Origin of the sequence: Streptomyces sp. HSG2, from assembly GCF_016598575.1 — a bacterium.
Taxonomy (GTDB): domain Bacteria; phylum Actinomycetota; class Actinomycetes; order Streptomycetales; family Streptomycetaceae; genus Streptomyces.
Window position 1 is genome coordinate 1,112,501 of sequence record NZ_CP066801.1, and the last position, 57,671, is coordinate 1,170,171.

Annotated in this window: 50 protein-coding genes and 1 pseudogene (1 of these 51 cut by a window edge); 17 read left to right on the forward strand and 34 right to left on the reverse strand. The window is 71.9% G+C overall.

The features are described 5' to 3' along the window. Positions 1–121: 121 nt before the first annotated feature. From JEK78_RS04340 to thyX, 3 genes are all read right to left on the reverse strand, one after another. A complete protein-coding gene (locus tag JEK78_RS04340) occupies positions 122–1,807 on the reverse strand; it encodes a ribonuclease J (protein ID WP_200262771.1) in 1,686 nt (561 codons plus the stop codon). Between the two features lie 164 nt (positions 1,808–1,971). After that, on the reverse strand, positions 1,972–2,871 hold the full coding sequence (dapA, locus tag JEK78_RS04345; protein WP_200262772.1) for a 4-hydroxy-tetrahydrodipicolinate synthase: 900 nt from the start codon (positions 2,869–2,871) through the stop codon (positions 1,972–1,974). Between the two features lie 206 nt (positions 2,872–3,077). Next, entirely contained in the window at positions 3,078–3,818 is a 741-nt protein-coding gene (gene thyX, locus JEK78_RS04350; RefSeq protein ID WP_200262773.1) for an FAD-dependent thymidylate synthase, read from the reverse strand. 211 nt (positions 3,819–4,029) lie between these two features. Here thyX and JEK78_RS04355 point away from each other — a divergent pair, with 211 nt between their 5' ends. Both JEK78_RS04355 and JEK78_RS04360 read left to right on the forward strand, forming a co-directional pair. Further along, positions 4,030–4,263, forward strand: a complete 234-nt coding sequence (locus tag JEK78_RS04355; RefSeq protein WP_200262774.1) for a hypothetical protein — start codon at positions 4,030–4,032, stop codon at positions 4,261–4,263. A gap of 115 nt (positions 4,264–4,378) precedes the next feature. After that, positions 4,379–4,927 (forward strand): hypothetical protein, encoded by a 549-nt coding sequence (locus JEK78_RS04360; protein ID WP_200262775.1) that lies wholly within the window; start codon positions 4,379–4,381, stop codon positions 4,925–4,927. A 45-nt stretch (positions 4,928–4,972) separates the two neighbouring features. On the opposite strand, the gene JEK78_RS04365 is transcribed toward JEK78_RS04360, so the two are convergent. From JEK78_RS04365 to rpsO, 5 genes are all read right to left on the reverse strand, one after another. Further along, positions 4,973–5,455 carry a hypothetical protein gene (locus tag JEK78_RS04365; RefSeq protein WP_200262776.1) on the reverse strand — a complete coding sequence of 161 codons (483 nt, stop codon included), beginning with the start codon at positions 5,453–5,455 and terminating at the stop codon, positions 4,973–4,975. A 17-nt stretch (positions 5,456–5,472) separates the two neighbouring features. Next, positions 5,473–6,225, reverse strand: a complete 753-nt coding sequence (gene dapB, locus JEK78_RS04370; protein ID WP_200262777.1) for a 4-hydroxy-tetrahydrodipicolinate reductase — start codon at positions 6,223–6,225, stop codon at positions 5,473–5,475. A gap of 23 nt (positions 6,226–6,248) precedes the next feature. Further along, entirely contained in the window at positions 6,249–7,628 is a 1,380-nt protein-coding gene (locus JEK78_RS04375; RefSeq protein WP_200262778.1) for a pitrilysin family protein, read from the reverse strand. Beyond that, complete coding sequence (locus JEK78_RS04380) at positions 7,625–9,841, reverse strand: polyribonucleotide nucleotidyltransferase (RefSeq protein WP_200262779.1); 2,217 nt, start codon at positions 9,839–9,841, stop codon at positions 7,625–7,627. The genes JEK78_RS04375 and JEK78_RS04380 overlap by 4 nt, the downstream gene beginning before the upstream one ends. Positions 9,842–10,192: 351 nt before the next feature. Further along, positions 10,193–10,480 carry a 30S ribosomal protein S15 gene (rpsO, locus tag JEK78_RS04385; protein WP_031484852.1) on the reverse strand — a complete coding sequence of 96 codons (288 nt, stop codon included), beginning with the start codon at positions 10,478–10,480 and terminating at the stop codon, positions 10,193–10,195. 277 nt (positions 10,481–10,757) lie between these two features. On the opposite strand from rpsO, the gene JEK78_RS04390 reads away from it, so the two are divergent. Continuing rightward, positions 10,758–11,081 carry a DUF397 domain-containing protein gene (locus JEK78_RS04390; RefSeq protein ID WP_200262780.1) on the forward strand — a complete coding sequence of 108 codons (324 nt, stop codon included), beginning with the start codon at positions 10,758–10,760 and terminating at the stop codon, positions 11,079–11,081. Positions 11,082–11,551: 470 nt separating this feature from the next. Further along, a pseudogene (locus JEK78_RS23645) lies at positions 11,552–11,635 on the forward strand (hypothetical protein); the annotation flags it as partial. A gap of 20 nt (positions 11,636–11,655) precedes the next feature. Here JEK78_RS23645 and JEK78_RS23205 read toward each other — a convergent pair. Further along, on the reverse strand, positions 11,656–11,868 hold the full coding sequence (locus JEK78_RS23205) for a hypothetical protein (protein WP_242483261.1): 213 nt from the start codon (positions 11,866–11,868) through the stop codon (positions 11,656–11,658). Positions 11,869–13,504: 1,636 nt separating this feature from the next. Here JEK78_RS23205 and JEK78_RS23210 point away from each other — a divergent pair. After that, positions 13,505–14,920, forward strand: coding sequence for a MinD/ParA family protein (locus JEK78_RS23210; protein WP_242483262.1), 1,416 nt, complete (start codon positions 13,505–13,507; stop codon positions 14,918–14,920). Positions 14,921–15,076: 156 nt separating this feature from the next. Here JEK78_RS23210 and JEK78_RS04400 read toward each other — a convergent pair whose 3' ends face one another. The 8 genes from JEK78_RS04400 to rimP form a co-directional block, all read right to left on the reverse strand. Then, the gene (locus JEK78_RS04400) at positions 15,077–16,027 is read right to left on the reverse strand and encodes a bifunctional riboflavin kinase/FAD synthetase (RefSeq protein ID WP_200262782.1); all 951 of its coding nucleotides are present in this window, start codon (positions 16,025–16,027) and stop codon (positions 15,077–15,079) included. 281 nt (positions 16,028–16,308) lie between these two features. Further along, entirely contained in the window at positions 16,309–17,214 is a 906-nt protein-coding gene (truB, locus tag JEK78_RS04405; RefSeq protein ID WP_200262783.1) for a tRNA pseudouridine(55) synthase TruB, read from the reverse strand. Then, positions 17,211–17,666: a 30S ribosome-binding factor RbfA gene (rbfA, locus tag JEK78_RS04410; protein WP_200262784.1), complete on the reverse strand. Its 456-nt coding sequence runs from the start codon at positions 17,664–17,666 to the stop codon at positions 17,211–17,213. Before rbfA ends, truB begins: the two co-directional genes overlap by 4 nt. Before the next feature lie 48 nt (positions 17,667–17,714). Continuing rightward, positions 17,715–18,008 carry a DUF503 domain-containing protein gene (locus tag JEK78_RS04415; protein ID WP_200262785.1) on the reverse strand — a complete coding sequence of 98 codons (294 nt, stop codon included), beginning with the start codon at positions 18,006–18,008 and terminating at the stop codon, positions 17,715–17,717. A 182-nt stretch (positions 18,009–18,190) separates the two neighbouring features. Further along, the gene (gene infB, locus JEK78_RS04420; RefSeq protein ID WP_200262786.1) at positions 18,191–21,208 is read right to left on the reverse strand and encodes a translation initiation factor IF-2; all 3,018 of its coding nucleotides are present in this window, start codon (positions 21,206–21,208) and stop codon (positions 18,191–18,193) included. Between the two features lie 77 nt (positions 21,209–21,285). After that, positions 21,286–21,654, reverse strand: coding sequence for a YlxR family protein (locus JEK78_RS04425; protein ID WP_200262787.1), 369 nt, complete (start codon positions 21,652–21,654; stop codon positions 21,286–21,288). 122 nt (positions 21,655–21,776) lie between these two features. Then, on the reverse strand, positions 21,777–22,763 hold the full coding sequence (nusA, locus tag JEK78_RS04430; protein ID WP_200262788.1) for a transcription termination factor NusA: 987 nt from the start codon (positions 22,761–22,763) through the stop codon (positions 21,777–21,779). Between the two features lie 2 nt (positions 22,764–22,765). After that, on the reverse strand, positions 22,766–23,278 hold the full coding sequence (gene rimP, locus JEK78_RS04435; protein ID WP_200262789.1) for a ribosome maturation factor RimP: 513 nt from the start codon (positions 23,276–23,278) through the stop codon (positions 22,766–22,768). 200 nt (positions 23,279–23,478) lie between these two features. Here rimP and JEK78_RS04440 point away from each other — a divergent pair, with 200 nt between their 5' ends. Genes JEK78_RS04440 through JEK78_RS04450 form a run of 3 tightly spaced genes read left to right on the forward strand, consistent with a single transcriptional unit; the run spans position 23,479 to position 25,400 of the window. Beyond that, positions 23,479–23,979 carry a hypothetical protein gene (locus JEK78_RS04440; protein ID WP_200262790.1) on the forward strand — a complete coding sequence of 167 codons (501 nt, stop codon included), beginning with the start codon at positions 23,479–23,481 and terminating at the stop codon, positions 23,977–23,979. Next, complete coding sequence (locus tag JEK78_RS04445) at positions 23,976–24,440, forward strand: ferritin-like domain-containing protein (protein WP_200262791.1); 465 nt, start codon at positions 23,976–23,978, stop codon at positions 24,438–24,440. Before JEK78_RS04440 ends, JEK78_RS04445 begins: the two co-directional genes overlap by 4 nt. Before the next feature lie 57 nt (positions 24,441–24,497). Further along, positions 24,498–25,400, forward strand: a complete 903-nt coding sequence (locus JEK78_RS04450) for an aminoglycoside phosphotransferase family protein (RefSeq protein ID WP_200262792.1) — start codon at positions 24,498–24,500, stop codon at positions 25,398–25,400. Positions 25,401–25,481: 81 nt separating this feature from the next. Here JEK78_RS04450 and JEK78_RS04455 read toward each other — a convergent pair whose 3' ends face one another. From JEK78_RS04455 to JEK78_RS04500, 10 genes are all read right to left on the reverse strand, one after another. After that, the gene (locus JEK78_RS04455) at positions 25,482–27,182 is read right to left on the reverse strand and encodes a proline--tRNA ligase (protein WP_200262793.1); all 1,701 of its coding nucleotides are present in this window, start codon (positions 27,180–27,182) and stop codon (positions 25,482–25,484) included. Between the two features lie 74 nt (positions 27,183–27,256). Next, the gene (locus tag JEK78_RS04460; protein WP_200262794.1) at positions 27,257–27,823 is read right to left on the reverse strand and encodes a GNAT family N-acetyltransferase; all 567 of its coding nucleotides are present in this window, start codon (positions 27,821–27,823) and stop codon (positions 27,257–27,259) included. Between the two features lie 32 nt (positions 27,824–27,855). Continuing rightward, entirely contained in the window at positions 27,856–28,704 is an 849-nt protein-coding gene (locus tag JEK78_RS04465) for a GNAT family N-acetyltransferase (RefSeq protein WP_200262795.1), read from the reverse strand. 106 nt (positions 28,705–28,810) lie between these two features. Next, the gene (ispG, locus tag JEK78_RS04470; RefSeq protein WP_200262796.1) at positions 28,811–29,968 is read right to left on the reverse strand and encodes a flavodoxin-dependent (E)-4-hydroxy-3-methylbut-2-enyl-diphosphate synthase; all 1,158 of its coding nucleotides are present in this window, start codon (positions 29,966–29,968) and stop codon (positions 28,811–28,813) included. A 160-nt stretch (positions 29,969–30,128) separates the two neighbouring features. Further along, positions 30,129–31,421, reverse strand: a complete 1,293-nt coding sequence (locus tag JEK78_RS04475) for a site-2 protease family protein (protein ID WP_200263990.1) — start codon at positions 31,419–31,421, stop codon at positions 30,129–30,131. Between the two features lie 8 nt (positions 31,422–31,429). After that, positions 31,430–32,692: a 1-deoxy-D-xylulose-5-phosphate reductoisomerase gene (dxr, locus tag JEK78_RS04480; protein WP_200262797.1), complete on the reverse strand. Its 1,263-nt coding sequence runs from the start codon at positions 32,690–32,692 to the stop codon at positions 31,430–31,432. A 126-nt stretch (positions 32,693–32,818) separates the two neighbouring features. Then, complete coding sequence (locus JEK78_RS04485; RefSeq protein WP_200262798.1) at positions 32,819–34,768, reverse strand: acyl-CoA dehydrogenase family protein; 1,950 nt, start codon at positions 34,766–34,768, stop codon at positions 32,819–32,821. Positions 34,769–35,157: 389 nt separating this feature from the next. Then, on the reverse strand, positions 35,158–36,606 hold the full coding sequence (locus tag JEK78_RS04490) for an aldehyde dehydrogenase family protein (RefSeq protein ID WP_200262799.1): 1,449 nt from the start codon (positions 36,604–36,606) through the stop codon (positions 35,158–35,160). A gap of 154 nt (positions 36,607–36,760) precedes the next feature. Next, positions 36,761–38,338, reverse strand: coding sequence for a PucR family transcriptional regulator (locus JEK78_RS04495; protein WP_200262800.1), 1,578 nt, complete (start codon positions 38,336–38,338; stop codon positions 36,761–36,763). 109 nt (positions 38,339–38,447) lie between these two features. Beyond that, positions 38,448–40,568, reverse strand: a complete 2,121-nt coding sequence (locus tag JEK78_RS04500) for an ATP-binding protein (protein WP_200262801.1) — start codon at positions 40,566–40,568, stop codon at positions 38,448–38,450. A gap of 273 nt (positions 40,569–40,841) precedes the next feature. Here JEK78_RS04500 and gabT point away from each other — a divergent pair, with 273 nt between their 5' ends. From gabT to JEK78_RS04520, 4 genes are all read left to right on the forward strand, one after another. Then, a complete protein-coding gene (gene gabT / locus JEK78_RS04505) occupies positions 40,842–42,176 on the forward strand; it encodes a 4-aminobutyrate--2-oxoglutarate transaminase (RefSeq protein WP_200262802.1) in 1,335 nt (444 codons plus the stop codon). A gap of 184 nt (positions 42,177–42,360) precedes the next feature. Next, the gene (locus tag JEK78_RS04510) at positions 42,361–43,125 is read left to right on the forward strand and encodes a phosphatase PAP2 family protein (RefSeq protein ID WP_242483263.1); all 765 of its coding nucleotides are present in this window, start codon (positions 42,361–42,363) and stop codon (positions 43,123–43,125) included. 121 nt (positions 43,126–43,246) lie between these two features. After that, positions 43,247–44,326, forward strand: coding sequence for an adenosine deaminase (locus JEK78_RS04515; RefSeq protein WP_242483264.1), 1,080 nt, complete (start codon positions 43,247–43,249; stop codon positions 44,324–44,326). Beyond that, positions 44,323–45,033, forward strand: a complete 711-nt coding sequence (locus tag JEK78_RS04520; RefSeq protein WP_200262804.1) for a glycerophosphodiester phosphodiesterase — start codon at positions 44,323–44,325, stop codon at positions 45,031–45,033. Before JEK78_RS04515 ends, JEK78_RS04520 begins: the two co-directional genes overlap by 4 nt. Here the strand turns inward: JEK78_RS04520 and sph are convergent. Both sph and JEK78_RS04530 read right to left on the reverse strand, forming a co-directional pair. Continuing rightward, entirely contained in the window at positions 45,006–45,992 is a 987-nt protein-coding gene (sph, locus tag JEK78_RS04525) for a sphingomyelin phosphodiesterase (protein ID WP_242483265.1), read from the reverse strand. The genes JEK78_RS04520 and sph overlap by 28 nt on opposite strands. Before the next feature lie 234 nt (positions 45,993–46,226). Then, the gene (locus JEK78_RS04530; protein ID WP_200262805.1) at positions 46,227–47,666 is read right to left on the reverse strand and encodes a gamma-aminobutyraldehyde dehydrogenase; all 1,440 of its coding nucleotides are present in this window, start codon (positions 47,664–47,666) and stop codon (positions 46,227–46,229) included. A gap of 473 nt (positions 47,667–48,139) precedes the next feature. On the opposite strand from JEK78_RS04530, the gene JEK78_RS04535 reads away from it, so the two are divergent. The 3 genes from JEK78_RS04535 to JEK78_RS04545 all read left to right on the forward strand — a co-directional run bounded on the left by JEK78_RS04535 (position 48,140) and on the right by JEK78_RS04545 (position 50,819). Beyond that, positions 48,140–48,925, forward strand: a complete 786-nt coding sequence (locus tag JEK78_RS04535) for an ATP-binding cassette domain-containing protein (RefSeq protein WP_200262806.1) — start codon at positions 48,140–48,142, stop codon at positions 48,923–48,925. Beyond that, on the forward strand, positions 48,907–50,301 hold the full coding sequence (locus tag JEK78_RS04540) for a hypothetical protein (RefSeq protein WP_200262807.1): 1,395 nt from the start codon (positions 48,907–48,909) through the stop codon (positions 50,299–50,301). The genes JEK78_RS04535 and JEK78_RS04540 overlap by 19 nt, the downstream gene beginning before the upstream one ends. A gap of 110 nt (positions 50,302–50,411) precedes the next feature. Further along, positions 50,412–50,819: a VOC family protein gene (locus tag JEK78_RS04545; RefSeq protein ID WP_200263993.1), complete on the forward strand. Its 408-nt coding sequence runs from the start codon at positions 50,412–50,414 to the stop codon at positions 50,817–50,819. Positions 50,820–51,307: 488 nt separating this feature from the next. On the opposite strand, the gene JEK78_RS04550 is transcribed toward JEK78_RS04545, so the two are convergent. From JEK78_RS04550 to JEK78_RS04565, 4 genes are all read right to left on the reverse strand, one after another. Then, complete coding sequence (locus tag JEK78_RS04550; RefSeq protein ID WP_200262808.1) at positions 51,308–52,711, reverse strand: NAD(P)-binding domain-containing protein; 1,404 nt, start codon at positions 52,709–52,711, stop codon at positions 51,308–51,310. Positions 52,712–53,112: 401 nt separating this feature from the next. Then, a complete protein-coding gene (locus tag JEK78_RS04555) occupies positions 53,113–54,171 on the reverse strand; it encodes an ArsO family NAD(P)H-dependent flavin-containing monooxygenase (protein ID WP_200262809.1) in 1,059 nt (352 codons plus the stop codon). Beyond that, complete coding sequence (gene arsB / locus JEK78_RS04560; protein ID WP_200262810.1) at positions 54,168–55,280, reverse strand: ACR3 family arsenite efflux transporter; 1,113 nt, start codon at positions 55,278–55,280, stop codon at positions 54,168–54,170. Before arsB ends, JEK78_RS04555 begins: the two co-directional genes overlap by 4 nt. Next, the gene (locus tag JEK78_RS04565) at positions 55,277–55,585 is read right to left on the reverse strand and encodes a metalloregulator ArsR/SmtB family transcription factor (protein ID WP_200262811.1); all 309 of its coding nucleotides are present in this window, start codon (positions 55,583–55,585) and stop codon (positions 55,277–55,279) included. Before JEK78_RS04565 ends, arsB begins: the two co-directional genes overlap by 4 nt. Positions 55,586–55,680: 95 nt before the next feature. On the opposite strand from JEK78_RS04565, the gene JEK78_RS04570 reads away from it, so the two are divergent. Then, entirely contained in the window at positions 55,681–56,103 is a 423-nt protein-coding gene (locus JEK78_RS04570) for an arsenate reductase ArsC (RefSeq protein ID WP_200262812.1), read from the forward strand. Beyond that, positions 56,100–57,074 carry a thioredoxin-disulfide reductase gene (trxB, locus tag JEK78_RS04575; RefSeq protein WP_200262813.1) on the forward strand — a complete coding sequence of 325 codons (975 nt, stop codon included), beginning with the start codon at positions 56,100–56,102 and terminating at the stop codon, positions 57,072–57,074. Before JEK78_RS04570 ends, trxB begins: the two co-directional genes overlap by 4 nt. A 234-nt stretch (positions 57,075–57,308) precedes the next feature. Here trxB and JEK78_RS04580 read toward each other — a convergent pair whose 3' ends face one another. After that, positions 57,309–57,671, reverse strand: partial view of an ABC transporter ATP-binding protein gene (locus tag JEK78_RS04580; protein ID WP_200262814.1) — the final stretch only. It continues 723 nt past the right edge of the window; 363 of the gene's 1,086 nt are visible here — the last part of the coding sequence; its start codon lies beyond the right edge, outside the window; the stop codon is at positions 57,309–57,311.

Here is a 57,671-nt window from a genome sequence, read left to right on the forward strand (position 1 = left end):
GGTCGCGACCTCCGCGAGGTCCGACCTTCCGGCGGAGCTGTAAACGTAGTGGAGCGGGGCGCCCCGACGCAAATCGGGGGTGCCCCGCTCCCGCCGGGCATCAGCCGGCGGTGTCGGCTCGTCAGACCTCGACGACGACGGGGAGGATCATGGGTCGCCGGCGGTAGGTGTCCGACACCCACTTGCCCAGTGTGCGCCGGACCAGCTGCTGAAGCTGACGCGGCTCGACCACTCCGTCCTGCGCGGAGCGTTCGAGCACCTCGGCGATCTTCGGCAGGACTCCCTCGAACGCCGAGTCGTCGATTCCCGAACCACGCGCGTGGACGTGTGGACCGCCAGTGATCTTGCCGGTGGAGGCATCGAGGACCACGAACACCGAGATGATGCCCTCGTCTCCCAGGATCTTGCGGTCCTTGAGCGCGGGTTCGCCCACGTCGCCGACGGAGAGCCCGTCGACGTACACGTATCCCGCCTGCACCTTGCCGGAGATCTTCGCCCTGCCGTCCACCAGGTCCACCGCCACGCCGTCCTCGGCGATGACGATCCGGTCGTGCGGCACTCCGGTGAGAGCGCCGAGTTCAGCGTTGGCCCTCAGGTGGCGCCACTCGCCATGGACCGGCATGAGGTTGCCGGGACGACAGATGTTGTAGAAGTACAGCAGCTCGCCGGCCGAGGCGTGACCCGAGACGTGAACCTTGGCGTTGCCCTTGTGGACGACGTTGGCACCCCACCGGGTGAGCCCGTTGATCACCCGGTAGACCGCGTTCTCGTTGCCCGGGATCAGGGACGAGGCGAGGATCACCGTGTCACCTTGCACGATCCGGATCTGATGGTCCCTGTTGGCCATCCGGGACAGGGCGGCCATCGGCTCGCCCTGGGAACCCGTGCAGACCAGCACGACCTCGTCGTCCGGCAGGTCGTCGAGCGCCCGGACGTCGACGACGAGACCGGGTGGCACCCTCAGATAGCCGAGGTCCCGGGCGATCCCCATGTTGCGGACCATGGAACGGCCGACGAAGGCGACCCGTCTGCCGTACTCGTGGGCGGCGTCCAGGATCTGCTGGATCCGGTGCACGTGACTGGCGAAACTGGCGACGATGATCCGCTTGCGGGCACCCGCGAACACCTGCCGCAACACCTGGGAGATGTCACGCTCGGGAGCGGTGAAGCCGGGCACCTCGGCATTGGTCGAGTCGGAGAGGAGAAGGTCGATGCCCTCCTCGCTCAATCGCGCGAAGGCGTGCAGATCGGTCAGCCGCCGATCCAGCGGCAACTGGTCCATCTTGAAATCACCGGTGTGCACGACCAGGCCGGCGGGCGTGCGGATGGCGACCGCCAAGGCGTCCGGAATCGAGTGGTTGACCGCGACGAATTCGCAGTCGAAGGCCCCTACGCGCTCACGCTGCCCCTCCGCCACCTCCAGGGTGTACGGGCGGATGCGGTGCTCCTGGAGCTTCGCCTCGATGAGGGCCAGGGTCAGCTTGGAACCGATGAGCGGGATGTCCGGCTTCTCGCGGAGAAGATAGGGCACGCCACCGATGTGATCCTCGTGCCCATGGGTGAGGACGATTCCCTCGATATCGTCGAGACGATCCCTGATCGACGTGAAGTCCGGCAGGATCAGATCGATCCCCGGCTGTTCCTCCTCGGGGAAGAGGACTCCACAGTCGACGATCAACAGACGGCCCGCGTACTCGAAGACCGTCATGTTACGGCCGATCTCGCCGAGGCCGCCCAGTGGGGTGACCCGGAGCCCACCCTCGACGAGAGGCGGGGGCGAACCCAGTTCGGGGTGCGGATGACTCAAAAGACTCTCCTCACCATGCGCGCCACGTACCGGTGTGGCACGTGGCGCGCATGACGTTCGTGCAGAAGCGATGGTCATGGTGTTGCGGATACGGGCACCGGTGGCCCGCTGTTCAGTTGTGACAATCGTGCGAGCGCGCAGCGCCCTTGTGCGAAGTCCTGTTGTCAGAGGTGTACCCCACCCGCGGCAAGATCGATCTTCAATTGTTCGGTCTCCTCGGGAGTCAGTTCGACCATCGGCTGGCGGAGGGGTCCCCCGGGCAGCCCCCGGAGGCCCAGAGCGGCCTTGGTGGTCATGACTCCCTGAGTGCGGAACATTCCGGTGAAGACCGGGAGCAGCTTCTGATGGATCTCCAACGCCTTGTGGACATCCCCCGACGTATAGGCGTCGACCATGGCACGAAGCTCGGGTGTGACGACGTGGCCGACGACCGAGACGAAACCGACTGCGCCGACCGAGAGCAGGGGGAGGTTCAGCATGTCGTCGCCGGAGTACCAGGCCAGCCCGGAGTGCGCGATGGCCCAGCTGGCGCGCCCCAGGTCGCCCTTGGCGTCCTTGTTGGCGACGATCCGCGGATGCTCGGCCAAGCGGACGATGGTCTCCGTGTTGATCGGGACGCCGCTGCGGCCGGGGATGTCGTAGAGCATGACGGGCAGGTCGGTGGCGTCGGCGACGGTGGTGAAGTGCCGGTACAGACCCTCTTGCGGCGGTTTGTTGTAGTAGGGGGTGACGACGAGCAGGCCGTGGGCCCCACCCCGCGCCGCGTCCCGGGCGAGTTCGACGCTGTGCCGAGTGTCGTTGGTTCCGACCCCCGCGACGACCTGGGCGCGGTCCCCGACGGCCTCGACCACCGCTCGCACCAGGTCCGCCTTCTCCGCGTCGCCGGTGGTCGGCGACTCGCCCGTGGTCCCGTTGACGATCAGTCCGTCGTTGCCGGCGTCCACCAGATGGGCGGCCAGCCGGCGCGCGCCGTCGAGATCGAGTGCGCCGTCCGCCGTGAAGGGCGTGACCATGGCGGTGAGGACCCGCCCGAAGGGGGTCTGCGGAGTGGAGGTCAAAGCCATGGGCTACACGCTACTCGCTGCTCGGATCGGGGTCTGCCCTCGGGGCGGGGAGCAGGGGTTTTCGGGCGGAGCCCGGTACTGCCCGCTCGGGGGTTCAGGCAGTGCCGGGCCCGCTCGGCCAGGCTAGATGAACCACGCAAAGGCCCGCAATACGGACACCGTGCGTGGGGGTGCGGAGTGGTGCGCCGAAGGAAGGGACGGACGGTTCAGGGAGCCACTCGCCCGTTGGCGTCGAAGGCGGCGTGGGTGAGCGGCATGAGCCGAGCCCAGGCCTCCTCCATCCGCTCCCCGACCATCTCGATCTCCCGTTGCGGGAACGAGGGAACCTTGGCCAGCTCGTGCTGGGTGCGCAGCCCCACGAAGTGCATGAGCGACCGCGCGTTGCACGTCGCGTACATCGAGGAGTAGAGACCGACGGGCAGAGCCGACCGGGCGACCTCACGGGCGACGCCGGCCGCGAGCATCTCACGGTACGCCTCGTACGTCCGGCGGTAGGAGCCCTCCAGGGTACGATCCACGAGTTCCCGCTGGGCTGCGCTGCCCTCGACGAAGCGGTACTTGCCCGGGCGGCCCTCCTGCACCAGCTTCCGCGAGGAGTCCGGCACGTAGAAGACCGGGCGAAGCTCGCGGTAGCGTCCGCTCTCCTCGTTGTACGACCAGCCCGCGCGATGGCGCATGAACTCCCGGAAGACGAAGATCGGCGCGCTGATGAAGAAGGTCATCGAGTTGTGCTCGAAAGGGCTCCCGTGCCGGTCCCGCATCAGGAAGTTGATCAGCCCCTTGGACCGCTCCGGGTCCTTGTCGATCTCGGCGAGGGACTGTTCGCCGAGTGTCGAGACCCGCGCGGCGAAGAGCACGTCCGCGTCGGACGCGGTGTGCTTGACCAGCTCGACGGTGACGTCGCTGCGCAGCTCGATCTCGAACTCGGCTTCGGGTGTATCGGACACGGTGTGGCGGACCTTCCCGTCTTGTGTGCGTGGCAGGGCAACTCTACGGACCCGGTGGCCGGTCCGTTCGGCGGCCTCGCGCCCTCCCCTGCCTGGACGCGTACCGCCCGACGAGTCGGGGCACGGGCACCTTCGGGCGTCGTCGTTCGTTGCTACTCGCGAACAGTCCGCTCCTCGGTCCAGTCAGTCCCCCGAAAGGAGAGCCACCACCATGCTCGATCGGCGTGAGTCCGTACCGTTCGCCTTCGTCGCCGAGGCCGATCGGTTCCGCAGCAACGTCGCGCCCCCACCACGGGAGCGGGCGTCGCTGGGGCAGATCGCCGGGCGTTCCCTGCTGGGGCTGACCATCGTCGCGGGGCTCGTTGGCTCACTGCTCATCGGCATGCCCGCCCTCTCGTCGGACACCTCGACACCGCGCCAGACCCAAGCCTCCTACGGTCGCTGACCCGGCACCCGGGCGTTCCATCGCGCGGCCGACGCCCCGTCGCTGGTGGTGGGCCGTCGGCGGTCGGTAATCTCGCCGGGCACCACCCACCGCACCGGAAGAGTGAGGATCCGCCGTGCCCCTGTCCTTCCTGACGGCCGACCCCGCCTTCGAGGCGACCGACGGCACCCCGCTGCCGCACGACGACCGGGATCGCTGGCACCGTCCGTACCGTCCCGGGCCCTACCGGGTGGGTGCCGCGGCCGTCCTGTTGCTGCTGGCGTCGTATGTGCTCTTGGCCGGTGTGGTCATCGCGACCGCCGGCACCCCGGCGGCCTCCGGGGTGGTCTTCGGCATCGCGGCGGCCGTCATCGCCGGGGCCCTGCGGCTCCTGCGCGTGGGGGTGTGGGTGAGTTCCCGGGGGCTGCGCCGCGTCGGGTTCCTCAGCACCCGCACGGTGCCGTGGTCGAGGGTCGACCGGGTGCGGAGGGCGCAACAACCGGTGCGGTGGCTGGGGCTTCCCCGCACCGTGCAGGGCCAGGCCCTGATGTTGTTCCCGGGAGGCGGCGGCGCCGGGCGTCCCCTGCTGACCACGCACGACGCGGATTTCCTGGCTCGCGGCGAGGCCTTCCGGCGGGCCTCGCGCTCGGTGGAGGGCTGGGCCGCGGAGTACGCGCCACGCTGATCGGCCCCGACTCGCGCCGGTCCGGTGGCGGCTCCGCGACCGCGCCTACGTCGACGACCTGGCGGCCCCCGCGGCGGCGTCGTCCGCGGGGGGGCTCTCGTACAGGGCGATGGCATGCCGCATCGCCCCGCGTGCACGAGGAGTGTCCCGCGCGTCGTGATAGGCGACTGCGAGCCGGAACCAGGCACGCCAGTCGTCCGGGGTCGCCTCGGCCTCTGCCTTGCGCCGCGCGAAGACCTCGTCCGCGGAGTCCCGGTCGACGCGACCGCTCGGCGTACGCCTGAGTTCGTCCACGGGGAGTCCCCCCTCGGCGTCCAGTGCCGCGGCCAGCCGGTTGGCCCGGCGGACGAAGCGGGTGTTCTGCCACAGGAACCACACCCCGATCAGCGGCAGGACCAGCACCGCCAGGCCGAGGGCGACGGCGACCGGTTCACCGGTCTCCACGAGGAGCACTCCGCGGCTGCCGACCAGGACGAGGTACACGACCAGGACGGCGGCCGTGACGGCATAGGAGATCTTCGCGCGCATGTCTCGGCCCTCCCCGGTCAGTCGAGATCCAGGAAGTGTTCCAGACCGTGGGTGAGTCCCGGGGTGCCCACCACTCGGCGCACCCCCAGCAGGACTCCCGGCATGAAGCTGCTGTGGTGGAGCGAGTCGTGTCGGACGGTGAGGGTCTCGCCCTCCGTGCCGAGGAGCACCTCCTGGTGGGCCAGAAGCCCGCGCAGCCGGACGGCGTGGACCGGCACACCGTCCACCTGTGCGCCGCGGGCACCCTCCAGGGCGGTGACGGTCGCGTCGGGCGCCGGGGCACTGCCCGCGCGTCGCCGGGCCTCGGCTACCAGGTGGGCCGTCCGGGTCGCCGTCCCGCTGGGCGCGTCGGCCTTGCCCGGATGATGCAGTTCCACCACCTCGACTGATTCGAACCAGGGTGCGGCGACCTGAGCGAACCGCATGGTCAGGACCGCTCCGATGGAGAAGTTCGGGGCGATGAGGACCCCCGTCTCCGGCGACTGGCCGAGCCAGCCGCGCAACTGGTCGAGGCGCTCGTCGGTCCATCCGGTCGTCCCGACGACGGCGTGGATTCCGTGCCGAACGCAGAAGTCCAGGTTCCCCATCACGGACGCGGGGGTGGTGAGTTCGACGGCGACGTCGGTACGGGTCTCGGCGAGCGTCTCCAACCGGTCGCCGCGGCCGAGGGCGGCCGTCAGTTCCATGTCGTCGGCGGCCTCGATCGCCCGGACCGCTTCGGACCCGATACGGCCCCGGGCGCCGAGGACCGCCACGCGCAGCTTGCTCATCTCGCAGTTCCTTACCTGGTGGGTCAGGCCATGATGTCGTGCAGTCGGGAGGCCTGCTTGTCCGCGATCGGACCGATGACCGACAGTGACGGCCGCCTGCCGAGGATGTCGCGGGCCACGGCGCGGACGTCGTCCGGTGTCACGGCTGCTATCCGGGTCAGCATGTCGTCGACCGACATCTGCTCACCCCAACAGAGCTCGCTCTTGCCGATCCGGTTCATCATCGCGCCGGTGTCCTCCAGCCCCAGCACGGTGGATCCGCGCAGTTGGCCCACGGCACGGCCGATCTCCTCGTCGGACAGGCCGTGCTCCGCCACTCGGTCGAGCTCCCCGCGGCAGATCCTCAACACTTCCTCCACCTGCGAGGGTCGGCAACCGGCGTAGACACCGAAGAGACCACAGTCGGCGAAACCGGAGGTGTAGGAGTAGACGCTGTATGCCAGCCCCCGCTTCTCACGGACTTCCTGGAAGAGGCGCGAGGACATGCCCCCTCCGAGCGCGCTGTTCAGCACACCCAAGGCCCAGCGTCGGTCGTCGGTTCGGGCGAACCCCGGCATGCCCAGGACGACGTGGGCCTGCTCCGTTCGCCGTCCTACCAGCTCGACGCGGCCGGCGGCGCGGACCCTGCGGCTTCCCTGCCGGGGGGCGAGCGGTCGCGCGGCGGCGTCCCGGAACGCTCCCGCCTTCTCGAAGGCCGCTCGCACCTGCCGCACCACCTTGTGGTGGTCGACGTTGCCCGCGGCGGCGACGACGAGATGAGTGGGGTCGTAGTGCCTGCGGTAGAAGCGGCGGATCCGGTCCGCGGTGAGGGCGTTGACCGTGTCGACGGTGCCGAGGACCGGTCGGCCCAAGGGGTTGTCGCCGAACATGGTGCGCGCGAACAGGTCGTGCACACAGTCGCCCGGATCGTCCTCGGTCATGGCGATCTCTTCGAGGATGGCACCGCGTTCGACGTCGACGTCCTCCTGGAGGATCAGCGAGCCGGTGAGCATGTCGCACACGACGTCGACGGCGAGAGGGAGGTCGGTGTCGAGCACCCGCGCGTAGTAGCAGGTGTACTCCTTCGCCGTGAAGGCGTTGATCTCGCCGCCCACCGCGTCGAGTGCGGCGGAGATGTCGAGAGCGGACCTGCGACGCGTGCCCTTGAAGAGGAGGTGCTCCAGATAGTGGGTGGCCCCGTTCAGCGACGGGGTCTCGTCGCGGGAACCGACGTGGGCCCAGATACCGAAGGTCGCGGAGCGGACCGAGGGGAGGGTCTCGGTGACGACGCGCAGGCCACCGGGGAGGGTGGTCTTGCGAACCGTTCCCGTGCCGTCGTGCCCCTTGATGAGGGTTTGGGTACGGGCGACGGCCCGCACCTCCGAGAAGGTGCGGGCCGTCGCCTCGGCGCCGTGGGACGTCACTGGTCGGTGTCGTCCTTCTGGTCCGTGCCTTCCTCGCCCTCGATCACCGGGATCAGGGAGAGCTTGCCACGCGAGTCGATCTCGGCGATCTCGACCTGGACCTTCTGGCCGACGCCGACGACGTCCTCGACGTTCTCCACGCGCTTGCCGCCGGCGAGCTTGCGGATCTGCGAGATGTGCAGCAGCCCGTCCTTGCCGGGGAGCAGGGAGACGAACGCGCCGAAGGTCGTGGTCTTGACGACCGTGCCGAGGTAGCGCTCGCCGACCTCCGGCATCGTCGGGTTGGCGATGCCGTTGATGGTCGCCCTCGCGGCCTCCGCGGCGGGACCGTCCGCGGCACCGATGTAGATCGTGCCGTCGTCCTCGATCGTGATCTCGGCGCCCGTGTCCTCCTGGATCTGGTTGATCATCTTGCCCTTGGGGCCGATGACCTCGCCGATCTTGTCGACCGGGATCTTGACCGTGATGATGCGGGGAGCGTTCGGGGACATCTCGTCCGGGGTGTCGATCGCCTCCATCATCACGTCGAGGATGTGCAGACGCGCGTCGCGTGCCTGCTTGAGGGCGGCGGCGAGGACCGAGGCGGGGATGCCGTCCAGCTTGGTGTCCAGCTGGAGCGCGGTCACGAACTCCTTGGTGCCGGCGACCTTGAAGTCCATGTCACCGAAGGCGTCCTCGGCACCGAGGATGTCGGTGAGAGTGACGTAGTGGGTCTCACCGTCGATCTCTTGGGAGATGAGCCCCATGGCGATGCCGGCGACCGGGGCCTTGAGCGGCACGCCGGCGTTCAGCAGCGACATGGTGGAGGCGCACACCGAGCCCATGGACGTCGATCCGTTGGAGCTGAGGGCCTCGGACACCTGGCGGATGGCGTACGGGAACTCCTCACGGGTCGGCAGCACCGGCACCAGGGCCCGCTCCGCGAGAGCTCCGTGGCCGATCTCCCGGCGCTTCGGAGAACCGACGCGACCGGTCTCGCCGGTGGAGTAGGGCGGGAAGTTGTAGTTGTGCATGTAGCGCCTGCGGGTCACCGGCGACAGGGTGTCCAGCTGCTGCTCCATGCGGAGCATGTTCAGCGTGGTGACACCCAGGATCTGGGTCTCGCCGCGCTCGAAGAGGGCGGAGCCGTGGACCCGGGGGATCGCCTCGACCTCGGCGGCCAGCGTGCGGATGTCCGTCACGCCGCGGCCGTCGATGCGCTTCTTCTCCTTGATGACCCGTTCCCGGACGAGGGTCTTGGTCAGCGACCGGTAGGCGGCGGAGATCTCCTTCTCCCGACCCTCGAACTCCGGCAGCAGCTTCTCCGCGGCGAGCGCCTTCACACGGTCCAGCTCGGACTCGCGGTCCTGCTTGCCGGCGATGGTGAGCGCCCGGGCCAGCTCCGGCTTGACGGCCGCCGTGAGAGCCTCCAGGACGTCGTCCTGGTGGTCGAGGAAGACCGGGAACTCGCCGGTCGGCTTGGCGGCCTTGGCGGCCAGGTCCGACTGGGCGCGGCAGAGCACCTTGACGAAGGGCTTGGCCGCCTCGAGACCGGCGGCGACGACCTCCTCCGTCGGGGCCTCGGCGCCTCCGTCGACCAACTGGACGGTCTTGTCGGTGGCCTCCGCCTCGACCATCATGATGGCGACATCGCCGTCCTCCAGCACCCGGCCGGCGACGACCATGTCGAAGACGGCGTCCTCCAGCTCCGTGTGCGTGGGGAAGGCGACCCACTGGCCGCGGATCAAGGCCACGCGGACGCCGCCGATCGGGCCGGAGAACGGCAACCCGGCCAGCTGTGTGGACGCGGAGGCGGCGTTGATCGCCACGACGTCGTAGAGGTGGTCGGGGTTGAGCGCCATGATGGTGGCGACGACCTGGATCTCGTTGCGCAGGCCCTTCTTGAAGGAGGGGCGCAGCGGGCGGTCGATCAGTCGGCAGGTGAGGATCGCGTCCTCGCTGGGCCGACCCTCGCGACGGAAGAAGGAGCCGGGGATCCGCCCGGCCGCGTACATGCGCTCCTCGACGTCGACCGTCAGCGGGAAGAAGTCCAGCTGGTCCTTGGGCTGTCGCGAAGCGGTGGTGGCCGACAGCACCATGGTGTCGTCGTCCAGGTAGGCCACGGCGGAACCGGCGGCCTGGCGGGCCAGCCGGCCCGTCTCGAATCGGATGGTACGGGTGCCGAAGGCGCCGTTGTCGATGACGGCCTCGGCGTAGTGGGTCTCGTTCTCCACCAGTGATGTCTCCTCGTCGTCGTCCCATGCTGCCCGTGTGGCAGCGGAACGGTGGCGGAGAAGCGCCCCGTCCGTGCGGACCGGTCTTCGATCGAAGCGCCCGGGCTGTCCGTCCGGGAGCCACTACCGAGGACCGGCGGCGGGGGCGCGCTCCTCCTCTTGCTCTTGTCTTGTTCTTCGTACGCGCGCGGGCCCGGCGGGCACGTGTCCGCCGCGCACGAACGCGCGCCGCCTGGGGTGCTCGGACACCCGTCGCGTCGTGCTACCACACTACAAAGGGCGGGCGGCACCCCGCACGTACGGCAAAGGGAGCGGCCCCCGACGCAGGGGAACCGCTCCCTCCACGGTGTGCTACTTGGCTCCCGCGGCCCCTCGGCGGATACCCAGGCGGTCGACCAGCGCGCGGAAGCGCTGGATGTCCTTCTTGGCCAGGTACTGCAGCAGCCGGCGACGCTGGCCGACCAGGATCAGCAGGCCACGGCGGGAGTGGTGGTCGTGCTTGTGGGTCTTCAGGTGCTCGGTCAGGTCGGAGATCCGACGGGACAGCAGCGCGACCTGGACCTCGGGGGAGCCGGTGTCGCCCTCCTTGGTACCGAACTCGGCCATGATCTGCTTCTTCGTTGCGGCGTCGAGCGACACGCGTACTCCTTGAATGGTCCATCAGGCCACCGAGTGCCCCCGGTCTGCTTCTCGGGGGCTTCCGTGACTCGGAAGGCGGGGGCGGTCCGCCGGGCGCGACCTCCGGAGCGACCGAGACGCTCCGGGGCGCGTACCCCGTACGGCCATCGGCCAGAATACCAGGGGACCACCGACCTCCCGCGCGCGGCGACTCCCTCGACACGAAGGCCGACTAGGGTGAGCGCTCGGACACGGACGGTGCCGGAGGCCGGCACCGTCGAGAAGGGGGAGCGAGACGATGACCACGACCGAGGGCGCGGCGGGACCGCGGGACCCGGACGTCAGGGCCCGCAAGGATCGCGAACGCGACGAGCTGTACGCGCTCGACATCTCCGGCGTCGAGTGGCTCTGCGCGCCGGGCACGGAGCACCACGAGGAACGGGTGGAGATCGCCCACCTGCCCGGCGGGGCGGTGGCCATGCGATCGTCCCTGGACCCCGACACCGTGCTCCGCTACACCGAGGCGGAGTGGCGAGCGTTCGTACTCGGCGCGCGGGACGGGGAATTCGACCTCGTGGATCGACGTCCCCCCGGCGAGGGTCCGGGAGACGGCGAGGGGTGACGGGAGACCGGCCGGGGGTGGGACACCGGCCGGTCGACGCGTCGAGCGTCTCGCACGCGCCACCCGGGGTGACGCGTGCGGCGGGCCTCGCGCCATCGCCTCGACCCGGTGCGTCGGGGTTGGTCGTCGGGCTCGCCTCGTGGGTCCGAGAAACCGGTCCCACGTCGGGCGTGGCGCCGCGGAGACGCGGGTTCCCCGGCTCCCGGGTGACCGAGTGCCGAGGACCGACCGCGCGGGGAACTCCCGGCCGGCACGCGCAGAGCCCGCGACGAACGCCGCTCCTCGCCGGCGAGTGTCGCCCGACACGGCACTAGGCTGGGACCGACGCGACGTCAGAACCCGTCAGGGGAAGGCGACGTCCTACGGGGAGGGGCTGGTCGTGGACGGCCCCACCGCCGCGGTCCGTCCGCCGGCGGCACGGGTCGCCCCCGGTTCGGCTTCGAGGGTGCTCGACCACATCAGGAGGAACTGTGAGCAGCGATCGGGACGGGGCGCGCGGGGGCCGGTCGACACCCGACGGGGAACAGCCCGACGCGCCGTCCGCCGCCGAGACGACGGGCGAGTTCACCATCGACTACGCGCCACCCGCCTGGTACACCGAGAACGCCTCCAGCGCGGCGAGCGGGCCCGGGGGCGTGCCGGCGGCTGCCGAGGACCAGGCGGAGGCCCCGAGGGCCGACGAGCCCGACCGCCCCGAAGCGCCGAAGCGACCGACCGAGGGCGGCGCCTCCGCCCGCCGGAGCGGAAGCCCGGACGCGTCCTCGGCGTCCGCGACCACCCCGACCACGGGCCCCGGGGTACCGCCGCTGCCCGGTCTCGCCCCGCCCCCGCACGCCACCGCCCCCGCCCCGCCGGCGGCTCCCGGAACCCCGTTCACACCGGCCGCGCCTCCGGCGTCTCCGGGTGGCGCCTTCACTCCGCCGGTTCCGCCCGGTGAAGGCCCGGCGGCGGTGCCGGGGCTCCCGCTGGGGAGCGGGTTCGAGCCCCTGCCGACGGAGGAGGTCGCGGCCTCCGGCGAGGGCGAGCCGGCACCGCCTGCCGCCTCGCGACGACGCTTTCCCGTTCCCGGGTTCACACCGGCGGCTCGGCGGCCTGACCCAGCGGCACCGACCGCGGCGGGCGATCCGCCGCCGCGGGTACCCGAGGACCGTCCCGGCGGCGACCCGGCAACGCCGTCGCAGGGCCGTGCGGCCGTTGAGCGGTCCGCCACCGACGGAGACGGCGACACGGGCCCGGAGGACGGCGGGACCGACGGTGCGGCGCGCCTCACGCCCCGGGCGTCGGCCGCGGACGGGAGGACGAGGGACGACGGGGACTTCGACCTGGCACCCCCTCGCGCGGTCGCCTCGCCCGGCCCCCCGGGGCGGCCGGACGCCCTCGAAGGGACTGTCGGTGTCCGGGCCGCCGAGGCGGACATCGACGTCGAGGGGGCGGGGACGCGAGCGTCGCGGCCAGGGCGTCGGCGGGAGCCGACCCCACCGACCGGGCAGGTGCCTCCCGCTGTGCCGGACATCGCCGACGCGAGGGTGTCGAGGCCGGAGGGGTCCGAGACCCCGCACCCCGAGAACCGGGGCGTCGGTACGCCCCAGAGCGGCGGTTCCTCGTCCGCCGTGTCCCGTGGTGTCTCCGACGGCCGCGTGGAGCGGCCCGTCGTGTCGCCCGCCGGCGACTTCGGGGCGTCTCCGGAGCGTGGCGAGGAGGCGGCGCGCCACCCCGGGTTCCACGAGCCGGTTGGTCCGCCGTCGGGGGGGCAGCCGGCCGTCCCGCGGCGACCGGATCCGGAGCCGCCCGGGGCCCGGCACCCCTTCCCGGCACCGCCGCGGCCTCCCGCCTCCGAGGCGTGGGACGCGCCGCCGAGCCCGGGTCTGCCTCGACCGACTCCCCCGACGCCCGGCTACGGCTTCCCTCCGCCCGACTCGTCGGGATCGGCACCGGCGAGCGGCGCTCCCCCTACTTCGGCGCCCCTCCCCGACGCGGTCGCACCCGGCTACGGCTTCCCACCCGGCTACGGCTTCCCGCCAAGCGGCGCCGGCGAGACGGGGACGTACGGCTACCCACCGCTGCCGCCCAGGGGGGACGCTCCCGGCTCTCCTCCGGGGGTCGCGGAGCCCGGAACACCGCGATTCGGACCGGGGCCCCCACCGCCCGAGGCGCCGCCGACATGGACCCCGGGCCCGGCGCGGCGGCACGGCGCCGGGCCGATGCCACCGGTGGGCCGGACGCCGGCGGAGCCGGCGCCCTCGCAGCGGCGGCCACCGCCCGCGCCGCCGATGCCGCCGAACTCCCCCGGCGGTTCGCGGGCGGACCGGGGGGCGCCGATGCCTCCACACCGCGGCCCGGACGGTCGGCGGGTCCCGCCCGGTGTGCCGCACTCGCCCGAGCCTTCCGCGAGTTCCGGAGGGGAGTCGGGGCAGCCCGGCCCGGTGCGCCACGACCAGCGTCAGCCCACCAATCCGGGTGCCGCTCCGCTGGGCTACACGGCCGCGGTGGAGCTGTCGTCGGATCGCCTTCTGCACAACCGGAAGCAGAAGGCGAGGAGCAGCCGTCCCGCGGGCGGCGGAGGACGGTTCAGGCTGGGCGGGAAGAAGGAGGAGGCGGAGCGGCTCAGGAAACTGGACCTGATCCGCACGCCGGTCCTGTCCTGCTACCGCATCGCGGTCATCAGCCTGAAGGGCGGGGTGGGCAAGACGACCACCACGACGGCCCTGGGCGCCACGCTCGCCACGGAGCGCCAGGACAAGATCCTCGCGATCGACGCCAACCCGGACGCGGGTACGCTCGGGCGGCGGGTTCGTCGCGAGACCGGGGCGACGATCCGGGATCTGGTCCAGGCCATCCCGCATCTCCACTCGTACATGGACATCCGGCGTTTCACCTCGCAGGCGCCGTCGGGGCTGGAGATCATCGCCAACGACGTGGACCCGGCGGTGTCGACCACGTTCAACGACCAGGACTACCGTCGCGCGATAGAGGTGCTGGGACGGCAGTATCCGATCATTCTCACGGACTCCGGCACCGGACTGCTCTACAGCGCCATGCGCGGAGTCCTGGACCTCGCCGACCAGCTCATCATCATCTCGACGCCCTCGGTGGACGGAGCGAGCAGCGCGAGCACGACTCTGGACTGGCTCTCCGCTCACGGCTACGCGGGGCTGGTCGCGCGCTCCCTCACGGTGATCTCCGGTGTCCGGGAGACCGGCAAGATGATCAAGGTAGAGGACATCGTGGCCCACTTCCGCACCCGGTGCCGCGGGGTCGTGTCCGTTCCGTTCGACGAGCACTTGGCGGCGGGGGCGGAAGTCGATCTCGACATGATGCGACCCAAGGTGCGGGACGCATACTTCGAACTCGCCGCGCTGGTGGCCGAGGACTTCACCCGACACCAGCGGATGCACGGCCTGTGGACCTCGGACGGGAACCCACCCCCGGTGGCCGCGCCTCCCCTGCCCGGCGGGCCCGCACCGGGCCGTCCGGACTCCCGAGGAGGCGGTCCCTGGTCGCACGGGGCGACTGTCCCCGGACCCTCGGCTCCCCCCGGCCCCGACTCGCGTCCCGGCGCGTACGGCCCGCCGCCGCAGGTACCCCCGGCGTCGTACCCTCCGCACGGGGCACCGCCCTCGCACGGGCACGGACCGGGCCCGGGGGTGCCGCCCGCGCGGCGAGGCCGTCCGGGCGAGAGGTCTTCGGAGCCACGCGGCGGCGCCTCGGCCGGGGGCGGGGCTCCGCACCATCCGGGCCCACAGGCGCGACCCGGCTACGGGCCCCCGCGGTACCGGGACGGTCCGATCTCCAAGGGGCCGGACCGGCGGGGCGACGGAGGCCCACCCCGGGAGCCGTGAGGCGGCCGAGGTGGGGGAAGTACGGAGGTTCCCGCTCACCCTGGGGCTTCCGCACGCTCGCGGGGGCGCCCGGGAGCGGGGAGGACCCGTCCTGTCCCGCGTCCCTCGGCGCGTGACGGGGGCGGAGCACGGCGGAACCGCCGCGCGGCGGGCGGATCAGGCCTCCGCGGCGGCCACCGACGTCCGGCATCGCTCCACATCGTCGGCCATCTGCTCCAGCAGGGCGTCCAGCGTGTCGAATCTGGCCTGGCCTCGAACGTACGTCAGGAACTCCACGGCCACGTGGAGCCCGTACAGCTCCAGGCCGACGCGATCGATGGCGTACGCCTCGACCGTCCGCTCGGTGCCGTCGAACTGTGGGTTGGTGCCGACCGAGATCGCGGCCGGCATGACCTCTCCCTGGGCGTGCAGCCAACCCGCGTAAACGCCGTCGGCGGGGACGGCGGTGTGCGGGAGCGTCTCGACGTTGGCGGTGGGATAGCCCAGCTCACGGCCGCGCCGGGCACCGCGGACGACGATCCCCTCGACACGGTGCGGGCGGCCCAGGATCTCGGCGGCGCCCGTCACGTCGCCCCGGGCCACCAGCGTCCTGGCGAGGGTCGACGAGAACGGCCGCCCCTCGCCGGCCACGCCTGTCGCGTGCAGGTCGACGATGTCCACGTCGAAGTCGTAGATGCCTCCCTGCGCCGTGAGGAAGGCGACGTCACCCGCGGCGCGGTGCCCGAACCGGAAGTTCGGCCCTTCGACGACCGCCTTGGCCCGCAACTTGTCCACCAGCACCTTGACGACGAAGTCCGCCGGCGAGAGCTTCGAGAAGTCGGCCGTGAACGGAAGCACCAGCACCGCCGCCACCCCGAGGTCGGCCATCAGTTCGGCACGGCGGTGGTGCGGGGCGAGCAGCGGAGGATGGCTGCCGGGTCGGACGACCTCGCTGGGATGCGGGTCGAAGGTGACGACCACCGCGGGGAGGCCGAGACGCCGGGCCCGATGGACGGTGTGCTTGATGATCGACTGGTGGCCCCGGTGGACCCCGTCGTAGGAACCGATGGTGACGACGCTGCGGCCCCAGTCCTCGGGGATGTCCTCCAAGCCACGCCAGCGCTGCACTGTGTCCGCTCCTTGTCACACATTCGCCGAGGGCCAGCGAGTCGACTCGCGCACGGTGTGGTGCCGTGCCGACCGCCCCCGCCGTTCTCCGCCCGGTGTCCGTCGTTGCCTTCTGCGCAGGTCCAAGAGTGCCATGCCGGGGCTCTTCCTCCCGCACCGGCATGGGAGTTGTGCCCTCGCGTCGGTCGCGCCCGGCCGCGTCCGGGCGGAGGCGGAGGGCGGCGGCGGGACACGTCGGTCGAGGGACCGGAGACGGCCCCGCCGGGCGCCGATCGGCGGGCTCAGGCGAACACGGCCAGACTCCGGGCCTTGCCGTGATGTTCCTCGACGAGGGCGAGCAGTCCACCGGCGGTGTCGAACACGGCGACCGGTCCGGCTCCGGCGTACGCCTCGGGCATCTCCAGCCGTACCCCATTGGCGAGCAGCCTGGCGCGCCGGGCATCGAGGTCCCAGCGCGGGAACGCCGCCGCGGCGGCGTCGGCGACGGGCATCACACGCAGTTCCCGCCGGAGTGCGTCGAGCGTACGGGCGGACTCCAGCCGGTACGGCCCGACCCGGGTACGGCGGAGAGCCGTGAGGTGTCCCCCGACCCCGAGGGCCGCCCCCAGGTCGCGGGCGAGGGCGCGGATGTACGTACCGGAGGAGCAGACGACCGAGACCACCAGGTCCCGCACGGGGGTCCCGTCCTCGGCGGTGGCCTCCCGGATGTCGTGGACGACGAAGGAGGAGACGCTCACCGGACGGGCCGGGATGTCGAAGTCCTCGCCCTCCCGGACCCGCTTGTAGGAACGGACGCCCTTGATCTTGATGGCGCTGACCTTGGAGGGCACCTGCATGATGTCGCCGGTCAGTTCGGTGACGGCGGAGGCCACCGACTCGCCGGTGACGGCGGAGGCGTCGGTGGACGCGGTGATCTCGCCCTCCGCGTCGTCGGTCACGGTGGTCTGGCCCAAGCGGACCGTCCCCACGTACTCCTTCTCGGTCAGCGCCAGGTGCCCCAGGAGTTTGGTGGCGCGCTCCACTCCGAGGACGAGGACACCGGTCGCCATCGGATCGAGGGTTCCGGCATGGCCCACGCGGCGCGTCCGGGCGATGCCCCGCATCGTGGCGACGACGTCGTGTGAAGTGAAGCCCGACGGCTTGTCGACGATGACAAGCCCGTCGGGCGTGGTGCTCTGGGTGGTCATCCCTGGGTGTCGTCCGTCTCGTCGTCCTCGGCGTCCGGCTTCCGGTAGGGGTCCGCCCCGGCCGCGTACGCGGCCCCCGCGGAGGCCTCGCGAACCTTGGCGTCGGATTCTCGCGCTCGGTCGAGGAGGTCCTCGATGGTCCGGGCGTTGTCCGGCAGGGCGTCCATGACGAAGGCCAGGGTCGGAGTGAACTTCACCCCGGCGGCCTTGCCGACCTCCGAACGCAGGATTCCCTTGGCGCTCTCCAGGCCCGCCGCGGCGGCCTTCCGCTCCTCGTCGTCCCCGTACACGGTGTAGAAGACGGTCGCTTCCCGAAGATCACCCGTGACGCGGGTGTCGGTGATGGTGACATGCGAGCCCAGCCGCGGGTCCTTGATCCCGCGCTGCAGCTTCTGGGCCACCACCTCTCGGATGAGGTCCGCAAGCCTTTTCGCCCGCGCGTTGTCGGCCACTGGTCCGTCTCCCGTTCTTTCCTGATCTTTTTCGTCGGCTGTACGCCGTCAGTCGTCGTCCCCGTGGAGTCGCCGTCTGGCCGACAGCAGTTCCACCTCCGGGCGGCCGGCCACCAGCCGCTCGCACCGGTCGAGCACGTCGGTGACGTGGCCCGCCTCGGCGGAGACCACGGCCAAGCCGATCCCGGCTCGTCGGTGCAGGTCGACGTGGTCCACCTCGGCCACGCTGACGATGTACTTCCGCCGCAGCTCGGCGATGATCGGGCGGACGATCGAGCGCTTCTCCTTCAGCGACCGTACGTCGCCGAGGAGAAGGTCGAAGGAGACTGTCCCCACGTACATGTCATGCCGGATGACCCGCCGGTTCGGGATCGTCGCCAGGCTCCTGTGAGTCCTGTGCGCTCTGTGAACAGTACCTCTGTCGGACCGTGGACCCGAAGGGGATTTCCACCCACGAGGCGCGGAGCGACGGCCCGGAGGCCGGCGGCCCCGAAGGGCACGCCGGCCACCGTGATCCGAGACGGTCAGACGCGCGGCTTCTCGCGCATCTCGTACGTCGCGATGACGTCGTCGACCTTGATGTCGTTGAAGTTCCCGAGGTTGATACCGCCCTCGAACCCTTCGCGAATCTCGGTGACGTCGTCCTTGAAGCGACGCAGCCCCTCGATGGTGAGGTTCTCCGCGACGACCTTGCCGTCGCGAAGCAGGCGGGCCTTGGTGTTCCGCCGAACCTCGCCGGAGCGGATGAGAACACCCGCGATGTTGCCCAGCTTGGACGACTTGAAGACCTCGCGGATCTCCGCCGTTCCGAGCTCGACCTCCTCGAACTCCGGCTTGAGCATGCCCTTGAGGGCGGCCTCGATCTCCTCGATCGCCTGGTAGATGACCGAGTAGTACCGGACGTCGACACCTTCGCGCTCGGCCATCTGCTGCGCGCGGCCGGCCGCGCGCACGTTGAAGCCGATCACGATGGCGTCCGAGCCCATCGCCAGGTCGATGTCGGACTCCGTGACCGCACCGACGCCGCGGTGCAGCACCCGGATGTCGACCTCCTCGCCGACGTCCAGCTGGAGCAGCGAGGACTCCAGGGCCTCGACCGATCCGGAGGCGTCACCCTTGATGATCAGGTTCAGCTGCTGGACCTCGCCGGCCTTGAGCACCTTGTCCAGGTCCTCAAGGGAGACGCGACGGGTGCGCTTGGCGAACGCGGCGTTCCGCTCGCGGGCGGCGCGCTTCTCCGCGATTTGGCGGGCCGTACGGTCCTCCTCGACCACGATGAAGTTGTCGCCCGCACCCGGCACGTTGGTCAGGCCCAGGACCTGGACCGGCATGGCCGGACCGGCCTCGGCGACGTTGTTGCCGTTGTCGTCGAGCATCGCCCGGACACGCCCGTAGGCGTCGCCCACGACCATGGTGTCGCCGACCCGCAGCGTGCCGCGCTGGACGAGGACCGTGGCCACGGCACCGCGACCGCGGTCGAGCCGCGATTCGATGGAGATGCCCTGGGCGTCCTGCGTCGGGTTGGCCCGCAGGTCGAGGGAGGCGTCGGCGGTGAGGATCACGGCCTCCAGCAGGCTGTCGATGTGCAGCCCCTGCTTGGCGGAGATGTCGACGAACATCGTGTCGCCGCCGTACTCCTCGGCCACCAGACCGTACTCGGTGAGCTGGCCGCGCACCTTGGTCGGGTCGGCGCCCTCGACATCGATCTTGTTGACCGCGACCACGATCGGCACCTCGGCGGCCTTGGCGTGGTTCAGCGCCTCGACCGTCTGCGGCATGACGCCGTCGTTGGCCGCGACGACCAGGATCGCGATGTCGGTCGACTTCGCACCTCGGGCACGCATGGCGGTGAACGCCTCGTGACCCGGGGTGTCGATGAAGGTGATCTTGCGGTCCTCGTCGTTGACCTCGGTCGTGACCTGGTAGGCACCGATGTGCTGGGTGATGCCACCGGCCTCGCCCGCGATCACGTTGGTCTTGCGGATCGCGTCGAGGAGTCGGGTCTTGCCGTGGTCGACGTGGCCCATGACGGTCACCACCGGCGGACGGACGACCAGGTCGTCCTCGGAACCGATGTCCTCGCCGAACTCCAGATCGAAGGACTCGAGCAGCTCGCGGTCCTCCTCCTCCGGGCTGACGATCTGAACCGTGTAGTTCATCTCGCTCGCCAAGAGTTCCAACGTCTCGTCGGAGACGGACTGGGTCGCGGTGACCATCTCGCCGAGGTTCATCATGACCGCGACGAGGGACGCCGGGTTGGCGTTGATCTTTTCCGCGAAGTCCGTGAGCGACGCGCCACGCGACAGGCGAATGGCCTCGCCGTTGCCACGAGGCAGCATCACGCCGCCGACGGACGGGGCCTGCATGGCCTCGTACTCCTGGCGCCGCTGCCGCTTCGACTTGCGACCTCGGCGGGCGGGACCACCGGGACGACCGAACGCGCCCTGCGTTCCGCCACGGCCACCGGGGCCACCTGGACGGCCACCGAATCCGGGACGGCCACCACCGCCACCGGGACCACCCGGACGACCGGCGAAACCGCCACCGCCACCCGGACGACCACCGCCGCCACCGGGACCACCCGGACGACCGGCGAAACCGCCACCGCCACCCGGACGACCACCGCCGGGGCGTCCCGCCCCGCCGGGACCGCGACCGCCGCCACCGGGGCCGGGACGCGGACCGGCGGCGGGACGCTGCGGCATCATGCCGGGGTTCGGACGCGGGCCGCCGGGACGCGGACCGCCCTGCGGACGGGGCATCGAGCCCGGAGTGGGACGCTGCCCGCCCGGAGCCTGCGGTCGCGGACCGCCGCCCTGACCGGGAGCCTGCGGACGAGGACCGGCGCCGGGGGCACCCGGCCCGCCGGGACGCGGACCCGCCTGGCCCCGGGGAGACTGCGGACGCGCCATGCCCGCGTTGCCACCGGAGGTGAAGGGGTTGTTGCCGGGGCGGGGGCCGGAAGGACGGGCACCCGGCCGCGGCGACGGGGCGCCGGGACGCGGACCACCCTGACCGCCGGAACGGCCCTGTCCACCCTGCTGACCCTGTCCCTGCTGACCCTGTCCGGGCGCCGCCGGGCGGGCACCGGGCTTCGGGGCACCGGGACGCGCGCCGGGCTTCGGGGCGGCGGGCGAGGCGGCCGGAGCGGTGAACTCCGGTGCCGCCGGGGCGGGACGCGGCGCGGGCTTGGGGCCCGGTGTCGGACGCGGCCCGGGAGCCGGCGCGGCCGGCGGCTGCTGCTGGGCGGCGGGCTTGGGCGCGGCCGGCCTCGGCGCGGCCGGGCGCTCACCCGGCGTCTTGGGTGCGCGACCCGCCGGCGGGGGCGCGGCGGGCTTGGGCGCGGCCTTCCGAGGGGCGGGCTTGGGCGACCTGCCGTTGCCACCGCCCTGGAAGGCGTCGGTCAGCTTGCGTACTACGGGCGCTTCGATCGTCGAAGACGCCGAACGGACGAATTCACCGAGCTCTTGGAGCTTGGCCATGACGACCTTGCTCTCAACGCCGAACTCCTTGGCGAGTTCGTATACCCGGACCTTAGCCACTTCGCTCCTTTGAGGTCCGGGTTGCGGCCGGACCGTCGCTAGTTCATGGGCGTACTCATCGCGTACTCATCGAGTGCTCATCGCAATCTCGACCTGCTTTCGACTCGCGAGGTACCAGCTCCGCGCGGGGTGTCGCGCGGCACGCCTTCCTTACCGTGTTGCGGATCGCAACCTTGTACCCACTCGACGTGGTGGCGCAACGCCTTTACGTCGAGCGATCCCGGCGCGCGCAGCGCCCGCGGGAACGCCCGGCGGCGAACCGCCTGGTCGAGACAGGTCGTGTCGGGATGCACGTAGGCGCCCCGACCCGGCAGCGTACCGGCCGGATCGGGGACGCACTCGCCCTCGATCGCCACCGTCCGCAGCAGTTCGTCCTTGGTCGCTCGATTGCGGCAGCCCACACAGGTACGTTCAGGGCACACGCCAGCACGCGTCCGACCGGACACCACCTAGTCTACCTCCCCGAAACGACCCCACCCTCAGGGGGCAAGAATCGAACATCCACGCGCGCGTTCTGTCGCGATCTCTGCGATCGGCGGCCGGGATTCACCCCGTCCGCGGGCCGTCACTACCCTTCCGACGGCTCCGTGTCGGGCCGGATGTCGATCCGCCAGCCGGTCAGCCGAGCGGCGAGGCGCGCGTTCTGGCCTTCCTTGCCGATCGCCAGCGACAGCTGGTAGTCCGGCACCGTGACCCTAGCCGACCTGGCGGCCAGGTCCACGACCTCGACCTTGGACACCCTGGCCGGAGAGAGGGCGTTGGCCACCATCTCCGCCGGGTCGTCCGACCAGTCGACGATGTCGATCTTCTCCCCGTTGAGCTCGCCCATGACATTGCGGACACGGCCGCCCATGGGGCCGATGCAGGCGCCCTTGGCGTTCAGGCCGGATCGGACCGAGCGTACGGCGATCTTGGTCCGGTGACCCGCTTCGCGGGCGATGGCCGAGATCTCCACCGACCCGTCGGCGATCTCCGGCACCTCGAGCGCGAACAGCTTCTTCACCAGATTGGGGTGGGTACGCGAAAGAGTGACCGATGGCCCTCGCACGCCCTTCGCCACCCGAACGACGTACGAGCGCAGTCGGGTGCCGTGCGGATAGCTCTCTCCGGGGACCTGCTCCTGAACCGGAAGGATGGCCTCTAGTTTCCCGATGTCCACCAGCACGTTCTTCGGGTCGCGACCCTGCTGGACCACCCCGGTGACGATGTCGCCCTCACGCCCCGCGTACTCGCCGAGGGTCGCGTCGTCCTCGGCGTCGCGGAGCCGCTGCAGGATGACCTGCTTGGCGGTGGTCGCGGCGATCCGGCCGAAGTCCGAGGGGGTGTCGTCGAACTCGCGGGGCTCCTGGCCCTCTTCGAGGTCCTCCGGGTCCTCCTTCGCCCACACGGTGACGTGTCCGGTATCCCGGTCCAGCTCCACTCGCGCGTGTCGGCGGCTTCCGTCGGTGCGGTGGTAGGCGATGAGGAGGGCCGACTCGATCGCCTCGACGAGCAGGGGGAAGGAGATCTCCTTCTCCCGAACCAAGCCCCGCAGGGCACTCATGTCGATGTCCACGGCTACGCCTCCTCTTCTTCCGTCATGTCCCTGCTGTCCTTCTTGCGGTTGAACTCGACACGCACCCGAGCGTCCGCGATGTCGGAGAACGGGATGCGGCGGGCGGTCGGCGCGCGTCCCTTGACGCCCGGCACCTCGACGTCCAGGCCGTCGTCGTCCACCTGCGTGATTCTGGCGGTCGACCTGGTGTCGTCGGTCAGCCGGAAGGCCACCAGTCGACCGAGAGCGCGCACATAGTGCCGGTGCAGGGTGAGGGACCGCTCCGCCCCAGGGGTGCCGACCTCCAGGGTGTACTCGCCCTCCCCCATCGCGTCGCTCTCGTCGAGCCTCGCCGAGAGGGCCCGGCTGACGTCGGCCACGCGATCGAGGTCCGCACCGGTCTCCGAGTCCACGACCACGCGCAGCACCCGCTTGCGCCCGACCGAGTCCACCGCGATCTCTTCGAGATCCAGATCATGGGAAGCGACGAGGGGCTCCAAGAGCTCTCGCAGCCTCTCGCTCTGGGTGGTGCTCATCCGGGTGACTCCTCGGCCGCGTGTGCTGTTGTGCGATGGTCGCGTGTCCGGTCAAAGGGTATCCGGTCCCGGAGGGTGTTGGCGTCCACCCGTCCACCCCGGTGCCGCCGACCGGGACCGTCGGGACGCCCCGGTACCGTGATCACCGCCGGGCCCATCGGGCTCGGCCGCCCCCGTCGCTCGAACGCCCGAGGACCACCGTGCCGCTCCCTCCACCACCACGCCCCGCCTCGGGGCCGCGCCGAAGGACCCTGCTGGTCTCCGTCGCCGGGGCCACACTCCTCGGCTGCTCCGGGGGCCCGAGGCCGGACCCTCCGGACGCGCGCGCCGCCGCGGCGGACCGGACGCTGACCCGCGCGGCCCGGGACAGCCGCACCCTGGTCGCCCGGTACGACGCGGTGCTGGCCGCCCACCCTGAGCTGGGCGCCCGGCTGCGACCGCTCCGCGACGAGACCGCACGACACGCGGCCGAGTTGGGACCCCCGAGGTCGCCGACCTCCGGGGAACCGACGGCGGTCGCCGCCTCCGACGACCCGGACACCTCGCTCGCGGAGCTGGTCGCGGCCGAGCGCGCCCTCGCCGACCGGCGGTTCGCCACCCTGCCGGACCTGCCCGGCGAACAGGCCCGGCTGCTCGCCTCGGTGGCCGCGGCCGGAGCGGTACACGCCTATCTGCTGACGGACGGGGAGACGAAGAGTTGAGCGAGACGCCGAGCGACGCACTGGACGCCCTGCAAGCCGCGCTGGCCGCCGAACACGCCGCGATCTACGGATACGGCGTCGTGGGCGGGCGGATCGACGAGGAACTGCGAACCCAGGCGCGCGCGGGCCACGACGCACACCGCGCGAAGCGCGACGCGCTGGCCAAAGAGGTGCGGGGCCTCGAAGCCGAGCCGGTCGCGGCGGAGGCGGGCTACGCGCTGCCCTTCGAGGTCCCGGACCACGCGGCGGCCGTTCGACTCGCCGTGGAACTCGAGGACCGGCTGGCCGGCGCCTACGCCGACCTCGTGCGCGCCGCCGACGCGGAACTGCGCGCCGCGGCGGCGCAAGGGTTGCGGGAGGCGGCGGTCCGAGCCGCGCGTTGGCGGGGCGGAAGCGTAGCCTTCCCTGGTCTCGCAGAGCACACGGACACTTCGGCGGCGTCCGGCACCCCGACCGCGTAGCACGTGGACCACGCCACACGTTCGGCCACGCCCGGACGGGAAGGGAACGACGCGCGCATGGCTTGCGAACCGCCAGGGCGACTGGTCAAGGCACTCACGGAGACGGCGCCGGAAGGCGACGACTGGCTGGCGAGCCTCCCGCGGACGGTTCGGCAGGCCACCGCCCTCGGCGAGTGCGCGGTGGAGCGGGTCCAGGAGCCCGGGGGACGTAGCAGCCTGGTCCTGCTCGTGCGAGGACCCGACGGCGCGCCCGAGGTCCTGAAACTGGCGCCTCCGCGCGCCCGGCCGGAGGCCGAACGCGCCGCGCTGGCCCGCTGGGACGGCCTGGGCGCGGTGCGTCTGCTGCGGCCGGGCGCCGCCGGGCCCGGGACACTGCTGCTGGAACGGCTGCGCCCGGACGTGTCCGTGCGCTCCCTGCCGGAGTCCCGGGCCCTGCTGGAGGCCGCGGGGACACTCCGCAGACTGTGGGTGACGCCGCCGGAGGATCACCCCTTCGAGACGGTCGCGGATCGCACCCTCCGACAGGCACGGGCGATCCGCGCCGGTGCGGACGTCGACCCGGAACTGGCGCCGCTCGCGACGGAGGCCCTCGCGGCCCGCGAGGAACTGGTGACGACACCACCGGAACAGGTGCTGCTGCACGGCACCTTCCGACAGAGCAAGGTCCTCGCGGCGGACCGGATGCCCTGGCTGGCCGTCGGCCCCGACCCCGTCGTGGGCGAGCGCGCCTTCGACTTGGCACGGTTGGTGCGAGACCGGGTGGAGGACCTCATCGCCCAGCCGTCCGGGGCGGCGACCACCCGACGGCGGGTGCGGCGTCTCGCGGAGTCGCTGGAGGTGGACCAGGAGCGGCTGCGCGGCTGGACGCTGTTCCGGGCCGTGGAGTCGGGCGCGCGTGCTCGCCGAGTCGGGCGGGCCAGGGACGCGGAGCTGCTGCTCGAGTTCGCCGGCTGGCTTTGATCCCCCTCCCCTCCAGGAGGGGAGGGGGCCCTGCCCCAACCGGACCCTGTCGGGGGATCGAGAGGAGGAGCCGGGCGAGGGTCAGGCCGTCAGGCGGGCGATCGCCTCGTCCACCGTGAGCTCCTCACGCTCGCCGGTCCGACGATTCTTGAGCTCGACCACGCCCTCGCCGGACCGCCGCCCGGCCACGAGGATGGCGGGAACCCCGATCAACTCGGCGTCGGTGAACTTCACCCCCGGAGAGATGCCGGCGCGATCGTCCACCAGAACCCGTACCCCGGCCGCGGCCAGCTTTCCGGAGATCTCCAACGCCAGCTCGGTCTGGAGGGCCTTGCCGGCGGCGACCACGTGCACGTCGGCGGGGGCGATCTCGGCGGGCCACACCAGGCCCTTGTCGTCGGCGTGCTGTTCGGCGAGGGCGGCGACCGCGCGGGAGACCCCGATGCCGTAGGAGCCCATGGTGACGCGGACCGGCTTGCCGTTCTTTCCGAGGACGTCGAGGTGAAGCACGTCGGTGTACTTGCGACCCAGCTGGAAGATGTGCCCGATCTCGATGGCCCGGTCCAGTTTCAGGCCGGCACCGCACTTCGGGCAGGGGTCGCCCTCCCTGACCACGACGGCGTCCACATAGGCGTCGACCTCGAAATCGCGACCGGCCACGACGTGGCGGGCGTGGGTGTGCGGCTTGTTGGCCCCGGTGATCCATGAGGTGCCGGGGGCCACCCGCGGGTCGGCCACGTACCTGGTCTTGTCCAGACCCTGTGGCCCGACGTATCCGCGCACCAGGTCGGGCCGGACCGCGAAGTCCGACTCCGTGACGAGTTCCACGGCGGCCGGCGCGAAATGGGCCTCGACCTTGCCGAGATCGACCTCACGGTCGCCGGGCACCCCGACGGCCACGATCTCGCCGTCGACCTTCACCAGGAGGTTCTTCAGCGTCGCGGAGGCCGGTACACCGAGGGAGGCCGCGAGGGTCTCGATGGTGGGAGTGTCCGGCGTCGGGATCTCCTCCGACGCCGGAAGGCCCGCGGCGTCGACCGGTGTCACCTCGTGGGTGATCGCCTCCGTGTTGGCGGCGAAGTCGCACTCCGGGCAGTCGGCGAAGGTGTCCTCGCCCGCCTCCGCCGGGGTCAGGAACTCCTCGGAACGGGAGCCGCCCATCGCTCCGGCGGTGGCGGCACAGATGCGGTAGTCGAGGCCGAGGCGCTCGAAGATCCGTTGGTATGCCTCGCGGTGGAGGGCATAGGACTCGGCGAGTCCCTCCTCGGTGGTGTCGAAGGAGTAGGAGTCCTTCATCAGGAACTCGCGCCCGCGCAGAATGCCGGCCCGAGGGCGGGCCTCGTCACGGTACTTGGACTGGATCTGGTAGAGGATGACCGGCAGGTCCTTGTAGGAGGAGGCCTGATCCTTCACCAGGAGGGTGAAGATCTCCTCGTGGGTGGGGCCGAGGAGGTAGTCGCCGCCCTTGCGGTCCCGGAGGCGGAAGAGTTCGGGACCGTACTCGTCCCAGCGGCCCGTGGCGTCGTAGGGCTCCTTGGGCAGCAGGGCCGGGAGCAGCACCTCTTGGGCGCCGATCGCGTCCATCTCCTCGCGCACGACACGCTCGACGTTGGCCAACACCTTGCGGCCGAGGGGCAGCCAGGACCAGATCCCGGCGGCGGTGCGCCGGACGTACCCGGCCCGGACCAGGAGTTTGTGGCTGAGGACCTCGGCGTCCGCCGGATCGTCGCGCAGCGTCTTCGCCATCAACTGGGACATGCGCTGGACCGGTGCGTTCGCCATGGTTCTCGAATCTCCTGCTGGCAGAGGCTGTGGCGGTCGAGACTAGCCGGGTGGTCCGCGCTCTCGGAAATCGATTAGGGGCGGTCCGGGAGAGGGTCGCGGGCGGGCGCCGGTCGACGGAGCGGCAACCGGGCCCCCATCACCGCGTAGGGCCGCGCGGCGCTGGGGAAACGGACCCGCCGGGCGAGGTCGCGGTAGCCGAGCGAGTGGTAGAGAGAGCGGGCCGGGCCGTCCGCGTCGATGGCGGAGAGGATCGAACGAGGCTCGGTGGCGCCGTCGGTGATCGTGGTGATCAGGGCACGCCCGATGCCCCGGCGCTGGTGGCGAGGGTGGACGTGCAGTTCGGTGATGGCGAAGGAGTCGTCCAGCCAGTCTTCGTTCCCTCGGGCGCGCAGCGGGGGCTCGACCATGGAGGACCACCACTGGGTGCGGTCGTTGGGCATGCCGTAGACGAATCCGACGAGACGTCCGCTGGAGGTGGTGGCTCCGAGGGCCCGCGCACCCGGCCGGGTCATGTGCCGCAGCACGATCTGGCGCCGCACCGCGATCTCGTCGGAGGCCAGTCCGAAGGCGACGGCCTGGACGGCGAGGGCCTCGTCGACATGCGCGCCGAGGTCGAGTGGGCCGATCACGAGCTCCATCCCCGGAGCCTACCCGCCCCTGCCCGGCGCCCTCAGAAGAGAACGCTCATGAACGCGCCGACCTCGCGGAACCCCACCCTCCGGTAGGTCCTCCTCGCCGCCGTGTTGTAGTCGTTGACGTAGAGGCTGGCGACGGGGGCGACGTCCGCGAGGGCGTGTCGGAGGACGGCGGCCATGCCGGGCGCGGCCAGCCCGGTGCCCCGGTGTTCGGGAGCGACCCAGACCCCCTGGATCTGACACGCACGGTCGGTCGCGGCGCCGATCTCGGCCTTGAACACGACTCGCCCCTCGGAGTCGAAGCGGGCGAAGGACCTGCCGGAGCCGACGAGTTCGGCGACACGGGCCTGGTAGAGCAGGCCGCCGTCGCCGGACAGCGGGGAGACGCCGACCTCCTCGGTGAACATGGCCACGCACGCGGGCATGAGCGTGTCCGTCTCGTCCTTGCGGACACGGCGGACGTACGGGTCCGGGGTGATGTCGGTGGGCATCCGGTCCGTGGCCATCAGTGGCTGACGGGCCCGCACGTCTCGGGCGGGGCCCCAGTGTGGCTCAAGGAGCCGCCACAGCTCGGCGGTGGGTTCGGCGGGGCCGACCACGGAAGAGCAGCGCCGTCCGGTGCGACGGGCCCGGTCGGCGAATGCGCGGACGGCACGAGGTCCGGCGCAGACGGGGACGAGGTTGGCACCGGCGTAGCACAAGGAAGCCAACATGCCGTCTTCGTACCAGCCCCACATCTCACCACCGAGGCGCCACGGGTCGAGACCGGCGAGCCGGACACGGGCGGCGACGAAGGCGTTCGCGATCGGCTCGCGATCGAGGACGGCGAGCACGGCGTCCAGGTCGCCCGGGACGAGCACCCGGGAGGTGGTCTGTGTCAACACGCGCGGGGCCTCATCCAAGGAGCTGCTGGTCTCCGCACTGTACCTGCCGGGGAGCGGGGGCGCCGCCCTGGGCCCGCGCCCTGGGACGGACGCTCCCCGGAGCCGGTCAACCGGCCACCGAGACGGAGGGCTCGCCGGAGGCGACGCCCTCCCGCTCCATGCGCTCGGCGAGCTTCATGGCCTCTTCGATCAGCGTCTCCACGATCTTCGACTCGGGCACCGTCTTGATGACCTCGCCCTTGACGAAGATCTGCCCCTTGCCGTTGCCGGAGGCGACGCCCAGGTCGGCCTCGCGCGCCTCGCCGGGACCGTTGACGACGCACCCCATGACCGCCACTCGAAGAGGGACCTCCATGCCCGTCAGACCGGCGGTGACCTCCTCCGCCAGCTTGTACACGTCGACCTGGGCGCGTCCGCACGACGGGCAGGAGACGATCTCCAGGCCGCGCCGGCGGAGGTTCAGCGATTCGAGGATCTGGATCCCGACCTTCACCTCCTCGGCCGGGGGCGCGGAGAGGGAGACGCGGATGGTGTCGCCGATGCCCTGGCTGAGCAGGGCGCCGAAGGCCACCGCCGACTTGATCGTGCCCTGGAAGGCGGGGCCCGCCTCGGTCACCCCCAGGTGCAGGGGGTAGTCGCAGGCCTCGGCCAGCTGACTGTACGCCTCGATCATGACGACCGGGTCGTTGTGCTTCACGGAGATCTTGATGTCCCTGAAGTCGTGTTCCTCGAAGAGGGAAGCCTCCCAGAGGGCGGACTCGACGAGCGCCTCCGGGGTGGCCTTGCCGTACTTCCGCAGCAGTCGACTGTCCAGGGAGCCCGCGTTGACTCCGATCCGGATCGGGGTCCCGTGGTCGCGGGCCGCCGCGGCGATCTCCTTGACCTTGTCGTCGAACTGCTTGATGTTGCCCGGGTTGACACGGACCGCCGCGCAGCCCGCCTCGATGGCCGCGAAGACGTACTTGGGCTGGAAGTGGATGTCGGCGATCACGGGGATCTGCGACTTGCGCGCGATGGTGGCGAGCGCGTCCGCGTCGTCCTGGGTCGGGCAGGCGACTCGTACGATCTGGCATCCGGAGGCGGTCAGCTCGGCGATCTGCTGGAGCGTCGCGCCGATGTCGGAGGTACGGGTCGTCGTCATCGACTGCACGGAGACGGGGGCGTCCCCACCGACCGCGACCGATCCGACCTGGATCTGCCGGCTCCGCCGACGCTCGGCGAGGGTGGTCGGTACGGACGGCATGCCGAGTGAAATCGCGGTCATCTGCGGTGCAACCCCAAGTCGTGGTCCAGGACCGGTCCCGTCAGCAGCGGGCTCCGGGCTTCGAGACTACGACACGCGCCCGGCCGGGAGCACCTCATCCCGTGGAACGCCGCCCGGAAGAGCCGGAAGGGGGCGGGACGGAGGGCGACGCGCCCGGCGTCTAGGAGATCCTCACCGGGTTCACGACGTCCGCGATCAGTACCAGCACCGTGAAGCACACGAAGAGACCCGCCACCACGTACGCGACCGGCATCAGCTTGGCCACGTCGAAGGGGCCCGGGTCGGGCCGTCGCAGCACTCTCGCGGCGTTCCGTCGCAGCGACTCCCAGAGGGCGCCCGCGATGTGGCCACCGTCCAGCGGCAGCAGGGGCAGCATGTTGAACAGGAAGAGCGAGAGGTTGAATCCGGCCACCAGCATCAGCGCCATGGCCAGTTGCTGGGTGGGCGGGATGTCCAGGGTGAAGATCTCCCCGCCGACCCGGGCGGCTCCGACGACGCCCATCGGTGAGTCCGGCTCGCGCGGGCCGTCCCCGAAGGCCGCGTCCCACAGTGCGGGAACCTTGGCGGGGAGCGCGGCCAGCGCGTCGACGGCGTCGCCGATCCGGTCGCCCATCCAGGTCACGGACTGGCCGAAGTCCTGCTTGACGACGCCGGTGGCGGCGCTGAATCCGAGGAATCCGGCGGTGACGTACTCGTCCGGGACGACGCGACCCGCGGCGTCCTTCTTCTGGACCTGGTTGGAAACGATCGTGGCGGTGAGGGTGACCTCCTCGCCGTCCCGCTGCACGACGATCGGGACGGTGTCGCCCGGGTGGACACGGATGAGGTCGGACAGCTCGTTCCACTGGTCGGTGCGGACGCCGTCGAAGGACACGATGGTGTCGCCCGCCCGGAGACCGGCCGCCGCCGCGGGGGAGGCGGGATCCGACGCCGCGCACTCGTCGCGGTTCTCGCTCTGGGCGATGACACAGGGGGAGACCGAACCGACGGTGGTGGTCTGCTGGGCGATGCCGAACCCCATGAGCACCGTGAGGAACAGCCCGAGGGCCAGGACCAGGTTCATGAACGGGCCGGCGAACATCACGACGATCCGCTTCCACGGCTTACGCGTGTAGAAAAGGCGCTTCTCGTCACCGGGTCGCAGTTCCTCGAAGGCCGCCGAGCGGGCGTCCTCGATCATGCTGCGCCACGGCGAGGTGGAGCGGGCCTGCGTCCTGCCGTCGGGGCCCGGAGGGAACATCCCGATCATACGGATGTAGCCGCCGAGCGGGATCGCCTTGATCCCGTACTCGGTCTCTCCTCTGCGCCGGGAGAACAGCGTCGGTCCGAAGCCCACCATGTACTGGGGGACGCGGATGCCGAAGAGCTTCGCCGTGGAGAGGTGGCCGAGTTCGTGCCAGGCGATGGAGAACAGCAGACCGACCGCGAAGAGGACTATGCCGAGGATGAACATCAAGTTCGTCATGCACGGGCCTCCGCCGTCCGAGCCGCCAACTCACGAGTCCGGGCCCGTGCCCAGGACTCCGCTTCGAGGACGTCCGCGACGGTGAGCGAGGTTCCCGCGGGCGGGGTGCCGTGTTCCTCGACCACCCGCGTGACGGTCTCCATGATCCCCAGATACGGCAGCGCGCCGGTCCGGAACGCCTCGACGCACTCCTCGTTGGCGGCATTGAACACCGCCGGAGCCGTACCCGCGAGTTCGCCGACCCGGCGCGCCAGGTCGACCGCGGGGAACGCCTCGTGGTCGAGTGGGAAGAACTCCCAGGTCGACGCCTTGCTCCAGTCGAAAGCGGGGGCCGCGTCGGGGACCCGGTCGGGCCAGCCGAGGCCGACGGCGATCGGCCCCCGCATGTCGGGGGGTGTCGCCTGTGCCAGCGTCGATCCGTCCGTGAACTCCACCATCGAGTGAACATACGACTGCGGGTGCACGACGACCTCAATGCGATCGAAGGGGATGTCGTAGAGGAGGTGTGCCTCGATCACCTCCAACCCCTTGTTGACGAGGGTCGCGGAGTTGATGGTGATCACCGGTCCCATCGCCCAGGTGGGGTGGGCGAGGGCGTCCTCGACGCTCACCCGTGCCAGTTCCTCCCGCGTCCTGCCGCGGAAGGGGCCGCCGGAGGCGGTCACCACCATCTTGCGGACGTCGGTCCTGTTCCCGCCCGCGAGGGCCTGGAACAGGGCGGCGTGCTCGGAGTCGACCGGGATGATCTGTCCGGGCTTGGCGACGGCCTTGACCACCGGGCCGCCCACGATGAGGGACTCCTTGTTCGCGAGCGCGAGCGTGCGCCCCGCTTCCAGGGCGGCCAGTGTCGGGGCCAGGCCGATGGAGCCGGTGATGCCGTTGAGGACCGTGTGCGCGTCACCGGCCGCGAGATCGGTGGCCGCGTCCGCTCCGGCGAGGATCTCCGGGAGCGGTTCACCGATCGCGGCGTACCGCTTCCGGAGGGCCTCGCGCAGCACCGGGACGACGTCCTCGCGGGCCACCGCGACGGTCCGCGCCCGCAGCCGGCCGGCCTGCTCGGCGAGGAGGTCGACGCGGGAGCCGTGGGCCGACAGTCCGGTCACCCGGAATCGGGAAGGGTTGCGCAGGACGAGATCGATGGCCTGGGTACCGATCGATCCGGTGGACCCGAGGATCACCACGTCCTTGGGACCATCACCCGCCACCACGGGGTCGAAGGCGAGGTGGGGGTCGGCGAGAGGGGCTGGGCTGTCGCTCATCCCCCCATTGTCACCGCTGAGGACGGGAGGGAGGACCGTGCCTCCCCCGGGCGGGCAGCGCGCCTCGGGCGCGGCGGTCGCGGGGGAGGCGGCGCGAGGCCGTCGTACCCCACCGGTAGGGACGCGTCACCGGATGGGCCGGTGCACGTTCGCCCTGGTGCTCGGTCCCGGCGCGGCGTCGGCGATCCAGGGGCCGGTGCCCGAGGGGTCGACGACGCCCTCTTCCAGCCATGTGTAGGTGCCCGAGAGCACGCCCTTGACGACCTTTCGGTCCTGCTCGTCGGTGTTGGTCCACAGACGGTCGAAGAGCTCCTCGACCCGGATCCGGGACTGGCGGCAGAAGGCGTCGGCGAGCTGGTAGGACTCCCGTCCGTGTTCCCCTTGGCCGCGCAGCAGTTCGGCACGGACGCAGGCGGCGCTCATCGCGTAGAGCTCCGCGCCGATGTCGACGACGCGACCGAGAAACCCCTGCTTGCTCTCCATCCGACCCTGCCAGCGGGACATGGCGTAGAAGGTGCAGCGGGCGAGCCTTCGCGAAGCGCGCTCGACGTGGCGCAGGTGGACGGAGAGGTCGGCGTGGCCGGCCGGACGGAACGCGCTGTAGGACATCGGGAGCCGGCCGGGGCCGACGACCAGCCGGGGCAGCCACTTGGCGTAGAACGCGCCCGCCCGCGCGCCCGCCCGGGCCTTGTCGGCCAGGGGCTTGTCGGGGTCGATGAGGTCCCCGGCGACCGAGAGATGGGCGTCGACGGCCTCTCTGGCGATCAGCAGGTGCATGATCTCGGTGGAGCCCTCGAAGATGCGGTTGATGCGCAGATCACGAAGGAGTTGCTCGGCCGGCACCGCGCGCTCGCCCCGGGCCGCGAGGGAGTCGGCCGTTTCGTACCCTCGCCCGCCGCGGATCTGGACCAGTTCGTCGGCCATCACCCAGGCCATCTCGGATCCGTAGAGCTTGGCGAGCGCGGCCTCGATGCGGATGTCGTTGCGGTTCTCGTCGGCCATCTGCGAGGAGAGGTCGAGGACGGCCTCCAGGGCGAAGGTGGTCGCGGCGATGAAGGCGATCTTGGACCCGACCGCCTCGTGCAAGGCGACCGGCCTGCCCCACTGTTCGCGGGCCGCGGACCACTCGCGAGCGATCTTCAGGCACCACTTGCCCGACCCCGCGCACATCGCGGGCAGGGACAGTCGGCCCGTGTTGAGTGTGGTGAGGGCGATCTTCAGGCCCGAGCCCTCGGCGCCGATCCGGTTGGCGGCGGGTACCCTCACCCGGTGGAAGCGGGTGACGCCGTTCTCCAGGCCGCGCAGGCCCATGAAGGCGTTGCGGTTCTCCACGGTGATGCCCTCGGACCCCGCCTCGACGACGAAGGCCGTGATGCCGCCCCGGTGCCCTTCGGAGGCAGGGACCCGGGCCATCACGACCAGCAGGTCGGCGACGACGCCGTTGGTGGTCCAGAGCTTGACCCCGTCGAGAACGTAATCGTCGCCGTCCGGGACGGCGGTGGTGGCCAGACGGGCGGGATCGGAGCCGACGTCGGGTTCGGTCAGCAGGAAGGCCGAGATGTCGGTGCGGGCGCAGCGCGGCAGGAAGGTCTCCCGTTGTTCGGGGGTGCCGAACATCTTCAGCGGCTGCGGTACGCCGATGGACTGGTGCGCGGACAGCAGAGCGCCGATGGCGGGGCTCGCCGAGCCGACCAGGGCCAGGGCCCGGTTGTAGTAGACCTGGGTGAGGCCGAGACCCCCGTACTTGGTGTCGATCTTCATGCCGAGAGCGCCCAGCTCCTTGAGGCCCTTGATCACCTCGTCGGGGATGCGCGCGTCGCGCTCGATCGCGGCTCCGTCGATCTTCGTCTCGCAGAAGTCGCGCAGCTTGGCCAGGAACTCCTCGCCACGTTCGGCGTCCTCGGTGGCGGGGAGCGGGTGGGGATGGATCAGGTCGAGGCGGAACCGGCCCAGGAACAGTTCCTTGGCGAAACTGGGCTTGCGCCAGTCCTGTTCCCGGGCCGCCTCCGCCACCTGACGCGCCTCGCGTTCGGTGACGGTGGGTCGGGAGGAAGACGGGGTGGGTGCTGCGGGCATGGGGGGCACCTCGCCGCGGATCGGGATGGGAGGCCCGCCCGGCGGGACCCCTTCGCGTGATCTCGCGGGCGCGCTTCTGGTCGGCGCTACTCGACCGTATTTACCCGATTCCTCCGGGTCCCACCACCGTTGCGCGCGCCGCCCGCGCGGGCGCGGGCCCGTCAGGGCCTCCGCGCGTGAGCCTCGGCGAGCGGGCAGGCCGCGGGGGCGACGCGCCGCCGGTCGGCGTTCCCCGTATCCCTCCGGGGCCCGGGCCGCCCGACGGCCGGGAGCGGCGCCTCGCACCACCGCCTCCGCGTCGGGCACCCGAGCGCCTCGGGCCGCGAGCGCCGGGGCTGGGCCGCCCGGGTGACGCCCCGACGCACTCGGGGACGCCCGCGCCCCGACTCTCAGAGTTCCAGTCCGGTGAGGACCATCACCCGCTCGTAGGTGTAGTCCTCCATCGCGGACCGCACGCCCTCACGACCGACCCCCGACCGTTTGGTGCCGCCGTAGGGCATCTGGTCCGCCCGGTAGGAGGGAACGTCCCCGATGACGACGCCTCCGACCTCCAGGGCCCGGTGGGCGCGGAAGGCGGTCCGCAGGTCGTGGGTGAAGACCCCGGCCTGGAGACCGTAGGGGGAGTCGTTGACGGCCGCGAAGGCCTCCTCCTCGCCGGACACCCTCCGCATCGTCAACACGGGACCGAACACCTCCTCGCGCGCCAGGGTGACGTCGGCGGGCACGTCCGTGAGGACGGTGGGCGCGTAGGAGGCGCCGTCGCGGGTCCCCCCGGTGACCAGGCGGGCTCCGGCCTCGACGGCCTCCGTGACCCACGTGTGGACGCGACGCGCCGCGGCCTCGTCGACCAGCGGTCCCACGTCGGTCGCGTCGTCGGAGGGGTCACCGGTGACCTGAGCCTCGACGGCCGCGACGACTCGGGGCAGCAGCCGGTCGTAGACGGTCGCGTCGGCGATCACCCGCTGGACGGAGACGCAGGACTGTCCACCCTGGTAGTTGGAGAAGGCGGCGATGCGCCGGGCCGCCAGGTCCAGGTCCGCGTCGCTCGACCAGTCGTCGAGGACGACGGCGGCGCCGTTCCCACCCAGTTCCAGGGTGCAGTGCTTGTGCGGCACCGATTCCATGATCGCGTACCCGACCCGGTCGGACCCGGTGAACGAGATGACCGGCAGGCGCTCGTCCCGTACGAGGGCGGGCATGCGGTCGTTGGGCACCGGAAGGACGCTCCAGGCGCCGGCGGGCAGGTCGGCTCCGGACAGCAGTTCGCCGATCACGAGCCCGGACAACGGCGTCGCGGGAGCGGGCTTGAGGATGATCGGCACACCGGCGGCGATGGCCGGGGCGATCTTGTGGGCGCACAGGTTCAACGGGAAGTTGAAGGGCGCGATGCCGAGCACGACGCCCTTGGGGAAGCGGCGCGTGAGGGCCAGTCGGCCGGTGCCGGCCGCGTCCGTGTCGAGCCGCTGACCGTCGCCGCCGTTGAACCGGCGGGCCTCCTCGGCCGCGAACCGGAAGACCGACGTCGCCCGGCCGACCTCGGCCCGTGCCCACTTCACGGGCTTCCCGTTCTCCGCGGAGATGAGCAGGGCGATCTCCTCGGCGCGCTCGGTGAGGCCCCTGACGACGCGGTCGAGTGCGGCGGCGCGGACGTGGGCGGGGGTGGCGGCGAACGTGTCGCGCACCGCGTGCGCCGCCGCCACGGCCTCCTCCACCTGCGCCTCGTCGGGAACGCTCACGGTGCCGACGAGGCGACCGTCCCAGGGGGAGGTGACGTCCAGGGTGTTCGCGCCGATGGCCTGGCGGCCGGCGAGCCAGAAGGCGTGGGTGGGGGAAGTCATGATCGGATCCGGGCCTTCCGCGTCGGGTGCTGTGGCCTACGTGACCACGGTAGGCGTGCCACCTCGACGCGACGGCACTCCGGAACGGAGCAATACACCGGAGCGCCGTGACGAAACGGCCAGGGTGTCGAGCGGCCGGCGCCGGCCGAGACGGTCAGGACCGGTCGGTGGCCTTCAGGGCCAGCCAGAGCTCCATGCGCACGTCCGGGTCGTCCAGGGAGCGCCCGAGGATCTCCTCCACGCGGCGCATGCGGTAGCGCAGGGTGTGGCGGTGTACGCCGAGTTCTGCCGCCGCCGCGTCCCACTGACCGTGCCGCGACAGCCAGGCCCTCAGGGACGCGACCAGATCGCCCCGGCCGGTGGCGTCGTGGTCCCGCAACGCCCGCAGCAGCCCGTCCGCGAAGGCCCGCACAGCGTCGTCGGCCAGCAGCGGCAGCACCGACCCCGCGGCCACCAGGTCGTGCTCCACGCAGACCCGGCCGCGGCGGCGCGCCACCGACAGCGCCTGCCGCGCCTGTTGATAGGCGACCGAGGCGGCGGCCGGCCCGGTGGGCGCCGACATCCCGGCGAGGAAGCCCGCCTCCTCGGCACCCGGGGTGTGGCGGCCGGCCTCCAGGGCCGAGGCGTGTTCGACGCCGGCGGCGAGGGCCGCGCCACCGTCCTTGGCCAACACCACCAGCCGCTCCCCCTCCGGCACCACGAGCACGGCCTCGCCGGCGCGCGCCGCGGCGGACTCCACGATGTCGGCCAGCACCACGAAGGGCTCGTCGGAGGTCGTTTCCGCCCGTTCGGCGACGACCACGCGGAAAGGCGCGTCCAGCAGCGCTCCGTGCAGGTCGCCGGCGACGGCACGGGCGTGGTCGGGTTCTCCCGCCAGGAGCATGCGGAGCATGGCGGTGCCGATCCGTTGTTCCGCCGCCTGGAGCGCTCGCGACCGTTCGGTCGTCAGGGTCAGGAGAGCGACGGCGGAGTGGACGGCGTAGCGCTCGGCGGTCCCGGGGGCGTTGGCCGTGCCGACGGCGAGCGCGGCGCGGGGACGGCGCGAGGTGCCGAGGGTGTGCAGTTCGACCCGGTCGGCTTCCTCGGGTTCGTCGGCGCCGCCGACGACGGCGGAGGCCGGAGCCGGGCGGTCTCGCAGCCGCCGCACGTCGGCCGCGAGGCGCGCGGCGCGGCGTCCGGCCCACGCCGGCGCCACGGCGACGACGGCGCCGGAGGCGTCGTACAACGCGGCCCAGCCGTCGACCTGTCCCGCGAGGGCGGACAGCAGGCCCTCCGGGCCGTCGGCCAGGGCCCGGCGGGTGAGTTCCCGCTGCGCGGCGAATCCCGCGGTCACCGCCTGGTACTGGTCCGCCGCGATGGCCGCGGACACGGCCTTGCTGATGGCGATGAACGGAGTGCGGCGCGGTACTTCCAGCAGGGGCAGTCCCTCGTCCTCGGCCGCCCGCACCAGGGCGTCGGGGATGTCCGCGTAGTGGACGCCGACGGCGAAGCCCAGTCCCACCACGCCCGCTCCGACGAGCCGCCGCACGTAGCGACTCATGGCCTCGGGGTCCTCCGCGTCCAGTTTGAGGGCGGTGATCAGGAGCAGTTCGCCGCCCTCCATGTACGGGACGGGGTCGGCGAGTTCGCTGGCGTGGGCCCAGCGCACCGGCACGTCGAGGTGATCGCCGCCCGCGCGCACGGTGAGTCTCAGCGCGGTGTGGCGGACGAGCGAGGCGAGGGTCGGTGACATGAGGCCTTCCGCTGGGCGACGGAGCGAGCCGTCGCGTTCATTTGGCCGCGCTGGACGAACGGCCACTCCGATTCTGCCTCACCGTACGGTGGCCGGGGCCGCGGCGGCTTCAACCGCGCAGGTCCACCAACAGAGGGGGCGTGTGCTCCCCCCGGACGGTGGTGAGGGACAGCACGGCGTGCCCCGGTGGCAGGGTGTGCGCCAGCTCGGAGGCCGACCAGCGCTCCCGCTCGACCTGGCGCACGGTCACCGCCCTGGCGGTGGGCGCCTTGCCGGTGATCGCCCTGCGCACCAGGTACGCGGCCTTGCCCGCGGCGCTTTCGGCGATGATCTGCCGGTCGGTCACGTCGTGGGCCTCGGTCCACTCCTTCCCCCACACCTCGGCGAAGCCCTGCCCGTCCCAAGGCGTCAGGCCGGAGAGCGCCACCCGACAGCCGACGGAACCGAGCAGCGGCGCTCGCAGCTCCCGAGGCAGATCGTCGAGGGTGCGGAGCGTCAGCACCACGCCGGCGCCGGCAGAACGCAGTCGCTGGATACCCCGGACCGCTTCCGGCGTCACCGCCCCGCCGGCGTCGTCGAGGACCAGACAAGCGAAGAGGGAGCGGTCCTCGCGTGCCGCGACGCTCGCGGCGAACTGGGCCAGCAGCAGCCGGGCCAGGAGCCGCGAGGCGTCGGGGTGCGCACGATCGGGAAGATCGACGCGGACTCGCACCGGATGCTCCAGCGAGCGGAGGGAGAAGACCCGGGTCCGTCCCGAGGTGTCGAAGAACGTCGCGAAAGCCGGTCGGTCCAACAGCGCCAGGCGCTCGGCCAGCACGGGCCCGACGTCGCCGGGCCGACCGCTCTGGCGCTCCCGGGCGTCCAGCTCCCGGAGCATCGCTTCCTGACCGGTGGCCGTCAGCGACTCGCGGAGCGCCGCCAGCGACTCGGGGGCTCCGTCGAGGAGTCGGCGCAGCTCGGGGATGGTGGGGAAGCGGTCGTGCACCGCCCGGAAGGGGCCGAGCAGCCGGGCCAACACGGTCGCGGAGCGCCGACCGTCGCCGCCTGGCGACGGATCGGCCAGGTCGCCGGCGAGCGCCTCGGCCAGTACGGCCGCCGCCTCGTCGGGGTCGTCGGCGCCGCCGTACAGGTCCAGGTCGTGGAGGGAGTCGGGGTGGCCGAACCGGACGACGACGTCGTAGGCGTCGGCGGGGCCGAGTCCCGCGCCGGCGGCTCCGACCACGACGACCGCTGCCCGACCCGCGAGTGCCTGGAGGCAGAGCGCCTCGGCCAGGGGGCGCACGAGTGCAGCGGTCTTCCCCGCTCCCGCCGGGCCGACGGCCAGCAACGAAGTGCCCAGTTCATCGGGGCCCAGGGCGAGGCCCACGCCGCGATAGGCGTGGGGGTTGCGGAGGTCCTCCGCGGTGGTGCCGAGACGGACCTGGCCGGTCACCATGTCGTGGCGTGCGTGCCGGCGCGGCAGGTCCCGGGCCCCGGAGGGGTGGGGGCAGGCGCCGGCACCGTGCCGTTCCACCGCCGCCGAGAAGGTCGCCGCGTCGTGTGCCCCGCCGGTCACCCCCTGCCAGGCCCGGGTGATCCGGGCATGGTCCACGTCCCGCAGGAAGCCGGACCGGGCCTCGGTGGCGAGCCGCTCGGCGGCGTCGACGGCGCCGGCGCGGCGCAGGGCGGGGAAGGCGGCGGGGTCCTCATCCGGGGCGGTCGGGGGTCCGCCCTCGGAGGGGGGGCGACGGACTCGGGGAGCGTAGCGGTGCCAGATCTCGGCCCAGCGGCCGAGCCTGCCGACGCAGTAGAGGATCGCGAGGGCGACGATGCCGTAGTAGGCGTAGACGACCACGACGGAACCGACGCTGTGCGGCTCCGCCCAGGAGTCGGGGACCATGGCGTAGAGCGGGAGCAGCCACCAACCGCCCAGGTAGCCGTTCCACAGCAGGGACCAGATCAACCAGCCGACGAGGAAGGCGATGAGCGCGCCGGCGAACAGTCGGCGCCCCGGGACCCGTTCGGGCTCGGCCTCGGGCCGGGGGCGGTACCCGAACCGCCACACCCCGGGGGGCGCGGGCGGTCGGGGCACGCGCAGCCAGGCGAGGAAGGCCGATCCGTCGGGCAGCGGAGGCGCTCCCGGGGCCGTCGACGGTCTCGGTGGCGCGGCCAAGCGCTCCTCCGGCCCCGCCGGACGCGGCACGGGGTTCGCCCGTGTGCCCCGCGGGTCCCGCGTCCCTTCGCCTTCCATCGCCCTTGCCCCCTGACCAGCCGCGCGCGTGCACTCTCGGCCAGCCAATCTAATGCCTCCCGGGGTGAGTTCACCGGTCACCGGGCAGGGTCGGCGGTATTCTTCGCCCGTGCCCGGTGTCCGGTCGGGCCGGCGTTCGGGGGCGCGGCACGCTATGTCCACCGCGGACAACGGCGCCGCTCGACACCGCCCACCTGGAGCATGCCCGCCGGGCGTCGGCCGCCCTAGCCTGCGGTGGAGGACCCCGCGACCCGCACGATCCAGGAGCCCCCCATGACCGTACTGCCGCAGACGCGTCGCCTCGTCACCGCGATCCCCGGCCCGAAGTCGCGGGAGCTCCAGGCCCGTCGGACCGCCTCCGTCGCGCGAGGTGTGGGCTCGGTGCTGCCGGTGTTCACCGCGCGGGCCGGGGGCGGGATCATCGAGGACGTCGACGGCAACCGACTGATCGACTTCGGTTCGGGTATCGCCGTGACGTCGGTCGGCGCCTCGGCGGAGGCCGTGGTCCGCAGGGCGACCGAACAGCTCGCCGAGTTCACGCACACCTGCTTCATGGTCACGCCGTACGAGGGCTACGTGGACGTCGCGGAGGCGCTGGCCGAGCTGACCCCGGGCGACCACCCCAAGAAGTCCGCCCTCTTCAACAGCGGCGCGGAGGCGGTGGAGAACGCGGTCAAGATCGCCCGCATCCACACCGGGCGACAGGCGATCGTCGTCTTCGACCACGGCTATCACGGTCGCACCAACCTCACCATGGCCCTGACGTCCAAGAACATGCCCTACAAGCATGGCTTCGGCCCCTTCGCCCCGGAGATCCACCGCGTCCCCGTGGCGTACGGCTACCGCTGGCCGAGCGGCCCGGAGAACGCGGGCCCGGAGGCCGCCGCCCAGGTCGTCGACCAGATCGCCAAGCAGATCGGCGCGGAGAACGTGGCCGCGATCGTCATCGAACCCCTGCTGGGCGAGGGCGGCTTCATCGAACCGGCCCGAGGCTTCTTGCCGGCGATCCGGGAGTTCGCCCGGGACCACGGGATCGTGTTCGTCGCCGACGAGATCCAGTCCGGCTTCTGCCGCACCGGCCAGTGGTTCGCCTGCGAGGACGAGGGGATCGTCCCGGACTTGATCACCACCGCCAAGGGCATCGCGGGTGGACTGCCGCTCGCCGCCGTCACGGGCCGCGCCGAGATCATGGACGCCGCCCACACCGGTGGCCTGGGCGGCACCTACGGGGGCAACCCGGTGGCCTGCGCGGGGGCGCTCGGCGCCATCGAGACGATGCGTGAGATGGACCTCAACGCCCGTGCCAAGCGGATCGAGGCCATCATGAAGGGCCGTCTGTCGGCCCTGGCCGAGAAGTTCGAGTTGATCGGCGACGTGCGAGGACGAGGAGCCATGATCGCCGTCGAGCTCGTCACAGACCGGGCCACCAAGGAACCCGCCGCCGAGGCGACCGCCGAGGTGGCCCGCGCCTGCCACGCCGCCGGCCTGCTGGTCCTGACCTGCGGGACCTACGGGAACGTCCTGCGGTTCCTGCCGCCGCTGGTGATCGGCGAGGACCTGCTCGACGAGGGCCTGGACATCATCGAGCGTGCCTTCGAAGGACTCTGAACCCGAAGATCCGTCGATCGTGGACACGTCGTCCACGCCGCGGGCGGCTGCCGGGGCGGACTCTCCGCCCCGGCCCTCGCGTGACTCCGACGCGTGCGAACGGACGGGACCACCCGCCACTACCTGGCCGCGACCGCCCCTCCGACTCGCGTGCTGCCTCCTCGTCCTGATCACCTGGCAGGTCGTGACGGACGGGCCGGTGGCGCGGCTGGACGAACGCCTGACCCGGGCTCTCCACCACCCCGACCGGATGGGCGAGTTCCTGGCGGATCTCGGCAACGGGGAGGTGGCCGTCCCGGTATTGGCGGCCGTCCTGATCCTGGTGGCGTGGCGACACCGGACGGCCGGCGAGCCCCGCTGGTGGCTGCCCGCCCTGGCCGGGGCGGCCCCGACGGTGTCGGCTCCGGTGCTCGTCCTGCCGGTCAAGGCCCTGGTCGCGCGGCAGGGGGCACCGGCCGTGGCCGAGTCTCTCGGTTCCTTCCCCTCCGGACACACGGTGACAGCCGTGGTCGCCTACGGCACGGCGGCGGCGCTGCTCCTGCCTCCCGAGTCCTCGCGGGCGTCGCGCCGCCGGGTGTGGGGGGTCGCCGCCTGCCTGATCCTGGGGGTGTCGTCGGGCCTGGTTCGTCAGGGATACCACTGGCCGCTGGACATCGCGGCGGGCTGGTGCCTGGGCACCGTACTGCTCGCCGTCCCCCGGGCGATCGGGGCGGACAGGAGCGGCACACCACCACGGTCGGCGACGCCCCGGACCGGGCGCAGACGCCGGAGACGACAGAGCCCTCCTCGCCGCCGACCACCGACGTTTCCGGCCCCCCCGCTCACCCCGTACGTGGCGGCCGGCGAGACGGGCGCCGGCCTCTTCCCGCGTCGGTCCCTTTCCCCTTCCGCCCACGGGCCGCCCCGCCCCGACAGGACCGTCCCCCGCTTCCTCCCGGTCGCCCCCTGAAGACCCCACCGCTGCCACCCCGACCATGCCGGGCCTACGATGGCCCCGGCCCACCGAACAGCCGATCGTCCCGGCACCGCGACACCGGACCGGGCGCGGGTGCCACAGCCGGGGAGGACCCTTGACCGACCGACTCGCCGTCCCCCCGCCGCGGCCCGGACTCCGAGCGTTCGTCGCCGGTCTGCCCAAGGCCGAACTCCACGTCCACCACGTCGGCTCCGCCTCTCCTCGGATCATCGCCGAGCTCGCCGCCCGCCACCCGGCCTCCGGGGTGCCGAAGGACCCCGAGGCGCTCGCGGAGTACTTCACCTTCACCGACTTCGCCGACTTCGTCCGCGCCTACCTGTCCGTGGTCGATCTGATCCGCACCCCCGAGGACGTCCGGACGCTGACCCACGAGGTGGCCCGGGACCTGGCCCGACAGGAGGTGCGCTACGCGGAGCTGACCGTCACCCCGTTCTCCTCCGTCCGGCGCGGAATCGACGACCGGGCCTTCATGGACGCGATCGAAGACGCCCGGAAGGCGGCCGAGGCGGAGTTCGGGGTGCTGCTGCGCTGGTGCTTCGACATCCCCGGGGACCTGGGCGAGGAGGGCGCGCGGGAGACGCTCCGGCTCGCCACCGACGACCGAGTCCGGCCCGAGGGGCTGGTCTCCTTCGGCCTCGGTGGCCGCGAGGTCGGAATCCCCCGGGCCCGATTCAAGCCGTACTTCGACCGGGCCCGCGCGGCCGGACTGCGCTCGGTGCCGCACGCCGGCGAGACCTCCGGCCCGGAGTCGGTGTGGGAGGCGCTGCTCGACCTCGGGGCGGATCGCGTCGGCCACGGGATCGGCGCCGCCAGGGACCCGAAGCTCCTCGCGCACCTGGCGGAGCACCGCGTCACCCTGGAAGTGTGCCCGACCTCGAACCTGGCCACCGGAGCCGTCGGCAGCCTGGCGGAACACCCGCTCGGCGAACTCGTGCGAGCGGGCGTACCGGTGACGGTGAACTCGGACGACCCGCCCATGTTCGGCACCGACCTCGCGAACGAGTACGCCATCGCGGCCGAGCTGCTGGACCTCGACGAGAACGGCCTCGCCTCGCTGGCCCGCGACGCGGTCGAGGCCTCCTTCCTGGAGCCGGCGGACAAGGCCCGCATCGCGGGCGAGATCGACGCCTACACCACGAGGTGGCTCTCCGGGAAGGAGGCACCGGCGCCTTGACCAGGGCGGTGGGTCACCGCGGCGACCCGTACCGACGCCGCGAGAACACGCTCGCGTCCCTGCGCTCGGCGTGGCGGAGCGACGCGGACGCCGCCGAGGTCGACGTCCGGCTGACCCGGGACCGGGTCCCGGTCCTGCTCCACGACGCGACGCTCCAACGCCTCTGGGGACGAGACCGCCCGTTGGCATCGCTGTCGTCGGCCGAGGTACGCGAGCTGACCGCCGGCCGGGTGCCGACGCTCGAGGAGGCCCTGGCCGCGACCGAGGGGCGGCGTCTTCTGCTCGACCTCCCCGGCGCGCCCGACGACGCCGCGGTCCGACGGATCGTCGAGGTCGTCCGCTCGCAGGGGGCGTCCGACCGGGTCGAGTACTGCGCGGGCGCCCCTGCCATGCTCGCCGTGCGCGCCGTGGACGCCCGCGCCGAGATCGCCCTGACCTGGACCTCCTCCGCACCGCCCCGCCCGGCTCTGATGGACGCGGTGCGCCCACGTTGGCTCAACTACGCCTTCGCGTTGGTGGACGGGCCGTTGGTCGAGCGAATCCACCACGACGGCCGTCTGGTGTCCGTGTGGACCCCGGACACCGGACGCTCCATGCGGCGGCTGACGGACGCCGGTGTCGACTCGATCACCACGAACCGCGTGGACGTGCTCCGCGCCCTCCTCGAACGGGGCCCGCGTCAGCCGGCGGAGCCGACCACCGGGTAGTGGTCGGAGAGGTCGGTGTACGTGTACCTCTTGCCCCAGCTGCTCACGGTCCACGGCTCGGTCTCCGCCTTGACCACGTCGTTCTTCCACACCGGGGGACGGGCGTGTCCGGCTCGGTGCAGGACGTGATCGAGGTCCTCGCGGGGATCGTCCGGGTAGCGGTACCGGGCGATGGAGTTGTCCTGGGTGTCGAAGGAGTACGGGTGTCCGGTTCTCGTGTCCGCGTCCACCAATCCGGCGTCGGCGAGCATCGAGGGGTACTCGGCACCGTGCCTGTCCACGTTGAGATCTCCGGCGACCAGGACCTGTTCGTCGGCGGGGATCCGCTTGGCGTCCAGGAAGGCGTCGAGAGCCCGGAATTGGCGAGCGCGAGTGCGCGCCGCCTCCCCCGCGGCGCAACCGGGGTCGGTGGACTGGGCGTGGGTGCCGACGACGTGGACCCGGCGGCCGTTCACGTCGAGGACGACGTACGCGAAGCCCTTGTTCGACCACCAGTCGGCTCCGCAGGCGTCCTCGTACACCCACTGTTCGCGGCGGAGGATCGGCCACTTGCTGACGATGGCGACGCCTCCGTCCTCGGGGGTGAGGACGGAGTAGGACCCGCCGGTGGCGTCCCAACCGCTCTTGGAGCGCCCGACGACCGGGGTCTGGTGCGGGTAGCGGTCGGACAGGGCCGCTTTCAACGCGTCCGCGGAGGAGTTGTCGAACAGTTCCTGGAACACCACCACGTCGTTTTGGGAGGCGAAGGACGCCTTCGCGATGGCCGCGACACGGTGGTCCTGGCCCCAGTTCGGGTACAGGGTCTCGCTGAAGAGAAAGGCGTTGTACGAGAGGACCCGCATCGGGGACTCCTCCTCGACGGCCGAGGCAGCGGGCGTCGAGGCCGCCGCCGATACGGCGGCGAGGGTCGTCACGAGTGCCGCGGCGCGGCGGGAACGGCGTGGGAACGAGGGCGTCACGAGGTCTCCCCGGGGACGGTGTGGCCGGACACAGGGCGTGCGCCGGCCATCAAACCACCGTCGAGTACGCCGGCGTGACCCCCCTGCGGGCAGGAGTTGTCCGTCGGACGTACGGGAAGCGACGGGCACCCCGCCTCGGCCCCGGACCGGCGACCCCCGCCGCCGGCCGCCCACCGGAAGCCCCGCCGTGTCGCTTCCGGGTCCCGGGAGCGCCGACTCCCGGGACCCGGACCGTCAGACGTCCAACGACGTCATCACGTGCTTGACGCGGGTGTAGTCGTCGAAGCCGTACGCGGAGAGGTCCTTGCCGTAGCCGGACTTCTTGAAGCCCCCGTGGGGCATCTCGGCGACGAGCGGGATGTGGGTATTGATCCACACGCAGCCGAAGTCGAGTCGGCGGGACATCCGCATGGCGCGTCCGTGGTCCCTGGTCCAGACCGAGGAGGCCAGGGCGTACTCGACGCCGTTGGCCCACTCGACCGCCTGGTCCTCGTCGCGGAAGGCCTGCACGGTGATCACCGGACCGAACACCTCCTGCTGGACGATCTCGTCGTCCTGGCGCAGGCCGGACACGACGGTGGGGGCGTAGAAGTAGCCCGTCTCGCCGACACGATGTCCGCCGGCCTCGACCTTGGCGTGGGCGGGCAGTCGGTCCACGAAGCCCGCCACCCGGCGGAGCTGTTCCGGGTTGTTCAGCGGACCGTAGAGGACGTCCTCGTCGTCCGGCCGGCCGGTCCTGGTCTCGGCCGCGGCCTTGGCCAGAGCGGAGACGAACTCGTCGTGGATCGCTTCGTGCACGAGGACGCGGGTGGCCGCCGTGCAGTCCTGGCCGGCGTTGAAGAAGCCGGCGACGGAGATGTCCTCGACGGCCTTGGGGATGTCGGTGTCCTCGAACACCACGACCGGTGCCTTGCCTCCCAGCTCCAGGTGGACGCGCTTGAGGTCCTTGGAGGCGGACTCGGCGACCGACATGCCGGCGCGCACGGAGCCCGTGATGGACGCCATCGCCGGTGTCTCGTGCTCGACCATCAGACGGCCGGTGTCACGGTCGCCGCAGACCACGTTGAAGACGCCGGGGGGAACGACCGAGCCGATGATGTCGGCGATCAGGACCGTCGAGGCGGGCGTGGTGTCCGAGGGCTTCAGGACGACCGTGTTGCCGGCCGCGAGCGCGGGAGCGAACTTCCAGACGGCCATCATCATCGGGTAGTTCCAGGGCGCGACCTGGGCGCACACGCCGATCGGCTCGCGGCGCACCATGGAGGTCAGGCCCTCCATGTACTCGCCGGCGCTACGGCCTTCGAGCATGCGCGCCGCGCCCGCGAAGAAGCGGATCTGGTCGACCATGGGAGGGATCTCCTCGGTACGGGTCAGCCCGGTGGGCTTGCCCGTGTTCTCCACCTCTGCGGCGATCAGCTCCTCGGCACGCTCCTCGAAGGCGTCGGCGATCTTCAGCAGCGCCTTCTGACGCTCCGCCGGAGTGGTGTCGCGCCAACCGGGGAACGCCTTGGCCGCGGCCTCCATCGCGGCGTCCACGTCGGCCACGCCGGACAGCGGCGCCGTCGCGTACGCCTCGCCGGTGACAGGGTTGACCACCTCGGTGGTCCGTCCGTCCGCGGCGTCCCGGAACTCACCGCCGATGTAGTTGCGCAGACGACGAAGTTCGGTGCTCACTGCCGGGCCTCCAAGGTCGGGTGTCCACTCTGCGAGACACCCAGCCTAGTACCGTGTCCGCTTCCGGTGACGGTCAGCCTCGGCCGGCGTCGATATGACGGTGTGCCGATCCTCCGGATCTCCTGAAGGACGAGGCCCCCGGGCCCGGCGGATCGTCCACCACGTGCCCGGCTCGTCCGTCTCCCGGCAGGTCCGGGCGGCGCGAGCGCCGGGTCGCCGAAATCCTCCTACACCTCTCGGGGCCCTGGGCGGTTTCGCCCGAGGACCGGTCGAGTGGTCAGGCGAGGCCCGGTCGAGTGGACCCCGTTCCCCGGACGGCGCGGCGCCGTCCGTCCCTCGAACCGGCCCTGCCTAGCGTGCCGGTTGACCGCATCGGACGCGCTGTCCCGATCGGCGCCGCCTCCCCTCCGGCGGGAGGGGCCCCGCGCGGGGGACGGCACGTCGGCCACCGATCAGAACCGAGGTGTACGCCCATGGTGGACCCACCCGACGACGACCTGCTCCGGGCGCGGTCCCTGCACTTCCGTCACGACGACGGCGACTGGGCCCTGCGGGGGGTGTCCGTCGGTCTCCGACGGCACGAGATCGTCGCGGTGGTCGGACCACGCGGCAGCGGCAAGACGACTCTCCTGGGCTGTCTGGCCGGTCTGCTCCGCCCCGGTCGGGGAGAGATCCGGTTCGGCGGCGCTCTCCCGCGCACCCGGGGTCGGCTCTCCCGAGCACGGCTCCGAGGACGACACCTCGCCTGGATCGACTCCGACACGGAGCTGACCCCCGGGTTGGACGTCCGGGAGAACACGGCCCTGCCCCTCATGCTGCGGGGAGCCACCCGTCGCCAGGCGGAGACGGTCGCCCTCGAATGGCTGGAACGCATGGACGTCGGGGCTTCGGCCCGCCGCCACCCGTGGGAGCTCCGGCCCGCCGAGCGCAGTCGCGTCCGTGTCGCGCGCGCTCTGGCAACCGCGCCCACGGTGCTGTTCGCCGACGATCCGACCCGACCGCCGCACGGTGCGGACGCCCACGAGCGGGCCGACGCGGTCGTGGTGGCGCGTTCGCTCACGACCGCCGCCCGCGGCCACGGGATCACCGTCGTACTCGCCACCGACGACCCGCGGGTGGCCGCGCTCGCGGACCGCACCGTGGCCCTGCTCGACGGCCGGCGCGTGCGGACCGTGCACCTGCCTCCGCTCGCCGGGACGAACGCGGCCTCACCGGCCGCCGGCACGGAAGGCCGAGCGGCGTGCTCCCTCTCCGCCTGACCCTCGGCGCGCGCTGGGGCGCCCACGTGCGGAGGCTGTCCGTCGTGGCGGCGTCGGCGGGCACCGGCTTCCTGTTGCTGAGCACCCTCGGACACGCGCTCGGGCATCCCGGGACACCGGGTGCCTCGGCCCTCCGGCTCGCCTGGTGCGCCGCCCCCCTCGCCGCGACCGTGCAGTTCGCCGTCGCCGTCGCCCGTGCCGACCCCGGCGGCCGGCGCCGCTCCGGGGCGTCGGCCGCCGGGTCTCGACCGGATGGACCGGCAGCGATCTCGGCGACCGCCACCGCCGTTTCCTGCGTCCTCGGCTCCCTGTCGGCCCTGGCCCTCTTCCTCCACCTGTCCGGCGACACTCCGGGGGTGTACCTCGACGACGGGGCTCCGGGCGGTATCACGGGCGGGCAGGCGCTGCCGATGCCGGCGGCGCTGACCCTCCTGGCCCTGGTCCCCCTGATCTCGACGGTGGCGGTGGCACTCTCGCCGAGAGCCGCCTCGAGCCTCCCCCGGCGCGCCGACGCAGAGGGCGGGGGCGGGCCGGGGGGACACCGTCGACACGGCCGGTTCGGAGCCTACGGACTCGCGTCCCGGGAGACCTTCGGCGCCTACGGGCGGTTCGGTGCCCGCCGGCCCGCACCGGGGAGCCGGGTGGGCGCGAGCACGGCCGAACCCCCGGCGCCCGAAGGACGGTCCGCCCCGGCGACGCGATCCGCCGACGCGACGAGCGCGTCATCGGAGTCGGCGCCGCCGGTCTCGGTCTCCGACCGCGGCCAGGATCTCGACCGCGGCGCTGTCGACCGGCCCCCGGGCTCCCTGCCGTGGGGTGCCGCCCTCGTCGCGGCGGGTATCGCGGTGGAGAGCCAGGGCGGCGCGGCCTCCGGTGTCCCCGACACTCCCGCCGCCGGCGTTCTGGCCGGCTGGGCGCTGACCGCCGTGGGGTTGGCCTTGGCGGGGCCCGGTCTGACCCACCTGTGCGGGCGGCTGTTGAGCGCGGGGCGTCCGGGCGCGATGCGCCTGCTCGCCGGCCGGGGACTGACCGAGGAGGCGGCTCGGATCGGTCGTCCGCTCGGTGTGGTCTGCGCGGTGGCCTCGGCGGGTTTCGCCGCCGCTGCCTGGTACGGCGCCGACGGTCCCCGTTTCGGACCTCTGAGCACCCTGGGCGCTTCCCTGGTGGCGGGTTGCGCGATGGCATCGTTGCTGACCGCCGCGGTCGAGGCCAAACACGCCCGGGCCGGGAGTACGGAGGCTCTCCTGCGGTTGGGAGCCCCCCCTGGCGTGCTCCGGGGTTCCGTGGCGCTCCGGGCCGCCGCGTTGGCGGCGGTGTTCGGCCCGCTGACGCTGGTCGTGGCGGACCTGGCGGCGGGGCCGTTGGCCGGCCGCTGACAAGTCCGTCGGAGCGTTTTCGTGGGACCGACGAGTTTCGCGGGGCCCGTGAGTCCTATAGGAGACGGCGCGGCAAGGCGCCGTGGAATCGACCACCGATGGGGGAACCCGTGTACCAGCAGATGATCTTCGTGAACCTTCCCGTCGAGGACCTCGCCGCGGCGAAGGGCTTCTTCACCGAACTGGGCTACGCGATCGACGCGCGGTTCGGCGACGAGTCGACCGCCGCCGTGGTCGTCAGCGACACCATCGTGGTGATGCTGCTGACGCGTTCCCGCTACGCGGACTTCACGGACAAGCGGATCGCGGACGCCACCAGCACCAGCGAGGTGTTGATCGCGCTGAGCGCGGAGAGCCGCTCGCACGTCGACGCGCTGGTCGAGCGTGCCGTGGCAGCCGGTGGCACCGCCTCCGAGAAGGTCCAGGACCTGGGCTTCATGTACGGCCGTTCGTTCGACGATCTCGACGGGCACACCTGGGAGATCATGTGGATGGACCCCGCCGCCCTGGATCGCTGATCCGGACCGCCGGCGCGTGTCACGACGCAGCACGGTTGGCAAATGAGCACGCTTGTTGGCGAACAACGCTGATGTCGCTCTGTGGTTGCTCTCCGAAATGATCAGTTGCGATCAACCACTGCGGGGCGGCGTTCGAGCTGGTCGTCCGGTGCGGTGAATCCGAACCGTCCCCCAGGTGCGTTCCGACGCGTGCGTCCTGGACGAGCTGATGTCGCCGTACGGGAGCCTGGACGAGGCCCGTACACGGTTGGGCGATGCGGGACAACCGGGCGAGTCGCTGGACGGCTGCGTGGCAGATCAACGGGTTGGAGGTCGTCTGGCCGGTCCGGGATCCGGGTTCGGTGCCGGTGCTGTCGTCGAAGCCGGTCCGCGGTTTCACCTGGAGGACGAATCAGTGGCATCGTCCCGGGCCGGAGTGCTGGTCTCCCGGGGGCGGAAGCACGGCTACGAATCGCCGGTGAGCCAGGTGTACTGCCCTGTGAGGTCGGTCATGAGCCGCAGCAGCCGCCCGCCGCTGCCTCCTCGGCAGCCGCCGCGCCGACCGTGGCGGGAGCGCCGAGCTGGACGAACCGCGGCGCGGGCGCGCAGCAGCCACCGTCGGCCTCAGCGGTGTCGGAGGTGTCGAACAGACCGGCACCGCCGCAGACTCCGGTCTCGGGCAGGGTCAGTTCCACGCGGTCGGCGGACTCGAAGTCGCCGGCGATCGCCGCGGCGACGGAGCGGACCTGCTCGTAGCCGGTCATCGCGAGGAACGTCGGGGCGCGGCCGTAGGACTTCATGCCGACCAGGTACACGCCCTGTTCGGGGTGGGAGAGCTCGCGGTGGCCGTGGGGGTAGACGGTGCCGCAGGAGTGCTGGTTGGGGTCGATCAGCGGCGCGAGCTCGACCGGTGCCTGGAGGCGCTCGTCCAGTCCGAGGCGCAGCTCGTCGAGGAAGGACAGGTCGGGGCGGAAGCCGGTCAGCACGATGACCTCGTCTACCGGGTCCAGGCGGCGGCCGTCCTCGCCGACCAGGACCAGGCGAGCGTCGGTGTCGCGCTCGATCGCCTCGGTGCGGAAGCCGGTGACCGCGTCGGCGTGGCCCTCGTCGACGGCGGCCTTGGCCGCCAGGCCCAGGGCGCCGCGGGCGGGGAGCTGGTCGGCTTCGCCGCCGCCGAAGGTGGAGCCGGAGATGCCGCGGCGCAGGATCCACACGCCCTTCGTGCCCGAGCCGTCGTCGGACTTGGCGAGGTCGGCGAGGTAGGCGAGAGCGGTGAACGCGGAGGCGCCGGAGCCGATGACGGCGGTGCGCTTGCCCGCGTACCGGGCTCGGACGTCCGGGTCCTTCAGGTCCGGGACGCGGTAGGTGATCCGGTCCGCCGCGGCCTTCTCGCCGAGCGCGGGCAGTCCGCTGCCGCCGGCCGGGGACGGCATGGCCCATGTGCCGGAGGCGTCGATGACGGCGCGGGCGAGGAGGCGCTCCTCACGGCCGTCGGTGTGGGCGACGTGCAGGACGAACGGCTGGGCCTCGCGGTCGGCGTCCACGATCCGGTCCCGACCGGTGCGGGAGACGCCGGTGACGCGCGCGCCGGTGCGGACGCGGCCGCCGAGGACGTCGGCGAGCGGCTGCAGGTAGGACTCCACCCAGTCGCCGCCAGAGGGGTACGCGGCCGGGTCCGGCCTCGTCCATCCGGTGGGGGCAAGGAGCTTCTCGGCGGCGGGATCGACGACCTCGCCCCAGGTGGAGAACAGGCGCACGTGCGACCACTCGCGCACCGCGGCGCCGGCGGTGGGCCCTGCTTCCATGACGAGGGGTTCGATGCCCTGGTCGATGAGGTGGGCGGCGGCGGCCAGGCCGACGGGTCCGGCCCCGATCACGACGACGGGCAGCTCGGTGGTGGCGGGCGCGGTCACGGCGACTCCTCGCTTGTTTCGACATCTGTCGATGGCTTGCGCGGCCCAGCATGGCACCTACGCCGATGAGCGTCAACATAGACATTCGTCGAAATCCTGGTTCGCTGATGGAGCGGGCCTGGCCATTCTCGGGGTGGCGCTGCTGCGGTTCGTCGGGGTGATCGGGCGCCGTGTCGGCGCGGGCATCATGCAGTTCCGGCTCCAGGCGACGTACCACCGCAGGGTCGCTCACGGCCTTGACCAGGACAGGTCCCCGGATCCGCGAGCGCGGTGATCGTGCCGCTGGCGCCGGAGCGTGCGGGGCGGGTGCTCGCCTACCAAGCCGGGATCGACCCGCCATCACGGCGCCTGGCGCGACGTCGTCCTCCTCGAACGTCGCAGCCCCGCCATCACGTGGCCGGTCACGCCAGGCCGGCGATCTCGCGGGCGGCATCGCGGGCGGTGCGGCCGACGCCGATGAGGGTGGCCGAGGCCGGGCTGGTCCAGTCACCGTAGCCGAGCAGGTGCAGCCGCGGCTCGCCCACAGCCCGGGTTCCGTCGGTGGGGATGTGCCCGCGCGGACCCCGCAGGTTCAGCGGGGCAAGGTGGGCCAGTGCCGGGCGGAAGCCGGTGCACCAGACCACCACGTCCGCGCTGCTCTGGCTGCCGTCAGCCCACCGGACACCGGTTGCCGTGAGCTGGGCGAACATCGGCCTCGCGGTCAGGAGCCCGGCGTCGCGGGCCGCGCGGACGGGCGGCACGGCCACGATGTCGCCGAGCGAGGCGACCCCGCCGGTGTCGGTGCGGCCGGCGTCCAGGGCACGGCGGCGGGCGGTGGCGACATCGAACAGAGCCCGGCCGTCGATGTCGTCCGGCAGGAAACGGGGCGGGCGCCGGGTCACCCACGTCACTTCGACGTCGCCATCCAGGGCGAGGTCCGCGGCGATCTGCGCGCCGGAATTCCCGCCGCCGACCACGACGACACGCTGCCCGGCGAAGTCGGCCGGACGGCGGTAGTTCACCGTGTGCGGCTGCCGGCCGGTGAAGACGGACCGGCCGGGGACGGCGGGCAGGAACGGCCGCGACCAGGTGCCGGTGGCGCTGATGACCGCACGGGCCCGCCAGGTGCCGGCATCCGCCTCGACCAGGAGCCGGTCACCGTCCCGGCGTACGGCGTCCACGCGAGTGCCTTGCTGAACGGGCAGGTCGTAGCGCTTCTCGTAGTCGGCGAGGTACTCCACCACGTGCCCGGCGCCCGGGTAGGTCTCACCCGCCTGGGCGGGCATGAGCCGTCCGGGCAGGGAAGAGTGCTCGGCCGGGGAGAACAGGTGCAGAGAGTCCCACATGTGCTGCCATGCCCCGCCCGGCGCCGCATCGGCGTCCAGGATCACCAAGCCGAGGCCGCGCCGACGCAGGTGGTAGCCGGCGGCGAGCCCTGCCTGGCCGCCGCCGACCACCACCACATCCGTCTGCCGGGTCACGGGGCCGTCGTCACCGCGCCCGGGGCGAACTTCCGTCGCCAGGCGAGCGCGACGTAGACCAGGCCGATCAGCACCGGGACTTCGATGAGCGGGCCGACGACGCCGGACAGAGCCTGGCCGGAGGTGACGCCGAAGGTTGCGATGGCAACCGCGATGGCCAGCTCGAAGTTGTTGCCCGCCGCGGTGAACGCCAGGGTCGTGGTGCGGTCGTAGGCCAGACCCAGGCCCTTGCCGAGGAGGAACGCGCCGAAGAACATGACCGCGAAGTACACCAGCAGCGGCAGCGCGATTCGGACCACGTCCAGTGGCTGCGACGTGATCGTCTTCCCCTGCAGCGCGAACAGGACGACGATCGTGAACAGCAGCCCGTACAGCGCCCAAGGGCCGATCTTCGGCAGGAACTTCCGCTCGTAGTCGGCGCGGCCCAGCTTCTGCTCGCCGACGCGGCGGGTCAGGAAGCCGGCCAGCAGTGGGATGCCGAGGAAGATGATCACGTTCAGTGCGATGTGCCAGACCGAGACGTCCAGGCCCTGGCCGTCGCCGAGGTTCATCCACCGGGGGAGCAGGTCGAGGTAGAACCAGCCCAGCAGTCCGAACGCGAGGACCTGGAAAACCGAGTTGAGGGCGACGAGGACGGCCGCGGCCTCACGGTCGCCGCAGGCGAGGTCGTTCCAGATGATGACCATGGCGATACAGCGGGCCAGACCGACGATGATCAGGCCGGTGCGGTACTCGGGCAGGTCCGGCAGGAAGGTCCACGCCAGTGCGAACATGACCGCCGGGCCGACGATCCAGTTGATGATCAGCGAGGAGACCATCAGCTTCTTGTCGCCGGTCACTCGGTCGAGCCGGTCGTAGCGGACCTTAGCGAGGACCGGGTACATCATCACGAGCAGGCCGAGGGCGATCGGGAGGGAGATCCCGCCGACCTCGATCTTCGCGAGCGCGTCGTTCATCCCCGGGACGATCCGGCCCAGCCCCAGGCCGACGGCCATGGCCATCAGGATCCACACCGCGAGGTAGCGGTCGAGGGTGGAGAGCTTCTTGACGATCGAGTCGTCCGTACCGCCAGTCGGAGCCGGGGAGGTGGTGGGCTCGGTGGAGGTCACGGGCAGGCCCTCTTGTTCTCGGCGGCGGTGAGGGCGGAGGCGGCGAGTTCGGCGAACTGTTCGGATAGGCCGGCCAGGACCTCGGGCTTGAGCTTGTAGTAGGTGAAACGGCCGCACGGCTCGGTCTCCACGATCCCGGCCTCGCGCAGCACCTTCATGTGGTTGGACAGGTTGGTCTGCTTGGCGCCGGTCTCCTCGACCAGGTGCGTCGTGCAGAGCGTCTCGCGCGCGAGCAGGGTCACGATCTGAAGGCGGAGCGGATCGCCCAGCACTCGGATCACATCAGGATCGACTGAAGTCAGCATGTGCTGATACTCTCACATCATCACTCGCTGATACCAGCGGGGGCTGAAGTCATTGGCGGCTGGGTTCCGCCATGCGACGAGAGAGAACGATCACCATGGCCGACAAGCCGTCCGTCCTGTTCGTCTGCGTCCACAACGCCGGCCGCTCCCAGATGGCCGCCGCGTGGCTGACTCACCTGGCCGGTGACCGCGTCGAGGTCCGCTCCGCCGGCTCCGACCCGGGCGACCAGGTCAACCCGGCGGCCGTCGCCGCGATGGCCGAGGTCGGCATCGACATCTCCCAGGAGACGCCGAAGATCCTCACCATCGACGCGGTCGGCGAGTCCGACGTGTGCATCACCATGGGCTGCGGTGACACCTGTCCCGTCTTCCCCGGCAAGCGCTACCTGGACTGGAAGCTGGAGGACCCGGCCGGCCGGGGCGTCGAAGCCGTACGCCCGATCCGCGACGAGATCAAGACCCTGGTGGAGGGCCTGATCGCCGAGATCGCCCCGGCGAATCCGGAGGCGACGGCGTGAGCGAGATACGCGAGGTCGTCATCATCGGCTCCGGCCCCGCCGGATACACCGCCGCCCTCTACACCGCCCGCGCCCAGCTCAGTCCCCTGCTGTTCGGCAGCAGCATCTTCGTCGGCGGGCCGCTGACCACCACGACCGAGGTCGAGAACTTCCCCGGCTTCCCCGAGGGCGTCGACGGCCCCGTCCTGATGGAGAACATGCGGGCTCAGGCCGAGAGGTTCGGCGCCGAGATGATCGACGACGACATCGTCGAGGTGGACCTCGCCGGCGACATCAAGCTTCTCACCGACTCCGCGGGCACCGTCCATCGCGCGAAGACGGTGATCGTCGCGACCGGCTCCGGCTACCGCAAGCTCGGCCTCCCCAATGAGGACGAGCTGTCCGGCCGCGGGGTGTCCTGGTGCGCGACCTGCGACGGGGCCTTCTTCCGTGACCGCGACATCGTCGTAGTCGGCGGCGGCGACACCGCCATGGAAGAAGCCACCTTCCTGACCCGCTTCGCCCGCTCGGTCACCGTCGTCCACCGCCGCTCCACCCTGCGCGCCTCGAAGGCGATGCAGGACCGGGCCTTCGCCGACGACAAGATCTCCTTCGCCTTCGACAGCGAGATCGCCCAGACCAAGGAGGCGAACGGCGTGCTCGGCGGCGTCGTCCTGCGCGACGTCTTCACCGGCGCCACCCGCGACCTGGACGTTACGGGCCTGTTCATCGCCATCGGCCACGACCCGCGCACCGAGCTGTTCAAGGGACAGCTGGACCTCGACGACGAGGGCTACGTCAAGGTGGACTCCCCGTCGACGCGTACGAGTCTGCCCGGGGTGTTCGCCGCCGGCGATGTCGTCGACCACACCTACCGCCAGGCCATCACCGCCGCCGGCACCGGTGCGGCCGCGGCGCTGGACGCCGAGCGCCACCTCGCCGCCCATGGCACGGCCGAGACCGAACCGGAGACCGCTGTCGTCCCGGCCTGAGCGCACTCGCGGGTGGGCCGCTCCGAGAGTCCGGGCGGCCCTGGTGCTGTTCCGGCATCAGGCATCATCGGCAGAAAGCGCGATCGCGCTCGGCAGCCACGGCTTGCCGACCATCCCGCCGCGTCCTGCCGACTGCGCAGCGACACACCCGTCCGACCAGGGACCCTGCGCCGCTGTTGCCCACGAAGCTGCGTGGTCACAGCACGGCCCGCGCCGCCGAGGAGGCGCGTCGCCTCACTCGAGCACGACGGTGTCGGCGGCGTCGAACTCCACCCGCACGTCCTCCCCCGGGTCGGGTGCGGAGCGCAGGGGGCATGCCGCCTCCAGCAAGGGCCCCCGGTCGGGGCGGAGGCGAACGGCGACACGACTGCCCTGGAAGGTCCGGCCGACGACCAGGCAGCGCAGGCCGGGGCCGTCGGCGAGCACACGGACCCCTTCGGGGCGCACCAACACCGTCCGGTCCCCCTGGGCGGAGCCCCCGGGGACCGGGATCTCCCCCCAGGGGGTGTCCGCCACCCGCCCGGTGACCGTGCCCGGGACCACGTTGTCGAATCCGAGGAACCGGGCCACGAATTCGTCGGCGGGACGCCGCCAGAC

Bases quoted from the DNA above. Each gene is read 5' to 3' on its own strand.
- dapA (WP_200262772.1), bottom strand. From the start codon at position 2,871: ATGGCTTTGACCTCCACTCCGCAGACCCCCTTCGGGCGGGTCCTCACC.
- JEK78_RS04355 (WP_200262774.1), top strand. From the start codon at position 4,030: ATGCTCGATCGGCGTGAGTCCGTACCGTTCGCCTTCGTCGCCGAGGCC.
- JEK78_RS04365 (WP_200262776.1), bottom strand. From the start codon at position 5,455: ATGCGCGCGAAGATCTCCTATGCCGTCACGGCCGCCGTCCTGGTCGTG.
- dapB (WP_200262777.1), bottom strand. From the start codon at position 6,225: ATGAGCAAGCTGCGCGTGGCGGTCCTCGGCGCCCGGGGCCGTATCGGG.
- JEK78_RS04390 (WP_200262780.1), top strand. From the start codon at position 10,758: ATGACCACGACCGAGGGCGCGGCGGGACCGCGGGACCCGGACGTCAGG.
- truB (WP_200262783.1), bottom strand. From the start codon at position 17,214: ATGACCACCCAGAGCACCACGCCCGACGGGCTTGTCATCGTCGACAAG.
- JEK78_RS04415 (WP_200262785.1), bottom strand. From the start codon at position 18,008: ATGTACGTGGGGACAGTCTCCTTCGACCTTCTCCTCGGCGACGTACGG.
- rimP (WP_200262789.1), bottom strand. From the start codon at position 23,278: ATGAGCACCACCCAGAGCGAGAGGCTGCGAGAGCTCTTGGAGCCCCTC.
- JEK78_RS04450 (WP_200262792.1), top strand. From the start codon at position 24,498: ATGGCTTGCGAACCGCCAGGGCGACTGGTCAAGGCACTCACGGAGACG.
- JEK78_RS04455 (WP_200262793.1), bottom strand. From the start codon at position 27,182: ATGGCGAACGCACCGGTCCAGCGCATGTCCCAGTTGATGGCGAAGACG.
- JEK78_RS04460 (WP_200262794.1), bottom strand. From the start codon at position 27,823: ATGGAGCTCGTGATCGGCCCACTCGACCTCGGCGCGCATGTCGACGAG.
- ispG (WP_200262796.1), bottom strand. From the start codon at position 29,968: ATGACCGCGATTTCACTCGGCATGCCGTCCGTACCGACCACCCTCGCC.
- JEK78_RS04475 (WP_200263990.1), bottom strand. From the start codon at position 31,421: ATGTTCATCCTCGGCATAGTCCTCTTCGCGGTCGGTCTGCTGTTCTCC.
- dxr (WP_200262797.1), bottom strand. From the start codon at position 32,692: ATGAGCGACAGCCCAGCCCCTCTCGCCGACCCCCACCTCGCCTTCGAC.
- JEK78_RS04485 (WP_200262798.1), bottom strand. From the start codon at position 34,768: ATGCCCGCAGCACCCACCCCGTCTTCCTCCCGACCCACCGTCACCGAA.
- JEK78_RS04490 (WP_200262799.1), bottom strand. From the start codon at position 36,606: ATGACTTCCCCCACCCACGCCTTCTGGCTCGCCGGCCGCCAGGCCATC.
- JEK78_RS04495 (WP_200262800.1), bottom strand. From the start codon at position 38,338: ATGTCACCGACCCTCGCCTCGCTCGTCCGCCACACCGCGCTGAGACTC.
- JEK78_RS04500 (WP_200262801.1), bottom strand. From the start codon at position 40,568: ATGGAAGGCGAAGGGACGCGGGACCCGCGGGGCACACGGGCGAACCCC.
- gabT (WP_200262802.1), top strand. From the start codon at position 40,842: ATGACCGTACTGCCGCAGACGCGTCGCCTCGTCACCGCGATCCCCGGC.
- JEK78_RS04535 (WP_200262806.1), top strand. From the start codon at position 48,140: ATGGTGGACCCACCCGACGACGACCTGCTCCGGGCGCGGTCCCTGCAC.
- JEK78_RS04565 (WP_200262811.1), bottom strand. From the start codon at position 55,585: ATGCTGACTTCAGTCGATCCTGATGTGATCCGAGTGCTGGGCGATCCG.
- JEK78_RS04570 (WP_200262812.1), top strand. From the start codon at position 55,681: ATGGCCGACAAGCCGTCCGTCCTGTTCGTCTGCGTCCACAACGCCGGC.